This window comes from uncultured Desulfovibrio sp., assembly GCF_902477725.1.
In the GTDB taxonomy this organism is placed as follows: Bacteria; Desulfobacterota; Desulfovibrionia; order Desulfovibrionales; family Desulfovibrionaceae; genus Desulfovibrio.
On record NZ_CABSIF010000001.1, the window covers coordinates 288358 to 346028 of the forward strand.

Consider the following 57671-nt stretch of genomic DNA (forward strand, 5'->3'; position numbering starts at 1 on the left):
TGACGCGCAGCAGCCTGTATCTATACGCCAAGCCTGACGTAAAACTGGAACAAGAGACGTTATTTACACTGGCTGTACCGACAAGCATCTATAATGCGGCAGAGTACGCCTCCCGCACGTTTCCCAATGCGGTAATTAAGCTTTTTTCTGATGAGGAAGCATGCCTGACTGCCACTGGCCGACGCGAAGCCAACGCGGTTCTGGGCAATTCCATGGTTCTCAATAACCTTACGAGCTCCCCGCGTTTCAGCGAGTTCAATCCTGTCACCAGCTACAGCGATATTGAAGAAGCGCGCCTGACCATCAGGCCGGGGCTGCCCGATATGTTGCTGGGCATTTTGAACAACCTTCTGCTGACCATTGATGAAAAGAGCCGAACCCAGATCATTTCCAGCAATATAGCAGCGGCAGCTACTTCGCCGACATTGGCGGATATTGTGTATGAAAACCGCTCGCTGCTGATGGTTGTAGCCGAGCTGATGCTCTTTGTTTCGGCTCTTGTTGCCTACGCCCTGCACCTTCGCCGCAAAACCCTGTCAAACCAGATGGCCAGCGAGCAGCGCCTTGCCCACATAGCCGACAACATCAACGGCGGAGTCATCAGCATATCTACACAGCTTCCTTTGCAGATTCTTGATGCCAACAACGGATTCTGGCAGTTGCTCGGCTACGAGGCCGACAAACCGCAGACTACCGCGTTTATTGATCTGCTGCATGCGGACGATGCAAAAAAGCTGCTGGACATGCTGGCAGACAAAAAAAACGGCCCTGTGACAAACACCATGGAACTGAGGCTGCGCCACAAGGATGGCCAATGGCTGCCCCTGTTGTTGCGCGGTACATTTTCCGGTGATGAGAATGCTCACCGCTCCATTGATTGCGTGGTGGTGGACATCACCGAGCAAAAACGCATGCAGGAAGAGCTTGAGCAGGAAAAGGAGCGCTACCGGATTCTACTTGAGCAATCGCAGGACATTTTTTTCGATGTGGATACAGAAAAACGCCAGTTCCGCTGTTCGCCCAACTTTTTGCTGAAGTTCGGCAGGGAGGCCACGCCCCTCTTTAACGAAACCGGCCGACCGAACAACAGGCATATCATCCATCCTGAAGACCTGCCCGCCCTCAACGAACTGCGGCGGCGCATCCGCAGCGGCAACCCGACTGCTTTTGCAGTCATGCGCATCCCCACAGCCGAGGGGCGCTACATCTGGTGCCGAGTGCAGGCCACACGTATCAGCAAGCAAGACGCCCCCTTGCGCCTTGTAGGAAAAATTGTTGATATTGATGAAGAAGTGAGACGCCGTGCCGAGCTTGAGCGCCGCACCCAGCGCGACAGTTTGACTGATCTGCTGAACAAGACCGCCTTCCGCGACAAAATCTGCGCAGCCATGCCTGCAAAACCGCAGCAGGATAGAACTGATGCGCTCCTGTTCCTTGACCTGGATAATTTCAAGCTGATCAACGACACCTTTGGGCATGTCAGAGGCGATGCCGCCCTGCTCGAAGCCAGCGATGCCCTCAAACGCATCTTTCGCAACGCTGATGCTGTGGGCCGTTTCGGCGGCGATGAATTCTGCGTTTTTGTCAGGGACATCACGCGCGCGGCACTCAAGGAGCGGGCCGAGGCCCTGCTTTTAGAACTTCACAAATTTATTGAGCATGATGGACAGAGTGTAGAGATCACCACCAGCATAGGCATCTATCTCTTTGACGGCACCGAGGCGTCTTACGATGTGGCCTTGCACCGCGCGGACAATGCGCAGTATCTGGCAAAACAGGCTGGCAAGAACTGCTACCGCTTTTATGATGAAACCCCTGAAGCCTGGACAGACGAAACGGATACAGCCAAACAACTCAGCTAAGGCACGGGACACAATCCCTGCAATGGACTTTTATAAATAAAAAGGCTTCCCGCCACGTGGGAAGCCTTTTTATTTGCGCCACAAATTTCGGCGCGCGCGGGGTTGGAAGGAAGTTTGTTCGATTGGGCATTCACTCCCGGCTCTGGTTCGAGCCGTCAGGTCAGCCGATAAAATTTACCATTCTCAACGCTCGTCAACATTTTGCTGCAAGCGCCAAGCATTGGACTTTTGTTACTTCCACAGACTGCTGTACTTGGCGGCTATACCGTCAGTACGCTCCACCAGTTTGTCCACCAGACCGTCCACATCTTCCACGCTCGCCGTGCCAAGATCCCGGGCCAGCAGGTAGCCAAGGTAACCACGGCCCTGCTTGAACACCCAGCATACCGAATACACAGAACCCACAGCGGGGCGACCGGCAAATTCAGGCTGCGTGCTCACCATGACGTAGAGCTTGGGGATGTCTTTTTCTTCATCATCATTGAGGGTGAACAGACTGCTCTGGTTGAAGCGCTCCTTGAGCTTGGTGCCGAGGCGCGCGCCAATGCTGTCTGTGCCTTCCAGCGACACACTGACCGTGGTCACGCGGTCAACGGTCTTTTCGGGCTTGTCCTGCACGGGTTTGCCTGCCTGTGGGGCAGCCGCAAAGGCCGCGCCTGTGAGCGCCAGAATGCATATCAGGGTAAAAACGCCAAAAAAATTTTTCATGTCTATCCCTCAATTTCAGAATATACCCGCTGTCAGCGAATGCCGGGGCAAGGCCACCAGAACGCCCGCAGGAAACTGATTTATTCTTGACCTTGATCCATTCTATATAATCTTTAGAAAAAGGTGAAGCGGGTATTTTTTCATGCGCAAACTGGCAAAAATGTATATAGTCCGCGCCCTGACCCGATTTGCCTTGCCTGCCGCCATTTTGCCGCACTCAAGTCCATCGGGGTAATGACACCGATCAAAGGATTTTTTTATGAAGCACATTCTTTTACTGCTGGCTTTCGGCGCCGGTTGCTGCCTCCCGGTGCAGGCGGGTATAAATACCTTGTTGCGGCGCTTTCTGGGCGAACCCATGCAGGCCGCGCTTGTTTCATTTGCTGTGGGCACGGTGGCACTGTGGGTGTACAGTCTGGCGGCACGGCACACATGGCCTTCCATTTCTCAGCTTTCCGCTGTTCCGTGGTGGATGTGGACAGGCGGCGTGCTTGGCGCAATTTTTGTGAGTTGCACCATCTTTCTTGCGCCCCGGCTGGGCGCTGCCACCATGACTGCCGTCATGTTGTCGGGCCAGTTGGTGGCCTCTGTGCTGCTTGACCATTATGCCCTTGTGGGCTTTCCCGAACACCCCGTTTCACCACTGCGCCTTGCGGGCATTGCCCTGCTTTTTGCGGGCGCGTGGCTTGTGCGGGTGTTTTAACACAAGCAGAACCCAGCACAGGGCTTTCACTGCGCGCGCCATCTTGAGCTGTGCCGCACTAAGGGCTACAGTATCTGCAAATTGCCGCATCACAAGGAACATGCCATGCAAAGAACCCTTATCATAGACGCCCTCGCAGCAACTGAAGCACAAGCCTCCATCACCATTTGCGGCTGGATCCGCACCCGCCGCGATGCCAAGGAATTTTCTTTTGTGGAGGTCAACGACGGCTCCTGCCTCGGCAACATGCAGTGCATTGTTGACGCGGGCACCCCCGCCCACGAGCAACTGGATCAGGCCGCCACGGGCGCTGCCATCAGCATTACAGGCGAGCTTGTGGCCTCGCCCGGCAAGGGGCAGCTGTGGGAAATCAGGGCGCAGAGCGTCACTGTTTTCGGCCTGGCTGATCCCGAAACTTTCCCTTTGCAGAAAAAACGCCATTCTGATGAATTTTTGCGCACAATTGCGCACCTGCGTTCCCGCACCAACAAATATGGCGCGGCCTTCCGCATCCGTTCCGAAGCGGGCCAGGCTGTGCATCAGTTTTTCCAGAGCCGCCGTTTTTCATGGGTGCATACCCCGGTGCTCACCGGGGCGGACTGCGAGGGCGCGGGCGAAATGTTCCGCGTCACCAGCCTTGAACCCGGCGACAAGGATGTGGCCGCCGATTTTTTTGGCCGGCAGTGCAATCTGACTGTTTCCGGTCAGCTTGAGGCCGAGGCCCTCGCCATGGGTCTTGGGCGCGTGTACACATTCGGCCCCACCTTCCGCGCCGAAAATTCCAATACGCCGCGCCACGCCGCCGAGTTCTGGATGATTGAGCCGGAAATGGCCTTTGCCGACCTGCAAGACCTCATGGAACTGGGCGAAAGCCTTACCCGTCATGTGATCGAACACGCCCTCGCCCACTGCGAATCCGACCTCAAACTCTTTGACAGCTTTGTGGACAAGGGCCTCATTGAGCGCCTCAAGGGCATGGTGGCTGCGCCCTTTGCCCGCGTTTCGTACACGGAAGCCGTGGAAATTTTGCAAAAATGCGGCAAGGAATTTGCCTTCCCTGTTTCATTCGGCACAGACCTTCAAACCGAGCACGAACGCTATCTGGCTGAAGAGCATTTTAAAAAGCCTGTGGCTGTGTATGATTACCCCAAGGAAATCAAAGCATTCTACATGCGCCAGAACGACGACGGCAAAACCGTTGCCGCTATGGACATGCTGGTGCCGCGCATCGGCGAACTCATCGGCGGCTCGCAGCGCGAGGAGCGCCTTGACCGTCTGACCGCCCGCATCAAGGAGCTCGGCCAGAATCCGGAAGATTACTGGTGGTACATGGATCTGCGCCGTTTCGGCACAGCGCCCCATGCCGGTTTCGGCCTTGGCTTCGAGCGTTTGCTTATGCTGCTGACCGGTATCACCAACATCCGCGACGTCATTGCCTTCCCCCGTACACCGGGCAATCTGGAATTCTAGAACGATTCCGGCAGCCTCCCTTTTGGCCAGCCTGTTGCGAAAGCAGCGGGCTGGCTTTTTTCAATCCGCCAGTACCGCCCAACCGCAAAAAGCGCAAAAAAGCCCGAGGCAGCGCCGTAGCGGGGCCGTCATGCCCTTCACATTTGCCTTTTTGCCGGGTATAGTACGCGCTCACCTTTTTGGAGGCATCGAGCCGCCGCCCATCGCCCAAGGAGAGCGAAATACCATGAGCAAGAAGCTGACTGTAGCCGTTGTAGGCGCCACAGGCGCCGTAGGCCGTGAAATGCTCAAGACCCTGCACGAAAGGGACTTTCCCGCCACCGAAATCCGCGCTTTTGCGTCCGCCCGTTCTGCGGGCACCAAGGTGCCGTATGGCGGCAAAGAGCTGACCGTGCAAGAGCTTAAAGAAGATGTCTTTGAGGGCATTGATTTGGCCATTTTTTCCGCCGGCGGCAGCACTTCGCAAAAATTTGCCCCGCATGCGGCCAAGGCTGGCTGCGTGGTGGTGGACAATTCCGCTGCATGGCGCATGGACGACCGCTGCCCCCTGGTGGTGCCGGAAGTCAACGCCCACGCCCTTGAAGGCCACAACGGCATCATTGCCAACCCCAACTGCTCCACCATCCAGATGCTGGTGGTGCTCAAGCCCCTGCACGACGCAGCCAAGATCAAGCGCGTTGTAGTTTCCACCTATCAGGCGGTTTCCGGCACAGGGCAGAAGGGTATTGAAGAACTGGAACGCCAGGTGCGCGACCTCTTTAATGGCCGCGAGACGGAATGCAATACCTATCCCTACCGCATTGCCTTTAACGCACTGCCGCACATCGATGTCTTCCTTGATAACGACTACACCAAGGAAGAAATGAAGATGGTTCATGAAACCGTCAAAATATTTGAAGATCCTTCGGTCAAGGTTACGGCCACCTGTGTGCGCGTGCCGGTGTTTTACTGCCACGCCGAATCGGTGAACATTGAAACCGAAAAGAAGCTCACAGCCAAGGATGCCCGCGTCATGCTTTCGCAGGCTCCCGGCGTGCGCGTTGTCGATAATCCCCGCGAACTTATGTACCCCATGCCCTCCTACTGCGTGGGCGAGGATGAAACCTACGTGGGCCGCATCCGCGAGGACGAAACCATTGAAAACGGCCTGAACCTCTGGATTGTGGCCGACAACGTGCGCAAAGGCGCAGCCCTCAACGCCGTGCAGATCGGCGAAGAACTGATCAAGCGCGACCTGCTGCGCGTGACCGACAAAAACGTGTTCCTGAAGTAATTGCCTGCGGGCGCGCGGGTTTCGCAGACCCGCGCGTCCGCGCGCTTTGGAGGCCTTTGCGGTGCAAGCTGTAGACGCTGAAACATATCTCAAGGCCCTGCTTTCCGCACCCCGGCCAGGGGCGGAGCAGGTTCTCGCTTTTTATGACCACCGGGTGGGGCATATCTGCACTGACCCGCGTCTTCTGCTGCTGCCCCTTGATGACCATATCTGCCATCGCGGCGACGGCCTTTTTGAAAGCATCAGTTTTCGCCAGCGCACAATTTTCGGGCTGGATGCGCATCTGGCCCGTCTGGTGGACGGCGCTGCGGCCCTTTCCATCACGCCGCCCTGCACTTGGGAAGCCCTGCGCCAACACATAATTGATGTGGCCCTTGCCGCAGGCGTGGACAATGGCGATCTGCGCGTTTTTCTGAGCCGCGGCCCTGGCGGATTCGGCATTTCGCCCGCCGAATGCCCGCAGGCTGGCCTGTACATTGTGGTCCTCAAAAAGGCTCTGCCCACAGCGGCTTTTTATGAAAAAGGCCTCACAGCATTTGCCAGCGCCATCCCGCCCAAGCAGGAATATCTGGCCCGCATCAAGAATACCAATTATCTGCCCAATGTGTTCATGGCGATGGAAGCCCGCCAGAAGGGCATGGACGTGGCCGTGACCTTTGACGAAAATGGCATCATGGGCGAGGCCGCCGTGGCCAATGTGGGCCTTGTGGACGAGCAAGGCCGCCTGCTCTGCCCCGAAATCAGGCGTATTCTGCCCGGCACCACCCTGCTGGCCGCCATGGAAGTCGCCGCAGAGCGCATGCCCGTCGTGCAGATGCCCATTCCCCGCGCAGCCATAGATAGCGCCAGTGAAATGCTGCTGTTCACCAGCTCCACCCTTTGCGTGGGCATCACACATTTTGACGGCAAGCCCGTGGGCCATGGCGCGCATGCTGGCAAGCCCGGCCCTGTGGCCCTGTGGCTCAAGGATGTTCTTTTGGACTATATGCTGAAAAAAGGCGCACCCCTCTGATGCGTGTTCTGCTTATTGCCCTGCAACAGACCACTGACGGCCCCGCCTCACCCGAAGAGCAACGCCACTGGACAGAACTGGGCGCACCCATGCGCCTTGCCCGGCTGGAAGAAGACCACGCGCTGGCCCTGGCCTGCGCCATGCGCGACGGCGGCAGGCTGGCCCCCATGCTGCTGTGCCAGAAGAATTCACGCCTGCACCGCCGCGCCGCCGCGTTGAACCTGCCCATACTCACGGCAGGCGGGCCAATGGATTTCATGCGCCTGTGGCTCTGGCAGCGCAAGCACAAGCATTTGCTGGTACAGACTTTCGGAGAAAGCGGCATGGCCATTGGCCGCCGGGTGCTGACCATGCGTCCCCCGTCCTCCACCCTTTTGAGCCATGCATTTCTGATGCGCGCACCGCGCCCGGAAGCCTGCTTTGGCAAGGGAATGCTGGCAGCCCACAAAATACTCTGCGGCTCCAGTTATGTGCGCGACCGCATCGCCAAAGCCAGCGGCATCACCGAGGGCGAAACGCCCTGGCGCGGCCCCAAAAAACGCGCGCTGCCCCTGACGGGCGACACGCTCACGCTGGCAGCGCCGGGCATGAGCCTTGAGGGCTTTGAGCCTGCGCCTGAATGGCCCGCAGAACCCGCAGAGGGCCAGCGTTTTGTTTTTTGCATGGGCGATGCCCTCACGCCCCGCTCGGGCGCGCATATTGTTATCCGGGCCATGGCCGCCATCTGGCAGCGCCGCGATTTGCCCGCATGGGAAGTACGCGCCGCCGGGGGTGGACCCCGCTTTCAGGAAGTACTGGACGAGGCGGAATCGCTGGGCGTGCAGTCGCGCCTGTGCCTGCTCAACGAGCAAAGCCTGCCGCACCTGCTGCGCACCTGCCATGCATGGATAGCGCCCGGCTCCGCGCCGGACGAACTGCCGGAAACACTCGGGGCTGGGCTGGCGGCTCAAACGCCCGTCATCTGTGGACAGAGCGCCCTGCATGAGCAGCGGCTGGCCGCCGCCCCCGATGCCGCCTGCATGTTTGAAGAAAACAATCCGCAGTCGCTGGCCGAATGCATGATAAACGTCATGACAGATGCCGGCCAGCGCCGCCGTATTGTGGACGCGGGCAACGCATTGCGCCCCGGTCTGAGCCATGAATCCTTTGCCCTTGCAACCTGCACCCGGCACGAAGGCTGGTGCAGCCAGCTTGGCTGGCTTGAAAAAAACAGCCCGCCGCAAGCCCCAGTGCAGTCATAAACAGCCAGCTATCATCAGCGCGCCCCGCGCCAGTGGCAGCAGCATGCCGCCTGAACGTGGGACAATACCGCAAACACATACAGGAACCGTATGAAATGTAAAATCTGCAAAGCCGAGGCCGTGGTGGCTCTGCGCAGCCACAACGCCGCCTTTTGCCCCGACTGTTACAAGGATTTTTTTGCCCGCCAGGTGGAACGCGGCATTGAAGGCCAAAAGCTGTTTACCCGCGATGAGCGTGTGCTGGTGGCCCTTTCTGGCGGCAAGGATTCGCTGGCGCTCATGCTTGAGCTCTCCCGTCAGGGATACAACGTAACCGGTCTGCACATTGATCTGGATATTCCGGTTTCTTCCGCTGCGGCGCGCGGCGTGGTTGAACGCTTTTGCGCCAAGCACGGCCTCAAGCTGATGGTCAAGGAAATGGCCGCAGAAGGCCTGTCCATTCCGCTGGTCAAGGAAAGGCTGCACCGACCCATCTGCTCGGCCTGCGGCAAGATCAAGCGCCATTTCTTCAACAAGGTCGCTCTGGACGAAGGCTTTGACGCCCTCGCAACCGGGCATAACCTGGACGATGAAGTGGCCCGTCTTTTCAGCAACACCTTGCGCTGGGATACCTCGTATCTTTCAGATCAGGGGCCACGGCTGGAGAGCGAACACGGCTTTTCGCGCAAGGTTAAGCCTCTGTGGCGGCTTTCGGAATTTGAAACGGCCAACTACGCCTTTCTTATGGGCATAGAAAACCACTACGCCCCCTGCCCATACAGCCCCGGTGCGAGCTTCACCACGCTCAAGGGTCTGATGCAGAATCTCGAGGCCGCCATGCCTGGCCGCAAGCTGGATTTCTATCAGGGTTTTCTCGCGCGCGGGCGGCCCGTGTTTGCCCGCCGTGAGGCGGAGGAAGGCCTGGAGTTGGCCCCTTGCACGGAATGCGGCTATCCCACATCCTCCGGCGACCGTTGCGGCGTGTGCCGCATCCGCTCCGCCCTGCTTGACGAGGGCTAGAAAGAACATCACCTTGTGCAAAACGGCCCGGCAGTCGCCGGGCCGTTTTGTGCGTTTACTACGGTCTATTCTTCATATTTCCTGAAGACGAGCGAAGCGTTATGCCCCCCAAAACCAAAAGAGTTGGAAAGCGCATAACGAGTGGACGTCTGCTCGGCCTTGTTGCAGACGTGCGGAATATCGCACTCGCCATCGGGTGCATCCAGATTTATTGTCGGCGGCAACAGACCATGCCGCAAAGCCTCAAGAGTAATGATGGCTTCAATGCCGCCAGCCGCCCCAAACAGATGCCCTGTCATGGACTTAGTGGCGCTGACCTTTACCGTTTTAAGGCTGTCGCCAAAAACGCTCCTGATTGCTGCGGCTTCAGATCGGTCGCCTTCTTTTGTTCCTGTGGCGTGGGCATTGATATAGCCAATTTCTGCCACGGAAGCGCCAGACTGGCGTATGGCGATTTCCATGGCCCGTGCTCCGCCCTGAAAGTCTGGCGATGTGATATGCCCCGCATCGCACGTTGCTCCGTACCCAACCACCTCGCCAAGGATTGTCGCCTGACGGCGGCGGGCATGTTCCTCTTCCTCCAGCAGCAACACAGCAGCGCCCTCAGCCATGACAAAGCCATCACGCCCGCTGTCAAAAGGACGGCTGGCCTGTTCCGGCACATCGTTGCGGGTTGAAAGAGCCTTCATGCTGGAAAAACCCGCCAGCAAAAACGGTTGAATGCCCGCATCGCTTCCGCCTGCCAGCATCACATCCGCCTGCCCGTGGGCGATGCTCAAAAATGCTTCGCCGATGGCATTGTTAGCAGTGGCGCAAGCGGACACAGGCGCATAGTTCGCCCCTTTAAAGCCCGTCCTGATAGCAACCACGCCCGAAGCCATGTTGACGATCATCATGGGAATCATGAAAGGCGAAACCCGCCGTGCGCCCTTGGCCAGAAATGCTTCATGATTTTTCATGATCGTTTCTATGCCGCCGATGCCAGAACCCACATAAACCCCGGCGCGTTCCGGATCCCAATCGGTGCCTTCCAGACCAGACATTTCAACGGCCTGCAAGGCAGCAACAACGGCAAACTGGATATATTTGTCGTATTTTCTTGCGTCCTTTGCGCAAAAATATGTCTCTGCCGAAAAATCGTCCACCTTCCCGGCGATCCTCACCGGGGATTCATCAAACGCAGAATCGTCCATATACCTGATGCCGGATTTTCCGGAACTGATGTTCTTCCACATGGTTTCAGGGTCGTTTCCTGAAGAAGAGATAACCCCAAAGCCTGTTACAACTACTTTACGCATGGCGTCTCCTGGCCTGTTAATTTATATGTATATACATGAATATAACTGCACAAAGCCCAAAAACTCGCAAAAATTGCAGCATTCGCTAGGCACTGTCCTTTTCTGCAATCCCGGAAACCTTGAGCAACAGTCGCAGCAACTCCTGGACATCATCGTCCCCCAATTCTGAAATCATAAGCTGCTGCGCCTCTTCCCAATGAGGGTGAGCTTCTTTGAGGCTGGCTGCACCACAGGCCGTCAACTGCATGATCTTTTTGCGGGAATCCGTCGGGCCTGGGGCACTCGCAACAAGCCCCATTTTTTCCAGCTTTTCCACATTTCTGGTCACTGTTGTCTGGTCAATGCCCAAAACCCGGCCAATCTCCGTTATCGAAGGCTCCTCCAGACCAGCAATAGCCCGCAGCAAACCATACTGGGTCATGCGCATTCCATTGCGCGCCAGAAACTTGCCGTAAAGCTGGTTGAGTTGCCGATCCGCCTTTCGGATTTGGAGAAAAAGACAAGGCAGTTGCATGGGTGCTCCACATTTTCATGTATATACATATATTATTCGATGCCCGGCGCATGTCAATACCCGGCAAGACGCTTGACTTCACTATAATTTGAAAATAGATTTCAATTCCATTCAAATTGAGCCACCCCGGCTGTTCCGGTGCGGCGATGACAGGAGCGCACAGCATGCCGGAATCCCTTTCCGCAACTGTCGGGGCGCGCGGCGGCAATGCCCGCACGCTCATCGGCGGTCTGGCCTATTCCCTGCGGCTTGCCATCGCGGGCAATCCCAACTGTGGCAAGACCACAGTTTTCAATGCCCTCACAGGCGCACACCAGCATGTGGGCAACTACAGCGGCGTGACTGTTGAAAAAAAAGAGGGCTTTATCCGTCACGAAGGGCAGGAGATCATCCTTGTGGATCTGCCCGGCGCGTATTCGCTTTCCGCCTATTCGCAGGAGGAAGTGGTGGCGCGCAACGTGCTGCTGGGCGGAGCGGTGCAGGCGGTCATCAACGTTGTGGACGCGGGCATTCTGGAGCGAGGGCTGCTGCTTACGGCCCAGTTGCGCGAGATGGGCCTGCCTGTGGTCATTGCCTGCAACATGATGGACGAAGCCAGGGCGGCGGGCATCAGCATTGATTTTTTGCGCCTGTCGGAGCTCATGGGCGCCGTCGCCGTGCCCACTGTCGGCACCTCTGGCAATGGCCTGCGCGAGGCCCTTTCTGCGGCGCGCCAGGTTGCCCTTGATGCAGAAAACAGCAGCCTGCAGCCTTGCATTCCCGCAGCTTCACCCACCGAAAGCCACGGTTCTGCCCTGCACATAAGCTACGGCCCCCTGCTCGACCCGATACTGGAAACCATGGAAAAACGCATTGCGGCCAGCCAGGGCATGGCATCCTCGCCCTATGCCCACTGCGCGCCGCGCTGGCTGGCACTGAGCCTGCTTCAAAATGATGCGGAAGCCGTTGCGGCCTTGCAGGCGGCGGATGCAGACCTTGCCGCAGACATGGCCCAGGTCTGCCGCTTTGTGCAGGAAGAACTGGGCAGCATTGGTCACGATGCGGAAGGCTTGATAGCAGATGGGCACAGCGCCTTTGTGCGCAGAGTTGCCGCCGCCTGCGTGGTCAAAACCGGCAAGCGCCACCGCCTCAGCCTCTCCGACAGGCTCGACCGCATACTGGCCCACGCGGTGTGGGGCGCGCTGATTATGCTTGGCGTGCTCTACGCCATGTTTCAGATCACCATTGTTCTTGGCTCCTACCCCCAGGGCTGGCTTGAGGGCGCGTTCAGCGCGCTGGCTGGCGCGGTGCGGGGCACACTGCCAGAAGGCCTGCTCTCCTCCCTGCTGGTGGACGGCGTGATCGCGGGCGTTGGCGGAGTGCTGAGTTTTGTGCCGCTGGTGCTTATCATGTTTGCGCTCATCGCCATTGTGGAAGACAGCGGCTACATGGCGCGCATGGCCTATATTGCCGACCGCGTGTTCCAGTTTTTCGGCCTGCACGGGGCATCGGTGATGCCCTATATCATTTCCGGCGGCATTGCGGGCGGCTGCGCCATCCCCGGCGTCATGGCCACCCGCACCATGCGCAGCCCCAAGGAAAAACTGGCAACCATGCTCACCCTGCCCTACATGGCCTGTGGGGCCAAACTGCCCGTGTATCTGCTGCTGGTGGGCACGTTTTTTCCGCACAATGCCGCCAACATGATGTTTGCCATCATCATGCTCTCGTGGGTGCTGGCCTTTTGCGTGGCTCTGCTGCTGCGCAAAACCGTCTTGCGCGGCGAAGCGACTCCCCTGGTCATGGAAATGCCGCCCTACCGCATGCCCACCGCGCGCGGCATCTGCATCCATTGCTGGGAGCGCACCTGGATGTACCTCAAAAAGGCGGGCACGGTGCTTGTGCCACTGTCCATGCTCATTTGGGCGGCCATGACCTTTCCGGCCCTTGATCCGCAAACGGCCCTGCCCTTTGAAAACGAAATCGCCCGCCTGAGCGCGGGACTTGAGCGAGAAGAACTGCCTGCGGAAGCGCGCGCCAGCCAGGAAGAAGCCCTCGCAAAAATGCAGGAGAAACTGGATGCCGAGCGCCTGCGGCACACCCTTGCCGGGAGCCTTGGCACATGGTTTGAAGGCGCAACATCCTACGCGGGTTTCAGCTGGCGCACCGATGTGGCCCTTATCGGCGGCATTGCAGCCAAGGAGGCCATCATTTCCACACTGGGCACTGCCTACGCCCTTGGGGAGCAAGACCCGGAAGACCCGGCCTCTCTGGCGGAGTTGCTGCGCGCCGACCCAACGTGGAATCAGGGCACTGCCCTGGCTCTGCTTGTTTTTGTCATGCTCTACGCCCCCTGCTTTGTCACTCTGGTTGTCATCCGGCAGGAGTCGGGAAGCTGGAAGTGGGTGGCCTTTAGCATAGCCTTCAATACACTGCTGGCCTTTGGCATGGCCGTGGGCGTGTATCAGACGTACCGCTTTTTCTGGATGGACGCATGATGATCAGACGTACAGGGCGCGCACCCGGCATGGGCATACGCGCATATATTGCCTTGGGGTTCACGGTGATGGCCCTGCTTTTTACTGCCAGTTTTTTCTATTTTATGAGCATGGCGCGCGAGGTCAGCGTGTCCGGCACCCGAACCTACGGGCTTTTCATGACGCTGGCCGAGAGCGACAAACTGACCGACAGCCGCAACATGGCACGCCTGCGAGGCGCAGAATCCGCACTGGCGGCCTTGCCCTCACTGACCGCGAAGCCAGCGGAGCCGGAGGCCAGCGCCGCGCTGACGGAGCTTTCCGCCGCTATAGCGGAACTGGCAACTGCACAGCCAGTAACTGACGACATGCTGCTGCAACTGCGCCGCACGGCTACGCTGGCGCACGAATTTGAAAACCGCCTGCTCGTGGGCTTTCTTCTGCTGGGCACCGGGCTGGCCCTGTTGTTCGGCCTGCTGCGCCTGCATCTTGCGCGCCCGCTGCAAAGCATCATGGTCTTTCTCAACCAGTTGGGCACAGGTTCCGCCAGCCAGCCCCCCAAACACAGTTTTATCACCGAACTGCGCAACATATCGGCTGCGCTCGAAAATCTTGGCACCTATCTGTCGCTCGCCACAGTGCGCTCGCAAAAACTGGCCTCCGAGCACGACCATTTTCAAAAAATGTCGCTGGTGGACGGACTCACCGGCGTGGGCAACCGCCGCGCCTTTGACGACAAGCTGCATTCCCTGTGGCTTCATGCCCTGCAACATGGCACGCCGCTGGCGCTTATCATGCTGGATGTGGATACCTTCAAGCGCTACAATGACAGTCTGGGGCATCAGGCCGGGGATGAATGCCTGCGCCGCATTGCCGCCGCCATGAGCCGGGCGGCACGCGCTACGGATGTTTGCGCGCGCTACGGCGGGGAGGAGTTTGCCCTGCTGCTGCCCGGTGCGGACGATGCAACAGCGCAGGCCGTGGCCGCCCGTGTGCATGCCGAAGTGGCGCGGGAACAGTTGCCTCACCCCAGCTCGCCAGTGGGCGATATGGTGACGGTCAGCCTGGGAGTGAGCAGCCTCACGCCGGTGGAAGAGCAGAAGGAAGAAAGCCAGATGCTGGTGCGGCAGACAGATTCCGCCCTTTATGCCGCCAAGGCCTCAGGCCGCAACCGCACCTGCGTTTATGGGCAGGCTTCATAAGCATCCAAGAGGGTAGCCCGGCATGCAAAAAGCCGCCCGGATTCAATCCGGACGGCTTATATTCGCTGTTCTGACAGAAAGTATAACTTACTTCACCGTTACAACCGTTGAAGCCGCAATAGTTTCCGGCGTCAGTTCCTGGCCCAGACCGGGCAGCTCGGGCACGGAGTACATTCCCTTTTCAGGCATGTAGTTGTGCACGCAGGTTCTGGTGTTGGGCTCAAGCAGTGCGTAGCGGTGCAGCTCATGGATCATGAAGTTGGGAATAGCCGCCTCCATGTGCAGGGCCGCAGCTGTCGAGATGGGGCCGCCGCACACATGAATCTGCACGGTCACATCATAGACGTGGGCCATGTCGCAAATTTTCTTTACCTCTGTGAGGCCACCGCAGGTGCAGATATCAGGCTGGATGACACTCAGCGAACCCTCTTCAAGGAAGGGACGGTAACCCCAGCGCCAGTAAATGCGCTCGCCAGCAGCGATGGGAATCGGCACATTGTCCGCAACCTTCTTCATCTGCTTGGGGTTCAGAGGCATGACGGGTTCTTCGTAGTACAACACGCCAAGTTCCGCGATCATGCGGCCAAACTGGATGGCCGCAGTGGTGGACGTAAAGGAGTGCATTTCAACAATGATATCCATATCCGGCCCAACCGCCTTACGCATGGCTGCAAGACGGTCATAGCCCCTGCGCAGTATCTTGTCGGGCAGCACGCCTGAAAGATCCTGCTGGTTCCAGTTGCCCTGCCCGTCCATGGCAAGTACGTCCACCTTAAGGGCATCATAGCCTTCTTCCTGGGCTATAAGCGCAGTTTCGGCATAGGCCTCGGGATCAACAAGCATGGCTTTGTCCTGCCCGGCCCCCCAGCCAAACTGCAACTGGCTGGCATAAGCTCGTATCTTGCTGCGAGTCTTACCGCCAAGTAGCTGATAAACGGGGACGCCAAGCGCCTTACCCTTGATGTCCCACATGGCAAGGTCAAGGCCGCTCATGGCAGCGGAAAAAATACCGCCGCCGCCCTGCCCCCAAAATGTCTTGCGCAGCATCTTTTCCCAGATTGCTTCGTTGCACATGGGATCCATGCCAATGAGTATCTGGCCCAGATCTTTCGCCATGCCAAACCCGCCAGAAGCGCCCACGCCGTAAGCAAGGCCCACTTCACCGAAGCCGCTGATGCCTTCATCCGTATTAACTTTCACAACAACAGGGCGCCATTTGCTAGTAGCGGAACTGAAGTCATTGGCCACATCAATAATATCAATGCTCGTAATCTTCATCATTATTCTCCTGTAAACTGTGCCGCTAATAACGCTTGGCCGCAAGAATACCTGCCGCAATGGTCGCCGCCGCCCCTGTGAACACAAGGCAAAGCAGACCGCTGCTGTACTGGCCGGTAGTGCTTATGAAAAATCCGATCATGGCGGGCGCAAGCGATGCAAACCCGTTGGCAAGGCCATTCATTATGCCTGACGCCGTGGACATGGACGAGCCGGGAATCAGCCCCTGCAGCAACGTCCAGGCCACCGGCGTTCCCATGGTGCAGAATGCCACAGCCAGAGACAGCAATACGGCCGAGAGGTATTTCTGCTCGGCGACTGCCCCCAGATAAACACAACAACCGGCAAAGAACATGGCTGCCATAAGAATTGGCGCGCTTCTGCCTATCTTGTCCGTCAAAAATCCGCACGACACCTTAAAAATAATGGAAAGCACAAAGGGCAGTGACGCCAGCCAGCCCATTTCGCTCCAGCTGAACCCTCTGGCTGTTTTAAGGTAGCTCGGCAACCAGGTTATCAGGCCCCAGTACATGCATTGGAGGCACAAATACCAAAAGACCAAAAGCCAGTACCGGTAATTGCCGATGAATCCCTTGAGACGCTGCCCCAGAGGCAACGCAACTTCCTTGGAAGCCGTAACTTCCTGTCCTGCTTCAATATGGGCCAGTTCAGCTTTGTTGATGCTTTTATGCTGCCTCGGGGTATCCGCCGTATGACGCCACAAAAGGTACAAAGGGATCAAGCCCACCACGAGGCAGAAATGGAAGTTGGCTCTCCAGCCGTAGTTTCCAATAAGATAAGCAAAAAACGGCATGGCCAGAGCTGGTGCGACAGATTGCCCGACAACCCAGGCGGCGTTGGCCCGCCCGCGTTCATGCCGGGGGAACCAGTTTTTTACAAAAACGCTTTGCAGCGGGTAGTACATGCCCTCGCCAACACCAAGCATAATCCGGCTGACGATGATGATCGCAAACGTAGAGGCAACGCCGCCCAGGAACAGAGAGGCCGTCCAAAGGCCAATACAAAGCATCATGGATTTGCGCGGCCCCAGGTAGTCGCCTATGGGAGCCAGCAGCACGTTGGCCACACCGTATGCCGCCAGAAAAACAGACATCATCATGCCGATTTGCACTGGCGCACCCTTGATGCCCATTTCGAGCAGAAAGGGATCGTTGGCGGCCAGAACAGAAACGTTCACACGGTCAAGATATGCTATGAATATCCCGATAAACAGACAAAATACGATTATAAATCGTTTTTTTGTTTGCACTTCGCCTGTTTCTTTCGTTTCATTCACAGAAGAAACGATTTTTTCACCCATAGTATTCCTTCCTGACGTTTTTATGACCCTGCAATGCGCATTTGCTGTGATCATACACAGAGTTAATAGTCTTTCAATTTCCACCATGAGCTACCGGTACTTCCCATATGGAATTTCCATTGTCACGACTATGCTGCGCAAATCCAGATTGGTAAAATTGTTTTTATTTGTGGATTAATAAGATAAAGTTATCGAAAGTGCTAAATGAAAGGGAAAACTCATGCAATTGACGCTGCGGCAAATTGAGGCATTTCTGACGGTTGCAAACCTTCGTAGCTTCACTGCTGCCGGGGCTTCCTTGCACATTACCCAAAGTGCCGTGAGCAACCTCATCAAGGATCTTGAGGCGCAGGTCGGCGTGCCGCTTTTTGACCGCACATCGCGCTTCGTCTCACTTTCCCCCGACGGGCGAGAGATGTACACGCTGGCCCAGAAGGCCTTTCACGAATTTTTGCTTATGGAAAAATACGCCGCAGATCTCAGCAGCCTGCGCGCGGGCAGGGTGCGCGTTGTGGGCGCCCCCCTCATTGCCTGCACACTGCTGCCGCTGCTACTCGCACATTTCAAGAGAGCCCAACCCGCCATACGGGTCGAGCTGGTGGATCAGCCCATGGCTATGGTGCAATCGAGCATACAGCAAGGGGATGCAGAAGTCGGTTTTGGCCCGGCCCGCCTGACAGAAACAGACATTATCGCCCGCCATTTTTTTACCACCCCTGTGAGCATGCTCTCACGCCCGGATCACCCGCTGGCAGGAAGGCACAGCACCTGGGGCGAGGTAAAGAAGGTTCCGGTGGTTGCAGTGGGGAGAGAATCCGTGGGCTATATCGCTGCGGATGTGGGGACACAGCCGCCGTTTTCCATCGGGCATGTGGTCAATCAGATGCCGACGGCCTTTGCCTTGGCAGCAGCAGGGTGCGGCGTTGCGCTCGCGGGGCGCTTTTCACTGATGCTGGCACGGGGCTATGGCCTTGTGGCTACCCTCCTGCACGACCCGGTACTGTACCGGGAAATGCAGATGTACCTGCCTGCTGCCCGCAAACTCTCGGATGCTGCCGCCACCTTTGTGGATTTTGCCACGCAGTTTGTGAAAGATCACGATCCCAATACACTGGATTCAGCCACTGTTGCCGAACTGGCACCGCCGCTCAGTACACGCAGAGACGCCTGATCACAGGCGGCTGGCCTGCCTTTGCAGCATAAAAAAACGCCCTGCTGAAAAGCAGAGCGTCTGAACGCATCCATCAGACAAGCCTGAAGGAAGTGCGCTAATTGTTTGCCGCAGCAGCGGGCTGCACCATGATGGCCCCGGCCTCCCTGCGGCGCAGGGCAATGGTTACTTCCGCGCAGCGCAAGGCCAGAGGGTCGCGCAGGGGCGCATAGCCCACCACAGAAACAGGCATGCCTGAACCCAACCCCATGTCGCGGATGCGCCGCGCAAGCTCGCCCCTGGCATTGATGCTGACAATACGCGCTACCTCGCCCACCTTGAGGGACGTGAGAGGAATAACTGAATCCATTGCGCCTCCGGGCATCTTTTAAAAAAGTCGCCCATTTTAAAAATAACATTCATTTTCAATTTAACGATCATCCTGCCCAGCGTCAAGAAAATATGACCACAGCAATCTGCAGTGGTTGCGCCACACTCGGCACCTCGCGCGACAGGCCCCAGCCGCTCCACTCGACCATATGGCCCGACTCTGGCATGATGCCTTGCAGCGGGAGTGGCGGATGCCCTCCACGCCCTTTCCGGCACACGTCAACAACGGACAAGCCATGAGCATCCTGAAAAAAGTTCTGGAGCGGGGCCTCACCCCCTCCAACGTCATAAGCTACCTGTGTTTGCAGATCATGCGCGTCAACGGCGCGTTCTGGGGCACCCTGCGTCTGCGGCTCAAGGCCCTTGCGTTGGGCGTGCAGGTGGGTGCTGGCGTGTCAGCCCACGGGCCTGTGGGCCTGTTGCGCTGGCCGGGCAGCCGCATGAGCATAGGCGCAGGCGCAAGCCTTATTTCTTCATGGCGGCGGGCCACGGCTGCGGCTCTGGCCCATCCCGTGCGCCTGCGCACCTTCGGCCCCGGCGCCAGCATTGAAATCGGCCCCGGCTGCCAGCTGAGCGGCACGTCCATCACCGCGCGCTCCAAGGTCATACGCCTTGGGCGTCAGGTCATGGTCGGCCCCAACTGTATTGTGGTGGATTCCGACTTTCACGCCCACTGGCCGCCGGAAGCCCGCGCCACCGAACCCGGCATGGAAGGCGACCGTCCGGTAACCATTGGCGACTACGTGTGGATTGGCATGAACTGCCTTATCCTCAAGGGCGTAACCATTGGCGAGGGGGCCATCATCGGCGCGGGTAGCGTGGTCACGCGCGATGTGCCGCCCTTCTGCCTTGCCGCAGGCTCGCCCGCCCGCGTGCTGCGCAGCCTTAAGCCCGGCGAGAGCGCGCAGCAGCCCGGTACTGCGGAATAGGTCGCTGCACGGTGTCTGTGGGGGAATATATTGCGGCGCTGCTGGCGTCAGAAAAGCTGGGCGCGCAGGTCACGTGCCACAAGCTCTTTCCGCCAGTGGAACCATGCTACGCGCCCACGCACCTGCCCTGGCCCGCAGCCATCAGCCGTGCCCTGGAGCAGCGCGGCATCAACGGGCTGTACAGCCATCAGGCCCTTGCCACAGACCACATCCGCGCCGGGCATTCCATTGTTGCGGCCACGCCCACGGCCAGCGGCAAAAGCCTTATCTACAACCTGCCCGTGCTCGACCGCTACCTGCGCGACCGTGACGCCCGCGCCCTGTATCTCTTCCCGCTCAAGGCTCTGGCGCAGGATCAGCTTGGCGCGTTCAATGCACTGGTGGAGGGCTGGCCCAAGGAGGCCCGCCCCACAGCCGCCCTGTATGACGGCGACACCACCGACCATTTTCGCCGCAAAATCCGGCGCAATCCGCCCACGGTGCTTATCAGCAATCCCGAGATGCTGCATCTCGGCATTCTGCCCCACCACGAGCAGTGGGCGGAATTTCTGGCAGGCCTGAGCCATGTGGTTGTGGACGAAGCCCACACCTACCGGGGCGTGTTTGGGGCGCACATGGCCCAGGTATTCCGGCGGCTCAACCGCATTGCCGGGCGCTACGGCGCACGGCCCGTCTATGTGCTGTGTACGGCCACTGTGGGCAATCCCGGCGAGCTGGCGGCAGCGCTGACCGGCACGGATGCGCCCGCCGCAGCGCCTGTCCTTGCCACAGATTCCCCATCTCCGGTTCCTTCCTCTGCTTCTGCCGCCCGCACAGCGGATGCGCCAGTGGTTATTGACCAGTCCGGCGCGCCGCAGGGCCCACGGCACTTTGTTTTTCTCAATCCGGAGCAAAGCCCTGCCACAGCCGCCATTGACCTGCTCAAAGCGGCGCTGGCCCGCAACCTGCGCACCATAGTCTACTGCCGCTCGCGGCGCATGACAGAACTCATCAGCCTGTGGGCCGGGCAATCGGGCGCATTTTCCGAGCGAATTTCCGCCTATCGCGCGGGCTTTCTGCCAGAAGAACGGCGCGGCATCGAGGCCCGCATGGCCTCTGGCGAGCTGCTGGCCGTGGTCAGCACCAGCGCGCTGGAACTTGGCATAGACATTGGCGGGCTGGACGTGTGCATCCTTGTGGGCTACCCCGGCACTGTCATGGCTACCTTGCAACGTGGGGGGCGCGTGGGCCGCGCGCAGCAGGAATCCGCCGTTATCGTGGTGGCGGGCGAGGATGCGCTGGATCAGTATTTTGCCCGCAATCCCGAAGATTTTTTCAGCCGCCCTGCGGAAAAGGCCGTAGTCAATCCTGACAACGAGGTCATTCTGACCCGCCATCTGGAGTGCGCGGCGGCAGAAATGCCCCTCACACCCGGAGAAGCCATGCTGGCAAGCCCCGCAGCACGCGCCGCCGCCCGCGCGCTCAACGCCAAGGGGCTGTTGCTGCAATCGGCGGATGGCACCCAACTGCTGGCCGCCCGCAAGCGGCCCCAGCGGCATGTGGATTTGCGCGGCACGGGCCAGACCTTCAGCATTGAAGATCAGGACGGTCAGATCATCGGCTCTGTGGATGGCTTTCGCGCATGGCAGGAGACGCACCCCGGCGCTGTTTACCTGCACCGGGGCCGCAGCTATGTGATTGAAGAGATGGACCCGGCCCGCGCCCGCATTGTGGCCAAGGCGACCAAAGTTTCGTGGTTTACGCGCACACGCGGGCAAAAAAGTACGGATATTCTTGAAGAAGTCGAGCGCGCATCCTTGGGCCGCGTGCTTGTCTGCCGTGGCCGCCTGCGCATCACCGATACCGTGACCGGTTATGAGAAGCGTTCTACATCTGGCAACCGCCTGCTCACCATCACGCCGCTTGCCGCGCCGCCGCAGGTTTTTGAAACCGAGGGCCTGTGGTACGTCATACCAGACAGCATCCGTGCCTCGCTGGAAGAACGTTTTCTGCACTACATGGGCTCCATCCACGCACTCGAGCACGCGGCCATCGGCCTGCTGCCCCTGCTTATCATGGCCGACCGCAATGACTTTGGCGGCATTTCCACACCGCTGCATGCCCAGACCGGGCTGTCTGGCGTGTTCATTTATGACGGCCTACCGGGTGGGGCGGGCCTGACCCGTCAGGCCTTTCCCGATGCGCGGGGCCTGCTGGAAGCCACCTTCAAGGCTGTTGCCGCCTGCCCCTGCGAGGACGGCTGCCCCTCCTGTGTGCATTCGCCCAAGTGCGGCTCCGGCAACAGGCCCATCAGCAAAATCGGCGCGCTGGAACTGCTGCGCGAAATGCTGGCCCCCGGCACGGAAGGCGAGGCCCTGTGTCGCGACCTGCGCATCAGCCCCGCCCCTGACAGGCTGGATATGGAATCGCTGGACGCCGCCTCTGCCCTGGCGGCAGCACCCCGGCCTGCGGTTTCGGCCCTGGATTTCATCAATGACGGCAGCCAGCCCGAAGCCGCGCATACTGCAATGGAGGAACAATCCATGAGCAAAAAGCACTCCGCGCCAGACAACCAGAACAGTCTGTTTGGCGCTAACGGGCTTGCGCAATCCGGCCCCGGAGGCAGCGCCCCTGCGCCACAGGGCGCGACCAGCAGCACCCCGGGCGCACAAGGAACAACTACTTTTGATGCCGCAGGCCTGTTGACGTACGTTCCCGTGCCGCCGCCCAAAAATTTTGTGGTCTTTGACGTGGAAACCCGGCGCTCCGCCGCCGAGGTGGGCGGCTGGAACCGGGCCGACCGCATGGGCGTGAGCATTGCCGTGGCCTATGACAGCAAGGCGGACGACTATTTCTCCTACCAGCAGGAGGAACTGCCCGCCCTGTTCGAGCGCCTGCACGCGAGCGACCTTGTGGTCGGCTTCAACAGCCTGCGCTTTGACTACGCCGTGCTCTCGTCCTTTGCGCCCTTTGATCTGCACAAGCTGCCCAGCCTTGATCTTTTGCAGCGCGTGTACGAACGCCTGAATTACCGCCTTCCACTGGACAATCTGGGGCAGGCCACCCTGGGCGAACCCAAGAGCGCCGACGGTCTGCAAGCCCTGCAATGGTGGAAGGAAGGAAGGCTGGAAGATATCGCCACGTATTGCCGCAAGGATGTGGACATCACCCGCCGCCTCTATCTGCACGGTCTGGAGCAGGGCTTTTTGCTGTTCAGCAACAAGGCTGGCTCCCGCGTGCGCGTTCCTGTGGATTTTCACCGGCGCTGAGATCGCCTTAGTCGGAAAAAGCAAGACGCCCGCGATAGCGGGCGTCTTGCTTTCAAATATCTGTGCCGCGGCAGCGTTATTTCAACTTTTTCAATGTCTTTTCCATACCTTCCGGCAGAGGGTAGACGTGATCCTCACCGGGAAAAGCGCCTGCGCGCACTTCACGCGCATAGGCCTCCACCGCTGAGCGCAGGCTCGCGCCCACTTCGCCAAAGCGTTTGACGAAGCGCGGCAGGTGGCTCAGGGTCATGCCCGTCATATCCTGCCACACCAGCACCTGCCCATCGCAGCCAGCGCCAGCGCCGATGCCGATAACCGGGATGGACAGGGCCTGCGTCACGCGCTCTGCCAGAGGCGCGGGCACGCATTCCAGCACCAGGGCGAAAGCCCCAGCTTCTTGCAGGACGCGGGCATCGTCCAGCAGCTTTTGGGCTGCGGCCATGCTTTTGCCCTGCACCTTGAACCCGCCAAAAGCATTCACCGATTGCGGCGTGAGGCCAAGATGCCCCATGACGGGAATGGAAGCCCGCGTCAGCGCCCGCACTTCTGCGGCAAATTCCGCGCCGCCTTCAAGCTTGACCGCCTGGGCGCGGCCTTCTGTCATGAGCCGTCCGGCGTTGCGCACGGTGTCTTCCACTGAAACGTGGTAGCTCATAAAGGGCATGTCGCAGACCACAAGGGCTTTTTGCGCACCGCGTGCCACGGCGGCGCAGTGGCGCACCATGTCGTCCACCGTGACGGAAAGCGTGTCGGGATAGCCCAGCATGACCATACCCAGCGAATCGCCCACAAGCAGGGCATCCACCCCGGCCATGTCCATGACCCGTGCGGTGCTGTAGTCATAAGCCGTCAGCATGACGAGCTTTTCCTGCCCTTTGGCCTCGCGGAAGGTCACTATGGTGTTCTTCATGACTGAGCCTCCTTCTGGTTGGCATCGTGGGCCAGACCCATGATGAGGTGGGTAAGCTTGGCAGCCGTAAAGTCCGCATGGTGCAGGCCCTCGATGGGGGCCAGCTCCACCACGTCCAGACCCACCACGCGGCGGCCCGCCACGCAGCGTTCCAGCATGTACTGAGCTTCGCGCCAGTTGATGCCGCCGGGCGAGGGCGTTCCCGTGGCTGGCATGATGGACGAATCAAGCCCGTCCACATCAAAAGTTATGTAAATATTTTTGGGGAAATCCTCTGGCAGGGGCAGCTCCGGCAGGCCCACGCGGGCAAGGAAGTAGGCGTCGTAATGAGTGACGTTGAACTTCTTGCGGATCTCGGCTTCTTCCCGGCAGAAATCACGCACGGCAAACTGCGTGAGCGGCAGGCCGAGGTCGGCCACGGCGCGGTACATGACGCTGGCGTGTGAAAAGGGGCTGCCCTCATACTGGGGCCGCAGGTCGGCGTGGGCGTCAAACTGCACAACGCCAAAGGGTTCACCCGTTTTTTCCGCCTGCCGGGCAAGTGCCCGCAAGGCCCCAAGCGTTACGGTATGTTCGCCGCCCAGCACCACAGGCACCGCCTCGCAGGCAATGGCATGGGCCACAGCGGCCTCTATGCGGTCAAGCGTGTCGGTTATGGGGCCAGCGCAGTCCACGGCCTGAGCGGTAAAAAAACCTGACTCGCCCGGTGCGAATCCGCATTCCCAGGCTTCAAGCTGGTGGGATGCGGCAAGCAGGGCTTGCGGGCCTTTGACCGTGCCGCCGCCATAAGAAACACTCTGCTCCAGAGGAACGGGGATAATGTGAAACCCTGCCTGCTCCGGTGCAGACTGGGGATATTCAGAAGCCAGAAACTTGTCTTGCATGTGATCCTGCCGTGATTTGACATAAAAAAACGGCCCGCTTGGGGAGGCAGGCCGTTTCGGTTGGAGGAGACTGTCAGCAAAAGAAAGGAAGGTACTTTCCAAGCTGCAATGGCCGTGCCACAAAAAGCAGCATGCGAATAATCATATAACACGCTGCTTTTTATTGGTAATTTTTTTCAGCCTCTCACTGGGCGCGTTAAAAATGTTTAACCCCACGTGCCTGCGCCCTGCCTGGAAGGCGCAAAACTGTACAAAATATTTTCTTGCACAGACTACTGCACAGTGTCCTTGCCCGGCGCAACAGCCGCCCCCTGCAAAGAAAGGGAAAGCTTTTCGGCCAGTTCGCGCGCGGCGGGCGTATTGCGCCATTCGTCAAAGAGTTTCTGCCAGCCGCCAAAATCCACAAAGTTGCGGTCAAGCTGCGCTTCGTGCATCTGCACCCAGGCGTTGAAAAGCTGCATCTGCACCTGGAAGGTGGCGCTCTCAAAAATCATGGCCGCAGTATCGCGGGGCATGACCTGACCGTCCACATGGGCCAGAACGAAATTACAGACCGCGCGGCGGGAGGTTTCAAAGGTCACTTCCTGACCGTTCATGTCTTCTGCCAGGGGCAGCAGACGGGGGAACATCTCGCTGATGCGCTCCATGGCCTTGACTGGCACGGCGATGAACAGCGCGGGCTGGCCGTCCGCAGCGGCAGGGGCTTCGGGTTTTTCAGAGATGAAATAAAAACGCAGCCAGTTCTCGAACATGACGGCTTCCAGAACCTTGGCAACGCCATTCTGAAATTGTTCTTGAGCTTCGGGCATGGGGACTCCCTTAGTGTTTTACGGCCACGACCCGCAGCCGCCGATAATCAGCAATCCAACCGCCGTTATTCCACATGGATGCGCGCAGGGCATCCGCCACGGCGGCAAAAACTTTTTCCTGAGCCTCTGGGGCCACGCAATCCAGATCCTGGGCAAAAAACTGGGCCATCCAGCGGGCAAGGCCTTCTTCCCCGCCCTTGAGAGGGGTGGGCCTGTCGTATTCTTCCGCCAGCCGCACGGAAAACCCGTGCCGGGTCAGCATGGCCGCATATTCCTGCGCCGAGGGGAAATAAAAACGCTCGCTGTTCAGATACGCCGGGCCAATGCCTTCCCCTGCCAGCACGGCCTGAAAGGCCGCCCCAAAGGCAGCGCGGATACGCCCGATATTGCCCTGCGCGCCAAATTCGCACACCAGAAGGCCGCCGGGGCGTAGCGCCCGCGCCATGGCGGCGGTCAGGCGCTCCTGATCTTCTATCCAGTGCAGCGCGGCGTTGGAAAACAGCGCGTCCACGCAGCCGTTCCACGGCATGTCGCAGGCGTCCATTACCAGAAATTCCACCTGCGGCAAGCGCATCCGGGCCTGCACGATCATGTCGGGCGAGGCGTCAATGCCCACCACGCGGGCGGCTCTGGCGGCCAGAGCTTCTGTCAGCGCACCAGTGCCGCAGCCAACGTCAACGATAAAACCCAGGCCATCGGGCAGCAGGCTCAGCAGGTTTTCACCATAGGCCGCCACAAAATCGTGGTTCTGGTCATAAAGACGGGCATCCCAATCCATGAATCCGGTTCTCCCTGCGCGGCGAAAAAAAGCGCAAGCGCCACTTGTTGTAAACATCAGACTACAGCGCGTCAATGCGGCGAGCTGATTTGCAGCAACAATGCCGCCCGTTCCCCGCCAGAAATGATCGTGCTCAGGCCTGCTTTTCCCGCAATGCGCGCCTTTGCATTGCGCGGTTGCCCACTTGCCCGAGTACTGCGGCGGCAAGCCCAGTGCAGGCGCTCACCAGCCCCAGCGGCACGGCGGTATCGCCCCCGGCCAGCCCCACAAGGGGCGAGGTGCACGCGCCAAAAATAAAGACCGCCACGCCCAGAATGCCCGAGGCCGTTCCCGCGCCCACATTTTGCGCGCTGATGCCAAGGGTAAAGCTGGTGGGAAGCGTCATGCCCTGAAGGGCGATCATGAAAAACAGTCCCACGAGCAGCGGCAAGGGCGAGGCTGGCGCTATCACCGTCACGGCCAGCACGCCAAGGCAGGCCGCGCAGCGCAACGTGTTGCCGAGTTGCAGCAAACGTGCTTCGCCAAAGCGGCGCGACAGCCGGGCCGTGGCAAGGGCAACAAACATGACGCTCAAGGCGTTGCAGCCAAAAATGACGCTATAGCCCTGCGGCGAGATGCCGTACATGCCCTGCAACACAAAAGGCGAAGCCGCCACGTAACCGAAAAATCCGCCCATGGTGAAACCCTGCACGCCCACATAACACATGAAGGGCTTTTGCCGCAAAAGCTCGCCCATGGCCTTCCATGAGGCGCGCAAGCCGCCCTCGCGGCGCATGGTTTCCGGCAGGGTTTCGGGCAGGCCTGCGGCGCTCAGCACGATCAGCAGTACCCCAAAGCCCGTCAGAAAATAAAAAATCAGGGGCCAACCGCTCAGGGATGCCAGCCACCCACCCAGAAGCGGCCCGGTAATGGGGGCAATGCCGTTGACCGCCATGAGCAGGCTCATGAAGTTGGTCAGCTCCGGCCCGCGGAACAGATCGCAGGCCATGGCGCGGGCCAGCACAATGCCCCCTGCCCCGCCAAGTCCCTGCGCAAAACGCAGGGCAATAAAGCTGTTGCCCGTTTTTGCCGCTGCGCAGCATATGGAAGCCAGCGTAAAGAAGATCAATGCCACGAACAACGGCTTGCGCCGCCCTGTGGAATCTGAAATGGGTCCCACAAACAATTGCCCGAGGGCCATGCCCAGCAGACAGGCCGTGATGGTCAACTGGGTTGTTGCCGTGGAAATGTTAAGGTCTGCCGCCAGCGCGGGCAGACTTGGCAGATAGGTATCGGTACACAGCGGGCCAAAGGCGGCCATCATGCCCAGCAAAAGCGCCAGAAACAGCCTGCGGCGGCGTGGCAGCTTTGCGCCGGCACCCACAATATAATCATTTTCCGTAATGCGCATGTTTGTCCTTTTTTTTTCTTTGCGCGATATTCGGGACGGGCGCGGGCAAAGTCAAGGGCGGGGAATGCCCCTGCGCGGCTCTGGTATGCGCTGCCGCCTTATGCTACCCTGCGCCTATGATTGATTACGCTCAAGCCCTTAACGAAGCCCAGTACGAGGCAGCCACCTGCGGCGACGGCCCGGTGCTGGTTGTGGCAGGCGCAGGCAGCGGCAAAACCCGCACCATCGTCTACCGTCTGGCATGGCTGGCAGAACACGGCGTTGAACCTGACGCCATGCTCCTGCTCACCTTTACCCGCAAGGCCGCGCATGAAATGCTGCACCGCGCGGGGCTGTTGCTCAATCAGGGGCTTGCAGGCGTGCAGGGCGGCACCTTCCACGCCTTTGGCTTTGGGGCGCTCCGGCGCTGGAAGCCCGCGTGGCTTGGCGACAGACCCTTCACAGTCATGGATTCCGCCGACATCAACGAGGCGGTCAAGCACTGCAAGGATCAGCTCAAACTGGGCAAGGGCGACAGGTCGTTTCCCAAAACCCAGAGCATTGTGGGGCTGCTGAGCAAGGCTCGCAACAAGGAACTGCCGCTGGACGAAGTGCTGCGGCGCGAGGCTTTTCATCTGCTGCCCCATGCCGACGGCCTGGCCCGGCTGGGCGATGCCTACAATGCCTACCGCCGCGACAAGGGCCTGCTGGATTACGATGATCTGCTGTTCGAGCTTGAGGCCCTGCTGCGCGAAAATCCGCTGGCAGCCGCCTCGCTGAGGCAGAGGTTCAGCCATATTCTCGTTGACGAGTATCAGGATACAAACCTGGTTCAGGCCCGCATTGTGCGCCTGCTGGCAGGGCCGATGGACGGTCCCCCAGGCAACGTCATGGCGGTGGGCGACGAAGCCCAGTCCATCTATGCTTTTCGCGGTGCCAACGTGCGCAACATATTGGACTTTCCCACGCTTTTTCCCGGCGCGCGCGTGGTTCGGCTGGAAGAAAACTACCGCTCCACCAAGCCAGTGCTGGATGTGGCCAACAACCTGCTCTCCCACGCTGCGGAATCCTTCCGCAAAAACCTGTTCACGCGCAAGGAAGGCGGCGACCCGGTACGACTTGTGACGCCGCTCAGCGACATGAGTCAGGCCAAGCTGGTGGTGCGCCGGGTTGAAGAACTGCTGGCGACCCATCTGCCGCACGAAATCGCGGTGCTTTTCCGCGCTGGCTTCCATTCCTACAATCTGGAAATGGCCCTCAATCAGGCGGGCATTGCCTTTCGTAAATACGGCGGGCTGCGCTATACCGAGGCCGCCCACGTCAAGGATGTTATTGCCTACGCGCGCCTGCTGCTCAACCCGCTCGACCTGCCCGCCTTTGCCCGTGTGGCGGCCCAGCACAGCGGCATTGGCCCCAAGACGGTGGAAAAACTCTATGCCGTGGCCCGCAGCGGCGATCAGAAATCCACAGAAAAAGCCTTTGCCAAGTATCCGGGTTTTCTGGAAGACATGCGCTTTGTGGACGACCTGCGCGCCCGGCCCATGCCGCCCTCGGGCGCGCTATCATCAGTTCTTGAACATTACCGCCCCCGCCTCGAGGCCCTCTACCCGGAAGACTGGCCCCGCCGCCAGCAGGGGCTGGAAGAAATCATCCAGATGGCCTCCGGTTACAGTGAGCTGGATCTCTTTGTGGCAGATCTGGCCCTTGAAGCGCCGGAAGACGATGACGCCGACAGCAATGAAGGCAAGATCACCCTTTCCACCGTACATTCGGCCAAGGGGCTGGAGTGGAACGCCGTTCTGATCATTGATCTGGTGGAAGACCGCTTTCCCTCGCGCCACGCTCTCGCGCGGCCAGAAGATTTTGAAGAAGAACGCCGCCTCATGTACGTGGCCTGCACCCGCGCGCGACAGTGCCTTGACCTTTACGCCCCGGCCTCGCTCTACAACAGGGCGGAGCGCGGCAGTCAGCACGTGAGCCAGAGTCCCTTTGTGCGCGAGCTTGCGCCCGGCATGGTGGAAGAATGGATTGAAGGCTTCGGCGGCGTGCTTTCGCGTCGCAGCGTTGGCGGCGTGGGCTTTGGGCGCAAAACCGCCGTGCCTTCAGCTGGCGGGCCTGGTGGGGCGCAGGGATTTTCGGGCGGGCTTTTGCCGCGTCCGCAGCGCCCGACAAGCCACGATGTCTATGACGACTGCCAGCTTGCGCCAGACGATGCGCCGGGCTGCGCGTCAGCGAGAGGCCCGGCTGGGCAGGCCCTTCCCGTTGCGAATCCCGTGTCCGCCCCTGCGGCGGCTCATGGGAACTCAAGGCCGCAGGCCGCAGGCGATGGCGAACTGTGCTACTGCCGCCACCGTATTTTCGGCCGCGGCAAGATCGTACGCCATCTGCCGCCGGACAAGGTGCAGGTGAATTTCCCTGGCTTTGGCCTCAAGGTCATTCTGAGCGAATATCTGATTCTGGAGAGCTGATATGGTTCCGCCCCACGCATCCCCTGTTTCTCATGGCTCTCTTTCTGAAGACGGCATTCTGGCCTGTCTTGGCAGACATTTTCCGCAGACCGGGCCTTCCCTGCTGCTGGGCAGGGGCGACGATTGCGCCGTGCTGCGCGGCGGCAAGCCCCTTGCTGTGAGCAGCGACCTTTTTCTGGAAGACGTGCATTTTCGCCGCTCGTATTTTACCCCTGAAGAAACAGGCTACAAGGCGCTGGCCGTCAATGTGAGCGATCTTGCGGCCTGCGGGGCGCGGCCCGCGGCCTTTACCCTCTGCCTCGGCCTGCCCGGCTGGGTGGACGAACCGTGGCTGGACGCGTTTTTCTCCGGCATGGCCGGTCTTGCCAAGCAACACAACATGGTGCTGGCCGGAGGCGATCTTTCCGGCTGTGAGCGTCTGCATATTTCTGTGACAGTGTGGGGCGAACCCGCCGACCCCGGCACCTTTCTTGTGCGCGGTGGCAGCATGCCCGGCGATGTGCTCTTTGTAGTGGGACGTCTGGGCCTTGCCCGCGCGGGGCTCAAAGCTCTTGAAGCTCAGGGCCGCGCGGCCCTGGCGCAGTGGCCCGCCGCCTGCGCGGCGCACCTGCACCCCGAGCCGCAGGTGGACGCTGGCCTCATGCTGGCGCGGGCAGGATTCAATGCCCGACCGCCTGCGCTCATGGATGTTTCTGACGGCATCATGCGCGATCTGCCCCGGTTGCTTGGCCTTACGGGCGAGTTGAGCGCTGCGGGTCAGGTCTCGCGCGGCAGCTTGGGGGCGGAAATTATGCTGGCCCGTGGGCAACTGCACCCCGAAGTAGTGAGCTATGCCGAAGCCCATGGCAAAAATCCCGTACACGAAGCCCTGCTTGGCGGCGAGGATTACGCCCTGCTTGGTTCGTGCGCGCCCGACATGCTGCCCCCCCTGCATGCGGCCATACCGCGCCTTACAAGCATCGGCGTTGTGACCGCTGGCGGCGGTCTTGTGTGCAACAACGAACCGCTGGACACTCTGGCGGACATGCGCGGCTTTGACCACTTTGAGCACAAAGGGCAGGAGGCCTGACCTGCGCGCATGGCAAAACAAAGGAAACCCCGCATGAGCACCATCTCGCAGCGGTCAGCATCCGCGCCGCTTTCAGAAGATCAACCTTCCATTTCTTCTCAAATGGTTGAAGAATTCCGCGCTGTCTGCCGCGATGCATGGAAGCAGGGCCTGCTGTCCGGCTGCAACGGCAACGCCAGCCGCAGACTTGGCAGCAACGCACCAGGGCTTGTCTGCGTCACGCGCAGCGGCGCTGCCAAGGGCAGGCTGACCGCCGCCGACTGTTGCCTTATGGACATCGCCACTGGCGCAACCGTGTCAGGCGGGCCAGCGTCCACTGAATCGGGCATGCACCTTGCCATCTATCGCGCCCTCCCGGACTGTAATGCCATCCTGCACACCCACCCTCGCCGCCTGCTTGCTTTGAGCCTGCGGCTGGCGGGCAGACAGGAGGACTTTTTGCGCCTGCCCCTCTTTGAAGCCGAAGTGTGGCGTGCCAAGCTGGGCTTTGCCCCGGCCCTGCCCCCCGGCACCACCGAGCTGGCAGAGGCCGTAGCTCTGGCTGCCAGCGGCAAGGATGCCGTGTGGATGGCCGGGCATGGCCTGTGCTGCCTTGGGCGTACCCTGGCCGAAGCCCTGTGTCTGGCTGAAGAACTGGAGCATCTGGCCGCGCTGCAGATACTTGCCACGGTTTAGCGCAGGCATTGCAGCCGCACCTTTCAGCCCGCTTTTGGCGGGCTTTTTTGTTTCTTTTAGTGTTACAACTTGCAAAAACATATGCGCTATTGTAGCATTCAATAAAATTTCGTAACACAAATCAAAGGAGCCCTCCACCATGCATATCCGTTCGCACTTCTGCGCTGCTCTGGCCCTTATGGGTCTCATGATTTCCAGCACTGCCGCCCTGGCCCACGAATTCATCCTCAAGCCCGACACGGCAACCCCTGCCGCCGGTCAGAAAACCCGCATGCAGGCGCAGGCAGCCCATGTGTTCATGGTCAGCGAAGAAGCCGAAAATCCCGCCAACGTGCATCTGTACCTCTTGCAGGGCGACAAAAAAACCGACATCGCCCTTGTGGAAGACAAGGCGCTTGTTGCGCTGGTGGGCGACTTCACCCTCGCGCAGAATGGCCCCGCCATGTTGGTGGGCCACCGCCTGCCCCAGATATGGTGCGAAACAACGCAGGGTGAAATGGAAGGCAGCCGTGCCGCCCTTGAAGCCAAGGGCATGAAGGTCAAATCTTCCGGCAAGTATGAAAAATTCGCCAAGACTCTGCTCAATCCCGCCAGCAAGGATACCCTGTTCGGCAAGGCTCTTGGCCAGGATCTGGAACTTGTGCTGCTGAGCAATCCCGCAGACATCAAGCCCGGCAGCCCCTTGAACGTGCAGGTGCTGCTGCGCGGCAAGCCCGTGCCCAATGCCACTGTGGGCCTGACCCACGATGCCTTCAGCAAGGAGCAGGACACTTACAAATCCAAGGCTCAGACCGATGCGCAGGGCAAGGCCTCCTTTACCATAGACAAGCCCGCCCTGTGGATGCTGCGCACCACTGTGGTGGAAAAGACCCCCGGCGCGGACGCTGACGAGCACCATCTGCGCGCCACCTATGTGTTCCCCGTAAAGTAGCCCCATATCCACACGCAGGTAGGCGGGGGAAGGTTCGCTTTCTCCCGCCTGATCGCATTCCCCACATCTGTTTGAGGCAAGGAAGTTATATGCGCATTTTTCTTTTGAGGCGCTACGCCGCCATCTGCCTTGCGGCTGCGCTGCTTCTGGCAGGCGCTTCGGCTCAGGTTTCGGCCCATGCTCTGTATGCGGCAGATACCCGGCACGACGGCGTGGTGCTTGTGCAGTTTGCCTACTCCAGCGGTGAGCAGCCCACCTATGCCAAGGTGGAGGTGTACAGCCCCGCAGACGACAAGGTGGAATTTCAGAATGGCCGCACGGACGCGCAGGGGCGATTTGCCTTCATGCCTGATGCGCCGGGCCGCTGGCGCATCATCATGGCCGACAACATGGGCCACAGGGTTGAACACCCGGTGGAAATCAGCGCAGCTCAGGGTTCCGCAGCCGCAGACAGCGGGCACGATGCGGGGCCGGGCGGCTTTGCCATGCCCTTGCGCATTCTGCTGGGCCTGAGCCTCATTGCGAACATGGCGCTGGCGGCTGCCGTGCTGCGCCGCAGAAAAAAACTTACGGCCTGACTGCTCCAAATTATTTTTGACCGCAAAAAAACGGGTGCCTCCTGATGGAAGCACCCGTTTTTAGATCTGGCAATAAGCGTTTATTTCGGCTCGATAACTTCCCTGCCACCCATGTAGGGAACCAGCACCTTGGGCAGCACAAGGCTGCCGTCCTTTTGCTGACAGTTTTCAAGGATGGCGGCAATGGTGCGGCCCGTGGGCAGGCCGGAGCCGTTGAGCGTGTGCAAAAACATGGCCTTGCCGCCCTTGGGCTTGAAGCGGATATCAGCCCGGCGGGCCTGAAAATCCGTGCAATTGGAGCAGGACGAAATTTCGCGGAAGGTCTTTTGCGTGGGCAGCCACACTTCCACATCATAGGTCTTGGCGGAGCTGAAGCCAATGTCGCCCGTGCAGAGCGTGATGACGCGGTAGGGCAGTTCTAGCATTTCCAGCAGGTTGCAGGCATGACCGCGCATGATCTCAAGCTGGTTGAAGCTGTCGTCAGGATGGGCGAAACGCACCATCTCTACCTTGGTAAACTGGTGCATGCGGATAAGGCCGCGCGTATCCTTGCCCGCGCTGCCCGCCTCAGAGCGGAAGCAGGGCGTGGCCGCGCAGTAGGCGCGGGGCAGATCGGCCTCGTCCAGCACTTCGCCAGCGTGCAGGTTGGTCAGCGGCACTTCGGCAGTGGGGATCAGGTAGTATTCCCACTCGCGCAGCTTGAACAGGTCTTCCTCAAACTTGGGCAACTGGCCCGTGCCAGTCATGCTGGCGCGGTTGACCATGTAGGGTGGGCAGACCTCAATATAGTCTTCAGCCACTGTGTGCTGATCAAGAAAAAAGTTCACCAGTGCGCGCTCAAGGCGTGCGCCCCAGTTCAGGGACACCACAAAGCGGCTGCCAGTCAGGCGGGCGGCGCGCTCAAAATCAAGCCCGCCAAGGGCCACGCCCAGATCGCCATGCTCGCGCGGCTCAAAATCAAATTCGCGCGGCGTGCCCCAGCGGCGCACCTCCACGTTTTCCGATTCGTCCTTGCCCACTGGCACGGCGGCGTCAGGCAGGTTGGGTACGCGCATGAGCCAGGTTTCCACATCGGCCTTGGCCTGGGCGGTTTCAACGTCCAGCTCCTTGATGCGGTCAGAAACGCCGCTCATTTCGGCCAGCAGGGCCGTGGCATCTTCGCCAGCACGTTTTTTGGCGGCCACTTCGGCAGAGGCCGCGTTGCGGCGGCTCTTGAGGGTTTCCACCTCGGTCAGCAGGGCGCGGCGGCGGGCGTCCAGCGCCAGAAATTCATTAACATCCAGATCCGAATGCCTGTCGGTCAAAGCCTTGGCCAGCACTTCGGGCTGTTTTTGCACCAGTTTGAGGTCAATCATAGCCGCTCCTGAAAAAACGCGCACCGCGCGGGATATAGCAGAATCTGCTCCACATGAGGATGGGGAGCGCAACAGACAGGCTGTAGCATGCTGGGCCGCTGCCTGCAAGGCGGCTGCATGCGGCCTGTATCTGACAATCCGGGGCAGGCAGACCTGCAAACCTTGCAAAAGGCAAATTTTGCGTATACGTAGTAACGAGTATTCTGGAGATTTTCTATACAAGTTACGTGAGGCCGTCATGAAACATTTACGCATTGTTCTTTGTATATCCCTGCTGGCGTTGCTTGCAGCCTGCGGGCCGAGCAACAATGTTCGACTCTTGCCGCCGCCCGCTCTGGACGCTTCGGTGCTTCCTTCTCCCAACGCACCCCGTGTGACCGTTGTGATGTTTGAAGACAAACGCATGGATCAGACCGTCATCGGCACCCGCCGCGACAGCAGCGCGTTTGTCACCACCGACAATGTCGCCCAGTGGATCAGCAAGGCTCTGGCCGATGAACTTGCGCGCAACGGCATGCAGGTTTCCTATTCCATCAGCGTGAACGAAGCGCGCAAGGGCAACCCCGACTTTATGGTTACTGGCCAGGTCGATGAAGCCAATATCCGCGAAACGTCCACCACCGACATGTCCACATCGCTGCGCGCAAACTACGTGCTTGCCAACCGGCAGGCGCGCATCCTGCGTGAATCGCTCAACGCGTCACAGTCGCGCACCGGCCTGCCCTCAGGGAGCGCTGCCGACAACCTGATGCTGGAAACTCTGCGCGACCTGGTCAAGCCCATGGCGCACAAGATTGTCCAGACCATCGAGGCAAAAAAATAAGCCCATGCGGGCCTTGCGTACATTGTTTTCCAGCTTGCCCCTGGCGGCACTGCTGGGAACTTTTGCCCTGCCGCCGGTCCTGCTGACCGGCGGTGCGGCATGCGCAGCAGAACACGCGCCCGGCCCTCCGACGGCAGTCTCTGCCGCTGACAAACCAGCAACGGCGGGTAAGGGTACCAACGGCAATACGGCTGACAACAACCAAGCCGAAAGCGCCAGCCCCTCGTCTCCCGCGCCTGATCCGCTCTCGCCTTTGGAAAACGGCCCATCTGCTTCCAGACCAGGCCCCCTCCCCCTGCCATCGCCCGTTCTTCGCAGCGCACACTGCCCCGCCGCTCCACTGCCCCCGCATGCCCAAAGGCTGTGCGCGGAAGCCGCCGCCCTTCTGGATACCCTGCACACTGCCGCAGCAGCCCTGCCCAACAGACGCGACATCCGCATGGGCATCACCGATTTCAACGAATACACGGCGCTGGCCGCAGAACTGTACACCCCGCTGACAGAGGTTGACCATGCAGTCGCTGGTGGGGATTCCGGCGCGCAAAGCATCACAGTCACCTTGCTGGCCCGGCCCGACGCGGCGGAAACACTGCTGCGGCTACTGCGCAATCCTGATGCCCTGAAAGTGCGGCGTTTGCTGCTGGCAGACCTGATGGCCGCAACGGCAAACGCCCGGCAGGTCGCTCAGGAGGTCGCCGCCGCCGATGCCTTGCCTGGAGCGGGCGGCTCCGGCGATGCGTCCCCGGGTTCTGGCGGTACATGGTATATTGCCAAGGCGACACTGCCGGGGCAGTTGACCCAGCACCCTCCCATGCCGACCCCCGAGGGCATTGCACGGGAGACGGCGCAACAGCAGGCGAGGCAGAAAGCTGACGCCTTGGCAGACACACTTGCCGCTGCCATTGCGGCTCTGGATACCTTGCGCCTTTCGCCCGAGGGTTGGCTGACCTCGGCAGAATCTCTGGCAGTCCTTGAAAAATCTGCCGTCAATCTGCCGCAGAGCGCCGCAACCCAGCTACTTCTGAGCGAGGCTCTTTTGCAGGCGGGCATGCCGCAGCGCAGTATCACTTCCTGCACTGCCGCACTGGAACTTGCCCCCGGCCTTGGGCGCGCGCGGTACATCCGCGCACTTGCCCACTGGCGCTTGCAGCAACTGGCCCTTGCCGAAGATGACCTGAGCGCCGTGCTGGAAGCAACAACGGATGAATTTCCCCACACTTCAGATAAAGTCCGGCTTTTGCGGGCGCGCGGCGCGTTGCGCATGCTGCGCAGCAACGAATCCGGCATGTGCGATGATCTGGCCGCCGCCTGCGCTCTGGGCGACTGCGAAGGCCTTGCCGCCGCCCGTGGGCAGCAGATGTGCCTTACACCTTCAAGGCAAGAGGGAGGCCAGCCCGCTGTTGATGCCGTCACGCCCCAACTGCCCGTCAAGGCTGGCGACACGGCCGAAAAACCATGAGCCGATCCCCTCTGCTTAAGGTTTACGGGCATGTGTATCCTGTAAACGATGATTTTTACGCGGCCCTGAAACAGGCCTGCGCCGGTGCCATGCCGGATGAAGATGACGTGCCTGTTCTTGAGCGTGACGGCGATATGGCCCGCATTTCCTTTGAAGGCATGTACTTTCCCGTAGATGAAGTACTGGCGGCACTTGAGAAACATATATGCCCGGAACATAAGGGAAAGCTCGACGTGCTTGATATGGAGGGCTGGCGGCTTAATCGCCACTCCTTCAACTGCGGACGTATTGAAAGCCACAGCGCTCCGCTGAACAATGTTCTGGATTACTCCGGCCATTGATTTCAGAATTTTGCCCTGCCTGCCTGAATTTCGTCATATTGCGCAGAGGCATCCCGCGCTTGCGCCGCTATTCTAAAATGTGATTTAATCACATTTTGCTCTCGAATTTCCGCGCCAAAGAATTATGGTTTTCATATTTTTTTGTTTGCGCCCTCCCTTTGCTCCCATAATCACAACCATTGTGCCCGCCGGATATTTGGCATCTTCGATATTTCTTTGGCACTCGCCTTTCTGTCCGAAATCTCTGGCGAAATGGTTCCCTTCTATATATTCTGGCGTTGAAATCGACAGAGTCTTTGCCGCAGTTCCGCGCAGCAGGGACAATGCCCCTGAACCAGGCAGGGCGGCAAGGGAGGGGGAACCGTGTCGATGCAAAAAAACACCAAGGAATCATTTTGCTGGGGCGTTGACCCTGATCTGGTCTATGGCCATGTGGATGCGGCAAAGGAGCGATTGCTGGAATTGCCAGTGGGGTCACTCGCGGGCAAATCTCTGGCTCACTGCATGCACCCGGATGACGCCGCCATGCTCCGCCGCGCCCTTGCTTCTGCCGAAACCATGGCGCTCACAGGCTGTACCGTGCGCTATGTGTGTCCCAGAGGCACACACACGGTTACCAGCCTGAACATAAGGCCCCTGTACAGTGCCAGCGGCGCACTTCTTGGCTTTGAGGGCGAAGAACACAACATAGGCTCTGTAGATATGCGCGGAGATTTCGCGCCCATTTTTGAGGAGGTGTTTGCGCATGATTTCATGGCGCTCTGCATCGTCAACAGGGATGGGCAGCTGCTGGCGGTCAACGCGCAGTACGCCATTATTGCGAACAAGCCCGCCAACGCTCTGGTGCGTTCCCACATTCTTGAAGTGGGCATTCCTTTCGTTGACGTGGTGGACGAGGCTTTCAGGATACTCCCTTCTGGCGAAGCCATTGCCGAGCAGGAGATCATCTGGGACAGCAAGGACTATGTCATGTCCATCTACGCCCTGCCCGATGCCTGCGGCGAGATCCGGTCCATCTGTGTGTCGCTGCGCGACATAAGTCTGCGCAAGGGGCTGGAGCGCCGGCTGGAGGCCGCCAATCGCCAACTGGAAGAGATGAATCTCAAGGATTACCTGACAGGCGTGTTCAACCGCCGCCATTTTGATGAATCCCTGCAAAGGGAAGTGGCGCGCCTTGCGCGGGAAGGCGGCGAGATGTGCGTTGGCATGGTCGATGTGGACAAATTCAAGCTATACAACGATGCCTATGGGCACCTTGCTGGGGACGACTGCCTTGCCCGTGCGGCAAAGGCCATGAGCGGCGCGCTTTTCAGGCCTGGTGATGCACTGTTCCGCTACGGCGGCGAAGAATTCGCCATCATCATGCCCCAGACAGGCAAGGAAAGCGCCACAATGGTTGCCGAGCGCGTGCGCGAAGCCATCAGCGCACTGCGCATCCCCCACTGCCAAAGCGCCCTTGGGCATGTGACCATCAGCATAGGCGTTGCGGCGCTCGATGCAGCCTGCGCCCAGTCAGGACACACGGCCTGCGAAAAACTCATCAGAGTAGCGGACAAAGCCCTGTACGTAGCTAAAAACAGCGGGCGCAACAAGGTCGCCTCAGCCGCATGCAGCATTGCTGAAAGCGATTAACGCTGCAAAAAAAGCCCCGCTGGTTTATCCGGCGGGGCTTTATGGTTAAGGCAAGCTTGATAAAAGCGCGTTTGGCGCGGACTTATTCCCGCTCAAAAAGCGATTTCTGGATCAGCGCGTCCGCACGGTCATCGGCCCCGCGCAGGGAATCATACGCCTTTTGCAGGGCATCGGGCCAATCCGCATCGCTCACATCGCTGATAAACAGCAGGGTCAGGTCGCCCTCAGTGGACACGTCCGCATGGGTCATGCCCCTGCCGGACATGGCCTGGAACGTCCAGCCGCCGCCATCGTCAGCCTTTGAAGGCGCAGTGCCTTTAAGCCTGGCCGACTGCTTTTCGGAAAACTGTTTGGGCGTCAGATTGCCGGTTTCCGCCTTGGTAAAAATACCAATGGAAAAAAACGAATCCTGCCCGCAGGAAACGGTTACAATGCTTTCTTTTTCTGTTGCCGAGCACTTGGCGGGCAAGTCTATGCTGAAATGGTTAAATTTTTTTTCCGCAGCGGCAGCCGCCCCGCACAGGCCCGCCAACAGCACACAGGCCATCAATGAACCCAACAGCGCATATTTCATGGACAAGCTCCTTGAAATGTCCGCGCAGTGCGCGGTATTTTTCGGGCAGAAGTATCGCACAAGCAAGGGCGGCTGTCTAGAACAGCCGCCCGCAATACTCATAACGGATGCGTTTTGTTAGCTATTATTGTCAGAACGCGTTAGTGCTCGCAATATGGCTAACGCTGCCCCTAAAACTGATAAAGAAAGACCGGGCTGCTGGAAGAAAAGCTGCCCAGTGCGCTCAGGTCAACCCCAAGCATGGTTTTGAGGCTGCGCGGCAGCCAGCCGCCTTCCTTGGGCCGGGTCACAAGCTTGCGCTCCGCTGGTACGCCGCACTGCTCAGAAAGCCAGGCCAGAGCCGTCTGCTGCCCGCCCAGTTCGTCCACCAATCCAAGCTGCACGGCCTCCCGCCCGGTAAAAATCTTGCCGCTGGCAAGCGCGGCGGCGCGGGCATGCTCCATATGCCGCCCATCGGCTACGATATCCACAAACTGCTGGTGCATGTCATCCAGCACTTTTTTAAAATAATCGCGCTGTTCGGTGCTCAGCGGACGCATGTAGGAGCCTGCGTCTTTGTAGGGAGCTGTGGTTATGGTCTCTTGCCCCACGCCGATTTTGCCCATAAGGCCCTGCAACTGCGGGATGTCCATGCGTACGCCAATGGAACCTGTCACGGTAGAGGCATTGGCAAACACGCGCGACCCCGCCATGCTGACCATCAGCCCGCCCGAAGCAGCCAGGGAACCCATGCTGACAGCCACGGGCTTTTTTCGGGCCAGCTCGCGCACGGCGCTATAAATTTCCTGCGATGCCGCAGCGCCTCCGCCAGGCGAATCCACGCGCAGCAGCACACCCGCGATCATGGGATCGCGCTCCACCTTGCGTATCCACTCAAGGGCAGGTTCCGGGTCCATGATGGGGCCGGAAACAGACACGAGGGCTATGCGCTGGCCGCTCATGAGGCCGTTGCTGCCAAGGGCGGCGCCAAATACGCCGACACCTGCCAGCAAAAGTAGTATAATCCCCCAAAAGACGACAGGATGCCGTTTGCGGAACGGACGACGCAGCAGATCCTTCCATACGGTTGCCGGTACCTGCGCCAGCGGGCAGGCGCAGGACTGTCCCCCAGATGGCGATGCGGATGACGCAGCGGATGAAGACGCGGGAGTAGCCGCAGGAATGGCAGCGGACGTGGCTTCAGCATGACCAGCTTCGCTGGCGGCAGACATGGACAGGGGTTGATCTGTATTCAATGAAAATTCCTGATTGCTCATAACGCTCTTTGACCTGACTGTAGTTGTGATGGGCCTTGGCCCGATGGTGGGAAAATTCGCAGGCTGACGGCGCTATCGGCGGGGATGGCCGCATGGCCTGTTCAATGGCTTGGGAAATATTTTATGGCAAGGGGCTGGGCACACGGTTGGGCTGACGGCAGAGACCGGAGACTGGCGCGGAGCGGGATTATTCACGCAGGTTCGTACGGCGGCAAGCTATTTGCATGGTTCATGGCGCGCATGACTGCCCAGGGGAGCCTGTACTTTTCAGGCTCAGCCTGATGATCTGTTGCACTGGCGCGCCCCGCAAGGTGCAGGGCGCGCCTTTTATTCTCAGCGTTGCATGGGTTCAGGCCAGAATTCTGCAGCCATTTCGCGCAGCTTGAACTTCTGGATCTTGCCGCTGGCAGTAAGCGGGAACCCTGTTATTGTTTTGATGTACTTGGGTATCTTGTACCACGACACCTTGCCGCGACAAAAATCACGCACATCTTCCGGCAGAATTTCCACACCGGGGCGGGGAATGATAAAGGCCGCGACCTCTTCGCCGTACTTGCGGCTGGGAACAGCCACTACCTGCACGTCCAGGACGCCCGGCATGCTCATAAGAAATTCCTCAACCTCACGCGGATAGATATTTTCGCCGCCACGGATAATCATATCCTTGATGCGGCCCGTCACGCGCAGGTACCCGTTTTCGTCCATAACTCCCAGATCGCCGGAATGCAACCAGCCCTCGGGGCTGATAGCCTTGGCCGTGTCTTCGGGCATATTGTAGTAGCCCTTCATGACATTGTAGCCGCGGCAGAGAATTTCACCCACCTCACCGCGCGGCAGTTCCTCGCAGGTATCGGGGTCGCCCACGCGCACTTCAATGCCGGGCATGGCGCAGCCCACAGTTTCGCAGCGCAACGCCAGGGGATCATGAATGTCTGACTGGGTCATCACCGGCGAGCCCTCCGTAAGGCCGTAGCAGATGGTGATTTCCGTCATGTTCATGTCGTCCACCACGCGGCGCATGAGCGGCTCGGGGCAGACGGAGCCGGCCATGATGCCGGTGCGCATGTGTGAAAGATCAAAGCGTTTGAACAGCGGATGCTCCAGCTCGGCCAAAAACATGGTGGGTACGCCGTACACGGCAGTGCAGCGTTCGCTGTCGAGCGCAGCCAGCACCTTGAGCGCGTTGAACGACTCGAGGATAACCATGGTCGCGCCGTGATTCACTGCGGCAGATACACCCAACACACAGCCAAAGCAATGGAACAGCGGCACAGGCAGACAGACCCTGTCTTCCGGGCCGAAATTCTGGTGGCGGCCAATCCAGTACCCGTTCAGACCCACGCCCACGTGGGTCAGCATGACCCCGCGCGGAAAGCCCGTGGTGCCCGAGGTGTACTGCATATTGATGACATCCCACGGCTGGAGCTGGGCCTGGCGGGCGGCGTATTCCGCCTCGTCCACCATGACGGAAAGGGAGAGTATTTCCGGCACGGAGTACATACCCCGGTGCTTTTCCGCCCCCAGAAAGCACACGCGCTTGAGATGCGGCAGGTTCTTGCACGCAAGCCTGTCGCGCGACTGCAAACGCAGCTCCGGCGCAATGCGGTAGAGCGTGTCCAGATAGTCGTGGTCGCGCACGCTGTCGATAAGAAAAATATTCTCGCACTCAGAGTGGGTGAGCAGATAGCGCAGCTCGTGTTCACGATAATTGGTGTTTACCGTAATCAGTATCGCGCCGATTTTTGCCGTGGCGAATTGCAACGCCACCCAGTATGGCACGTTTGTAGCCCATACCGCGACCTTTTCGCCCTTCTGCACGCCAAGAGCCATCAAACCCTTGGCAAAATCGTCCACCAGAGCGCCAAATTCGCTCCAGGTCTGACGATAGTTGCGGTCAGGGTATACCAATGCTTCATTATCGGGAAAGCGCGCCACTGTGTGGTCAAGCACCTGCCCCAACGTCCATTCGCGCAGTTCAAACTGCGCCTGACGCTCACGAACTTTTTCTTCCATGCATCCTCCCAAAGGCGTGTTGCGGCTGGTGGCCACTGTTACGCGGTGTGCGGCCTGAAGGGCTTTGGGTCGCGCCTTAGTGCAGGCCAACAGAAAATAAACATGCCCTAGGGATTGTAGGTCACAGCCAGAAATTCCACAGGCTCGTCGCCAGCTGCGCCCACGTAATGCGGCACAATGGAATTGTAGTAAATTGTTTCGCCGGGCTTGAGCACACGGGTTTCGCGGCCATAGACCACAAGCAGCTCGCCCTTGAGCACGCAGATAAATTCCTCGCCCTGATGCGAGGTGGTCTTGCGTTCACCGCTCTCGGGAAAAATGCGGATATGGAAGGGTTCCATGTTGCGGTCGTTCTTGCCCTTGGCCAGCGCATGATAGGTATAGCTGGGGCGGGGGACGCGCCCAGTGTGCAGCGCTTCATCGGCCTCGGCCTCGCCATTGATGCTGCTCACCACCGGGTCGCGCGAAAACTGGTCGTCCAGAAAAGTGCCAAGGCGCACTCCAAGAGCGCGGGCCACCTTCTGCAGGGGGCCGATGCAAGGATAGATGGCGTCTGACTCCAGCTTTTCAAGATAGTCTTCCGTAAGGCCCGTATTCTGGGAAAGAGTTTGCAGGTCAACTTCGCGTTCTTCGCGAAATCCACGGATGCGGGAACCAATGGTACGCACGGGGGGCATAGACGCTCCTGATTGCCGGATATGCCGGGTTGGATGCCGCTCTGGCAGGATGACGTGGCGGCAAGCAACCCACTAAATACCGAAAAGCCCGTGCGCTCGCAAGCAAACATGCGCTGTTGAGCGGTCATACAATCCCCCTGCTGACACATTTTGCTCTTTGCGCTATGCTGAAAAGCATGAGCAAACAACCGATGGTCAGAAGGGCCTTTGTGGCCTCCGGGCAAGTGCAGGGCGTGGGTTTTCGCCCCTTTGTCTACCGCCTCGCCGCCGAGGGCGGGCTCACAGGCACTGTGGGCAATACCTCTGAAGGCGTGCGTATGGAAATGCAGGGCGCAGAGGCGGAGGTGCAGCGCTTTGGCCGCCGCCTGCGCGCCGAACTGCCGCCGCTGGCACGGCTGACCAACGTGGACGAACACTACCTGCCTGTTGTGGAGGACGAAACAGCCTTCCGCATTGTTCCCAGCTCAGGGCAGGCAGCGCACAGCGTGCTCGTAAGCCCGGATATGGGCGTATGCGCCGACTGCCTTGCCGACATGCGCGATCCGGCCAATCCGCGCTACCAGTACGCCTTTACCAACTGCACCAACTGCGGGCCGCGCTATACCATCACGCGCTCCATTCCCTACGACCGCGCCGTCACGTCCATGAGCTGTTTTCCGCTCTGCCCCCGGTGCAGCGCGGAATACGCCGACCCGGCAGACAGGCGCTTCCATGCTCAGCCCGTGGCGTGCCCCACGTGCGGGCCACGCCTGTGGTTTGTGAATGCGGCTGCGGCCAGCAAGGGACAAACTGCGCCGACCGCAGAAAATCAGCAGCAAGCGCTGGAACAGGCCGTGCAGACCCTGCTCCACGGCGGGATTCTGGCGCTCAAAGGTCTGGGGGGCTTTCAACTGGCCTGCGATGCGCGTAATGCCCAAAGCCTGCAAGAGCTGCGGCGGCGCAAAACACGCCCGCACAAACCACTGGCCCTCATGGTTGGCGATCTGGCAACAGCCCGCGCCCTGTGCGACCTTACACCGGAACACGAGGCCCTGCTGCAAAGCCCGGAAAAACCCGTTGTTCTCTGCCCCCGCCGCAGCACGCCGCAACATGGCGCAGCCATTCAGAATGATGCCGCCTATTTGCCGCACGAGGTAGCCCCTGATACTGGCAAGATCGGCATCATGCTGGCGTACACGCCCCTGCATGCCGTACTTTTTAGCCGCCTCGCAGAATGCACGGCTTTGCCGCCCGTGCTTGTCATGACCTCGGCCAACGCCGGGGGCGAGCCCATTTGCCTTGGCAACCGCGAGGCTCTGGCCCGGCTTGCCCATCTGGCGGACGCATGGCTGCTGCACGACCGGGATATTCTGGTGCGCGTTGACGACAGCGTGGTGACGCTCCAGCCGAGCCTGCCCGGTGCGGATGCGCACGGCACGTCTGCGCCCGCAAGCCAGCTTGCGGAACCGCTGTTCTACCGCCGCGCCCGGGGCTATGTGCCGCGCCCGGTTTTTCTGCCCAAGGCGGAGCAAAACGCCCCTTGCGTGTTGGGAACCGGAGCAGAGCTTAAGGCCACCATCTGCCTGACGCGGGGGGCCGAGGCCTTTGTGGGCCAGCACATCGGTGACCTGGAGAATCCCGCCACTCTGAGTTTTTATGAGGAGGTGGCCGCGCATCTGGAAAAGCTGCTGGAGGTACGGCCTGAGGCTCTGGTGTGCGATGCGCACCCCGATTTTCTTTCCACCCGCTATGCCGAGGCCCGCGCAGAGCGCGAAGGCCTGCCCCTGTGGCGTTTGCAGCACCACGCCGCTCATGCCGCTGCGGTGCTGGCCGAAAACAGCCACTACGGCCCGGCCCTGGCCCTCTGCCTTGACGGCACCGGCCTTGGCGATGATGGCACAGTCTGGGGTGGAGAACTCCTGTTCATGGAACTTGAACAGGCCCAGTGGCACAGGGTGGGCCGTCTGGCCCCCTTTGCCTTGCCGGGCGGAGATGCGGCGGTGCGCCAACCCTGGCGCATTGCGTTGGCCCTGCGCAATCTGTGCGAGCAGGCAGAAATTCCGCTTCCGTCACTGCACACCCCCTGGCTGCCGGAACAGACGCAGGCCGCAGCCGCAGTGACAGAAATGCTGCGGCGCGGCATCAACTGCCCGGCCACGACCAGTTGCGGACGCCTCTTTGATGCAGTGGCCGCGCAATTGGGACTGTGCCTTGATACAAGTTACGAGGGTCAGGCCGCCATCCGCCTTGAAGATGCCGCCAACCGGGCCAATGAGCATGTACGCACGGCGCTGGAGGGCAAGGCGCGCGACAAGGACGTTGCCACATTGATCTGGCCCGTGGGTATTGCGCTTCAGCACGATTTACTGGAACTGGACAGCGCAGGCCTGTTTGCCCACGTTGCGCAGGCGCAGGCGCAGGGAATGGACGCCACAGAAGCTGCGGCGCGTTTTCACCTCAGCCTTGCGCGGGCGCTGGCAGGCATGGCGGGCCGTGCGGCCCGCAAACTGGGCGTGAACTGTGTGGGCCTCACCGGCGGCGTATTGCAGAATACCACGCTGGCGCGGCTGCTGCCGCTGGCGCTGGCGGAGCAGGGCCTCACAGCCCTCACCCACCATGAACTGCCGCCCGGAGACGGCGGGCTTTCCCTCGGTCAGGCCGTGTGGGGCAGAAGGATGCTGGCAAGGGCGAAAAACTGATGCATGCATGGCGGAAAAGTCAGCAAGACAAACCTGCTGACAGAATCTGCACCTATTTGAATCCGGCTATGGCTCTGCCCTGCTTGAGAACAATGCGCCCCAGCGGCAGATCCCGCCACCAGAGGCCGGCCGCGCGTCCACTCAAACCTGTCTGGCGGCTTTGCCCGCTCAACAGGGCTGTAATGTCGACCACATCGTCCAGCACCAGATTGGAGGCAGCATCCGGCGGCGACTGCATGAGCACACGCAGGCGCGGCGCGGCATCCAGCGTACCGCCGCAGAGCTTGCCCAGCAATGAACCCTGCCATACGCAGCCGGGGGGCAAAAGAGCCGTGGCTTGAGGCGGCACAAAGCGTACATGCTCGCCATACAGCACCGCTCGCCCTGGGGGCAGCAGGTCAGGGTTGCAGGTGGCGCCCACAAGGCTTTCCGGCGGCAACGGACTGCCCGAAGGACGTTCAACCGGCTTTCCCGCTGGGCCATCATCGCGATTACGCCCGATACGCCGTCCATTGCGCTGGCCCGCGCTCTGCATCCCGGAAGGAACGGTAGCAGACGCTTCAAAAACGGTTTCTTGCGGCTCAGACCCATTGTTTTCAAAGGGCAGAGCCGCCGCATTCGCATCGCCCGGTTTGCGGAAAAGGGCCACATAAAATCCCTGAGCCTGCGAGCGCGCGCCGTCCACGCGCAAGGTGCCTTCGCCGCCGGGCAGCTCCTCCCACACGAAACCGGGGATGGGATCAAGATGTTCGCGCTCCAGCCCCAGCTCCTGCTCGGCAAAGCGCACCTGCGCCTCGTTTTCATCCACATTGGTCGTACAGGTGGAATACACCAGCCGCCCGCCAGGCCGCAGTAACGAGGCGGCGTGACGCAGCAGACGGCGTTGCAGCCCGGTGAGACTGTCGAGCTTGTCGCCCTGCCAGAGCTTGAGCACCTGCGGGTGTTTTTCTGCGGTTCCCCAGCCGGAACAGGGGGGATCAAGCAGTATGGCGTCCCATGAACCGGGCCGCAAAGGCAGGGCATCTCCGCTATATGAACAGGTGGCTGCCTGTATCAGATTAAGCTGGTGCAGATTGGCCCGCAGGGTGCCAAGACGCGTGGGCGAAGGCTCGTTGCCGAGCACAAAACCATTGCGCCCCACAAGCTGGGCCAGAAAGCCCGTCTTGCTGCCGGGGCTTGCGCACATGTCGAGCACTGCGCTGCCAGCAGATGGAGCCAGCGCCAGCGGCGGCAACATGGACGAACGGTCCTGTATATAAATGTAGCCGAAAAATGCAGCCAGCGAACCGCCAAGCGGGCGCGGCTCGGCCACAAGGCGGCGGCACAGGGGAGAAAAAGGTTCCGGCTCAAAATCATACCCCTGAGCTCGCAGCAGGGCCTCCACAGCGGGCACCTGTTCCGGGGCGCATACCAGGCGAAAAGAACGGATAAGAGTTTTCGGCATGGCGGCATATTATTGACAGTACGCCCTTCCCGCAAGGAATTTATCTGTTGCGGCGCGCTCCACGGGCTCCTTGCGTCTTGCACGGCGCTGCAAGTGTGCGTATAGTGCGCCAGTGCGGACGTGCCGGGCTGCATTTGACAGTCGGTACCGGTTGACCGCCACAACGGCCCGTGGCCGTACTTTACCGGGTATTTGCGTGAATACTCAAGGAGAATGGAATGAAATTCGCCATGCGACTGACTTTTTCGGTCTGCCTGATGCTCGTCGCCGTTGCTGCGGGCGCTGCCAGCGCCGCCGCTAAAAGCGCTGTGGTATTGCCCTTTGTGGTCAATGCCCCCCAGAGCTACGCTTACCTTTCCAAGGCTGTTCAGGCTACCATTCAGGGACGCCTTGACCGCCCTGGCGTGCTTGAAGCCCGTGCGGGACAGAACAAGGCCGCCAGCCAGGCAGAAGCCCAGCAGGCGCTCCGCTCTTCTGGTGCGGACAACGCCATCTGGGGCTCCGTGAGCGTCATGGGCAACGACTGCACCATTGTTATGAACAGCGTGGACAAGGCAGGCAAAACCTGGAGCAAAACCGCCCAGGCTCCTGTGAGCGAACTGACCACTTCTGTGCAGAACCTGACCTCGGCCCTGAGCCAGGAAGTTTTTGGTATTTCCTCCGCAATGCGCACCCCCGGCTCCACCGCGTCTGGTTCCCCGCGTGGCGCAACCGCCAATGGCGACATCGTCACCAACGAAACCGGTCAGCAGCAGGTGTACCTGAACCCGCAGTTCCGCTATCAGGGCGCTGGCGCTGAAGATGGCTCCCGCCTGCGCACCCAGCGCTTGGGTTACAACATGGTCGACATGGCCGTGGGCGACTTTAACGGCGATGGCAAGAATGAAGTCGCCATCCTGAGCGATCATGATCTGCGCATCTACAGCTGGCCTGCCAACGGTCAGCTCAAGCTGCTTGGCGAAACCGTGGTTTCGCGTTCCAACAACAACTTCTCCATGCGCGCCATCGACCTCAACCGCGACCGCAGCATGGCTCTTGTTGTGACCACCACCGAAGAGTCGAGCAACCGCCCTTACTCCTTCATATACAGCTTCAAGGGCAACAAGTTCACCACCATTGCCGACCGCATTCCTTACTATGTGAGCGTCATGCGTGTGCCCCCCACCTACAGCCCCACCCTCGTGGGTCAGGCGTGGGATTCGCTTAAGCTCTTTGCTCCCGGCGTGCGCATCATGACCAAGCAGGACGGCAAGTTTACGCTTGGCACCCGTCTTGACCTGCCCACCGGCGCCACTGTGTTCAACTGCGTGTGGATGCCCGCCGGCAAGAACGGCAAGGGTGAACAGCTTGTCATGCTGACCGACGATGAGCGCATCAAGCTCTTCCAGGGCCACGGCAACAGCCTGATTTACACCACCATGGAACGTTATTCCGGCTCTGCTACGGGTATGGATCACTACAAGGGCATGCCCGGTCTGGGCGTGGACAAAACCTACCAGTTGCCCAGCAAGTACTACGCCCCCATGCGCCTCATCGCTGCCGATATCGGCAATACCGGCGACTACACGCTGCTGGTCAACAAGCCCATATCCACTGCGGCGCAGTTCTTTGACCGTTACCGTTTCTTCCCCCAGGGCGAAGTTCATGCCCTGTACTGGGACGGCGTGGGCCTTGGCCTCAAGTGGAAGACCCGCCGCATCCGTGGTTCTGTTGCGGAAATTGACCTGGCTGACGTGAACAACGATGGCATCCTTGATCTGGTGGTGGGCCTCAACACCTCCCCCGATCTCGGCATCGGCAGCCGTCAGTGCATGATTACCGCCTACCCCCTGGACGTTTCGGCCACCAATCCTAACGTGCCTGCGGACTTGAGCGACTTTGAAGTAAGCCCCAACTAGCGGGGTAAACGGCCCTTCGCCAACGCGAGGGGCCGTTTTTATCTGCGGCGCAGAGCTGCGGATATGGAGCAACGGCCCTGCCGCGGCTCTGGCAATAGCCAATTTAAAGCGGCAAAACCCACTGGGGTTTTGCCGCTTTATAACCAGCTTACTGAAACGGAAAAGTTTTTGGAGTAAGGAGACAGCATGCGCATCCTTGTGATCGGCTCCGGTGGCCGCGAACACGCCCTGGTTTGGAAAATTCTGCAAAGCCCCGAAGTCAGCGCCATTTTTGTTGCGCCCGGCAACGGCGGCACCAGCAGCGAAGGGGCCGTTAACGTGCCTGTGGCTGTGGACGACCTGGACGGGTTGCTGGCCTTTGCGCGCAAGGAGCACATAGACCTGGTGATTCCGGGCCCCGAACTGCCCCTGACACTGGGCATTGTTGACCGCATGCGCGAAGCTGGCATTCCCAGCTTTGGGCCGGATGCCTATGGCGCACGCCTTGAAGGCAGCAAGGCCTTTGCCAAGGAAATCATGAACCGCGCCAAAGTGCCCACCGCCCATTGCGAAGTGTTCAGCGATGCGCAGGCGGCCCGCGACCACATCAACAAGGTGGGCGCTCCTCTGGTCATCAAGGCGGACGGCCTCGCCGCGGGCAAGGGCGTCATCATCGCCCAGACCGTGCAGGAAGCCCTGGACGCCATTGACGAGATCATGACCGAGCGCGCCTTTGGCGATGCTGGCAACCTTGTGGTGGTGGAAGAATGCCTTGTGGGCGAAGAAGCCTCCTTCCTCTGCGTATGCGACGGCACCCGGGCGGTTCCCCTGCCCTCGGCTCAGGATCACAAGCGAGTGTTCGACAACGACGAAGGCCCCAATACCGGCGGCATGGGCGCTTACAGCCCCGCCCCGGTGCTGCCCGACAGCATGCTTGAAGAAATGGCCGACCTCACGGTGCGGCCCATCCTGCGCGAGCTTGCCAAGGACGGACATCCCTTTGTGGGCGTGCTGTACGCGGGCCTGATGATGACCGCCGATGGCCCCAAGGTGCTGGAATACAACGTGCGCTTTGGTGACCCGGAATGTCAGCCCCTGCTCATGCGCCTTGACGGCGACCTGCCAGCCATCATGCTGGACGCTGTACGCGGCAAGCTTGACCCGGTAAGCCTCGGCCAGACCAGCCAGACCGCGCTTGGGGTTGTGATCACCGCCAAGGGGTATCCCGGCTCCTACGCCAAGGGTTTGTCCATCGAAGGTATTGAAGACGCGGACAGCGTACCCGGCGTAAAGGTTTTTCACAGCGGCACTGCGGTTAAGGACGGGTCGCTCGTTTCCAACGGCGGGCGTGTTTTGTGCGTCACCGCGTTGGGCGACAGCCTGGCTGACGCGCAAAAGGCCGCCTATGCCGGTGTGGCCAAGGTGCGCATGCAGGATGGTTTTCATCGCACCGACATTGGCGAAAAAGGCATCCGCCGTCTGGCCGGAAAATAGCAACAAACTGATTTTGCAAGGATATTCCGGCGCTCTGCGCCGCACCACAGGAAGGAAGACTATGCCGCAAGTAGTCATTTTGATGGGGTCAAAGTCTGACGAAGAAAAGGTCAGCCCCTGCGTAGACGTTCTGAAAAGCCTTGGCGTGAGCTGCGCTATCACCGTCAGTTCCGCGCATCGAACCCCTGAGCGCACCGAAAAACTGGTGAGCCAGTACGAAGCCGAAGGCACGAGCGTGTTTATTTGCGCCGCAGGCATGGCCGCGCATCTGGCTGGAGCCGTGGCCGCCCGCACCACGCGCCCAGTGATTGGTATTCCTGTTTCCAGCGCCGCCCTGTGCGGTATGGACGCGCTTTTTGCCACTGTGCAGATGCCTCCCGGATTCCCGGTCGCCACCGTTGCCACCGACAAGGCTGGCGCACGTAATGCCGCATGGCTGGCCGCCCAGATTCTGGCCGTGTCCGACCCTGCGCTTAACGAACGCATTGCCGAAGCCCGCGCCAAAATGCGCGAAGAAGTGGAAAAAGCCGGGGACGAAATTAGCCGCAAATACGCCTAGCGTAGTAGCCTTGACAACAGGGCTGGTTCTTGCGCTGTATTTTGTCCATTGCTTTGATTCGCAGTGGAAACCCACGGTACGCACATCACAAAACCATAAATGCCCGCAAGCTTAACTTGCGGGCATTTATGGTTTTGCCGGTTGTTGCTGAGGCAGCGAACAGACAGGCAGATTGATTACACAGACGCCTCTGCACCGTACGCAAGGCCAACAGAGCACACCCTGTTGCGTCCCTCCTGTTTGGCGCGGTACAGGGCTGTATCTGCCGCCAGAATAAGGGCATCGCAGATTTGAGTGCTTTCCATGCCCTGCGGAGCACCCGGTTCAAATACTGCGGCGGCAACGCCAACGCTAATTGTCACATTTATGACAGTGCCGTTGAATGACACCTCCATCATGGCCGCAACCTGCCGCAACCGCTCAGCGAGCGCCACGTTCTCATCCTGCCCCATACCGGACAGCAGTACAGAAAATTCCTCGCCGCCATAGCGGCCAAGCAAGGCTTTGTGGCCAAGCGTGTCTTTCAGAGCTGACGTGACGCCACGCAGGACTTTGTCGCCCGCCATATGCCCATATTCATCGTTGACGCGTTTGAAATGGTCGATGTCCAGCAGCATAAAACCGAGCTTGCCGCCAGCCTCCCGGCAGCGGTCAATCTCGCGCTGAAAGGCCTCCATAAAAAACCAGCGGCTGAACACCTGGGTCAGCGCGTCCTGTGACGCGATACGCTGCATTTTTTCAAGCAGTTCCTTGCTCTCGGTCATGTCGTACAAGGAGACAATGAGGCCGGAATCTTTTTCAGACGCGCCAACCCTGGCGCAGGAAGCCTTGTAAAAACGCAGCCCACCCGCAACCGGCAAAGCAATCTCCATTTCCTCATTCTGCACAAGCGCCGCCACATCAAGAGAACTTTGTTCAGGAAACACATCCCTGACAGCCAGCCCCACAGCATCCTCTGACAGGGCCGGAAGAATGGACACGGCGCTGTCGTTGAAATCCACCACGCGCAGCTTGTCGTCCAGCACCAGCACGCTGGCGCTCATGGTCTTGAAGACCTTGTCGCGCGCTATGGGCACGAGGTCGAACATGCGCAGACGGGACATGGCAAAGCCGCTCAGCGGCAGGGCCGCCGAGAGAATGAAGGGCTCAATGTCAATGCCGTAGGGCGCAAAGCCAAGAGTCTGCAAAAAATTGCCTATCCAGAGGCTCAACGCGCCAATAAAGATGGTTTTTGCCTGCCGCCTGCGATAGCCCGTTGCTTTGCCGTAGGAGAAGGCAAATAAGGCCAGCCCGGCAAAGGCAACCAGCATCTTGTAAACAAAATCAACATAATACCACCAGCCTTTCTGCGTTACCGCCACAGGGAAGAGGCCGCTGGCATCTACTGCAAAGGTTTTATAATGGAGATGGTGATACTCATTGGTGTAGAGCATCGCAATAGTCGTCAGCGGCACCACAAACAGCAGGGCCATCACAGCCTTGCTCTTTATTGAATAGTTATTGTAATAAACGGCAAAAAGAAACCAGAACACTGCGATGAGCGGTGCCCCCAGGTATTCAATTTTTAAGGAAAGATAGATTGTTTCAGGCGTGCTTGATGCAAGCTCGAAAATGTACCCGACCGTGTACATGAAAATAGACATGAACAAAAACAAAAAGGCCGCATACCCGTTTGAGCGCGCTATTCTGGACGAATAGCAAACAGCATAGAGCATGCCCGCGCACGATATACTCAGAAAAAGAATACAGGCAGCTCTTATGATCACTGACTATGCCTTATACTATTCACCCTGTGAGCGTGCCAGCTGCAACTGTCCTTGCGGGCGCAGCTGGGCATTCAAAATACACTGCGGAAGCGGAAAAACACAGCCCGCGCCCGTGCACAATTTTGAATATCCGATATTTTTTATCTGTGTCCCCACGAGCTGGCAAGCCGTGGGTCTCCGGCAGCAAACAAAAACTCCGGGCCTGCCTGAGCAGACACCGGAGTCCTTGCAACAATCAAACCAACGTATTGACTAGAATTTGCCGGTCACGTCCAGGCACTGCCAGGGCAGACCGTAGACGTTGAGATCCCTCATGAAGGGATCGGGATCAAACTGTTCCATGTTCCACACGCCGGGTTTGCGCCACAAGCCCTGAGCCACCATCTTCGTACCGATCATGGCGGGCACGCCCGTGGTGTACGAAATGGCCTGGGAGCCCACCTCCGCATAACATTCTTCGTGGTTGCAGATGTTGTACACGTAAACGGTCTTTTCCTTGCCGTCCTTGACGCCGCGCATGAGGTCACCAATGCAGGTCTTGCCCTTGGTCAGGGGGCCGAGGGAGGCCGGGTCGGGCAGCAGCTTGGCAAGGAACTGGATGGGCACAATGTCCTGCCCCTGGAATTTCACAGGGTCGATGCGGGTCATGCCCACGTTGCCAAGCACCTTGAGGTGGTTGAGATAATTCTCTGAAAACGTCATCCAGAAGCGGGCGCGGCGGATACCCTTGAGGTTCTGCACCAGTGATTCCAGCTCTTCATGATACATGAGGAAACATTTTTTGGAGCCGATGCCGTCAGGGAAATCAAAATTCATGGACCAGGACAGGGGGTCGGTTTCCACCCACTCGCCGCGTTCCCAGTACCGCCCGCGCGCCGTGACCTCGCGGATATTGATTTCAGGATTGAAGTTGGTGGCAAAGGGCTGGCCATGATCGCCCGCATTACAGTCGATGATGTCGAGCACGTGCACTTCGTCCAGCTGATGCTTGAGCGCCCAGGCCGCGTACACGTTGGTGACGCCGGGGTCAAAGCCGGAACCGAGCAGGGCTGTCAGCCCTGCCTCGCGGAAGCGGTCCTGGTAGGCCCACTGCCACTTGTATTCAAACTTGGCGGTGTCCAGCGGCTCGTAGTTGGCGGTGTCCACGTAATGCACGCCGCATTCAAGGCAGGCGTCCATAATGTGCAGATCCTGATACGGCAGGGCCACGTTGCAGACCACATCGGGCTTGACCTGCCGGATGAGGGAACACAGCTCGGGCACGTTGTCCGCGTCCACCTGAGCGGTGGCAACCTCGACGCCAAGGCGCGTCTTGACGCTCTGCGCAATGGCATCGCAGCGGGAAAGGGTGCGGCTTGCCAGCGTTACCTTTGAGAATCCGCCTTCCTTGAGTACCTGCGCACACTTGTGCACCACAACGCTGCCTACGCCGCCCGCGCCAATAATCAGAATATGAGACATGTTCCTTCTCCGTGGTGGAAGAGGTATACCACTGCGCGGCATGGCCGCGCCGCCATTTTCATATATTGCGCCCGTGGGCGCAGGGTTGCCGGGCCGCATGACCCGGGCCGGAAAACATGATGCCCGCACGGGGTGACAGTGCCGTTACGTTACGCGCGGAATGGGCCTTATGGCCCAGGAAAGTTCCGGCGTCAACAGGTCGCGGTGCAAAAACCGTCAACTCTGCCTTATTTCTCACTTTTGGCCGCAGGGCCCGGATCTGCCGCATCGCCATCCAGCAGGCGCACATGGGCGTAACGCCCGCTTTTGCGCGCCTGTGCGGCAAGCTCCAGCCCCTGGCTCCTGCACTGCGGGCAGGCGTGGCGCGGCACCAGTATGCACAGGGAGCGGGGCACCCGTTCCGAGGCGGTCTCAATGCGCCCCAGCCCCGAGCAATCGCTGCACAGCCGCCAGGCTTCCGTCTGCCCTTCGCGCAGGTTGTCCGTATCGTAAAAGATGTGCTTTCGGCGCACCCACCAGCCGTTTTCTTCCTCGCCTTCCGTGGGCTGCGCCGGGGGATGAAAATACACATCGCGGATCTGCCCGCACAATCTGGCGATGTATTCCCCCACTTGCGGCCGCTGACGCGTGGCTTCTGGCGTCCAGCCCGGCTCGCGGATATCCGCGGCGTCCAGCCCGGCCAAGGCAAGACAGATGCCCAGGTTCACGTAGGGCAATGCCCCGCGTATGGAGTAGCCGCCTTCAAGTACGGCGATATGCGGTTGCAGGGCCGCATTGAGCGCCGCGTAGCCCTGCGCCGAAAGCTTCATGTTGGCAAGGGGGTCAGTGAAGTGATTGTCCTGCCCGGCGGAATTGATGATCAGGTCAGGCTTGAAATCTTCCAGAATGGGCAACACCGCATGTTCTATGGCGTACAGATAGCCCTCGTCCGAGGTTTCGGGCGGCAGAGGGATGTTGATGGTGCGCCCAAGCGCGCCGGGACCGCCGCATTCCTGCGGGAAACCCGATCCGGGGTACAGGGTGCGCCCGTCCTGATGCAGGGAAATGAACAGGGTATGCGGGTCGTTCCAGAAAATATCCTGGCTGCCGTCGCCGTGGTGCACGTCCGTATCCACAATGGCGATACGCAGGGGGCGGCCGTCGGGGCGTGGATAATGATCGCGGATATACTCCACCATGACGGCTTCGTTATTGATATTGCAGAAGCCTCGGTTGCCATGCACCACACGCATGGCATGGTGGCCCGGGGGCCGCACCAGTGCAAAGGCCCGCTGTTCGCGCCCCTCAAACACCAGCCGGGCCGCGCGGATGGCCCCGCCCGCCGAAGCCAGATGTGAATCCGTGCTCACCGCCGCAGCCGAAGGCAGGCAGAAGTGCGCGCGCTCAAGCTGGGCATGCGTGGCAAAGGCGGGGCGGTATTCCGTAATGCCGGGGATGTCGAACAGCCCTTCTTCAAGCAGCTGGTCGCGTGTATAGAGCAGACGCTCTTCCCGTTCCGGGTGTGTTGCAGAAATGGCCCAGTCAAAGGCAGGGAAAAACACCACGCCAAGACTGCGGGCCGCCACCATGGGTGGCAGTGTTTTTTCAGTCATCACCTTCGCCAAGTTCTTCAAAAATATCTGCCCCGTAACGGGCATACGTCACCATACGGCCCATGTGCGCAAGGCCCATGCCGTAGGCCAGATTGCTTTCGGCCACGGCCATAAAAAGCACGCCTTCAGTATCGTGCAGGGCAAAAAAGCCGCCAGCACCGCCATCCTTGCGAAAAACGGCGCAGTGCAGCAAACCGGGATCGCCTATGACGTTGATAAGGGTGTAGCCCTTGGGCGGCTGACCCGGCAGATAGGCAAGTTCCTTGCCTTCACGGGGGGCAAAACGCACGCCCGCGCCTTCAACTTCAACTGTATAACATTCGTACATATATTCTCCTTGGTGGCGCCTGGAACACGCCAAAAGCCTGCATGGCAGGCTGAACCGGCAAAATTGCAAAGGCCCGGAAAGCGGCTCTCGCCGCAAAAAACTATTCCAATCCCCAACCGCGCTGCCGCAAGTGGGACTCAATGGCGGAACGGCACTGCAAAACCACGTCTTCCGGCGGCTGCGAGGCGTCAATGATGGCAAAGCGCTCGGGTTCTTCCTCGGCCAGAACCCTGTAGCCCTGACGCACCCGCTCATGAAAATCAAGGCTCTCCGCGTCAAAACGGCCTTCTGAAACCACCAGACCTTCCAGTCTGTTCCGCTCGCCAGCGCGCATGAGGCCGCAACGCACCGGCAGATCCAGCAGCAGGGTCAGCTCCGGTTGCAGACCACCCGTGGCCGCCTGATTGAGCCGTTGCAGATATTCCGTATCAAGCCCGCGTCCGTGCCCCTGATAGGCCAGCGTGGAATCGGTGTAACGGTCGCACAGTACGGTCTGCCCTGCTTCCAGCGCAGGCCGGATGATCTCCGCCACGTGTTGCGCCCTGTCGGCAAGAAACAGAAAAAGCTCCGCCCTGCTGGAGAGTTCGCGCGTGCGGGCATCAAGCAGTATGGAGCGCAGGCTGCGCCCAAGTGCACAGCCCCCCGGCTCACGCGTACACAGGGGGTCGTGGCCGTTTTCCTGCAAAAAACCCGCAAGATAGTTGATGGCCGTGGACTTGCCCGCGCCTTCTATACCTTCAAAAGAGATAAACATTCTTCTTTCACCGCTTTTTTGCGGGTTGCAGGGGCGGCTTTGTCCGGCGTACGCGCGGCCCGG

Annotated in this window: 48 protein-coding genes (2 of these 48 only partly in view); 25 read left to right on the forward strand and 23 right to left on the reverse strand. The window is 59.7% G+C overall.

The annotated features are described in order from the left end of the window. On the forward strand, positions 1 to 1862 hold the 3' portion of the coding sequence (locus RDK48_RS01185) for a diguanylate cyclase domain-containing protein (RefSeq protein WP_298996256.1). Its footprint begins 967 nt before the window's first position; only the last 1862 of its 2829 coding nucleotides appear in the window; its start codon lies off the left edge, out of view; its stop codon occupies positions 1860 to 1862. A gap of 231 nt (positions 1863 to 2093) precedes the next feature. Here RDK48_RS01185 and RDK48_RS01190 read toward each other — a convergent pair whose 3' ends face one another. Next, positions 2094 to 2570: a hypothetical protein gene (locus RDK48_RS01190; protein ID WP_298996258.1), complete on the reverse strand. Its 477-nt coding sequence runs from the start codon at positions 2568 to 2570 to the stop codon at positions 2094 to 2096. A gap of 259 nt (positions 2571 to 2829) precedes the next feature. On the opposite strand from RDK48_RS01190, the gene RDK48_RS01195 reads away from it, so the two are divergent. From RDK48_RS01195 to RDK48_RS01220, 6 genes are all read left to right on the forward strand, one after another. Beyond that, positions 2830 to 3273, forward strand: coding sequence for a DMT family transporter (locus RDK48_RS01195; RefSeq protein WP_298996260.1), 444 nt, complete (start codon positions 2830 to 2832; stop codon positions 3271 to 3273). Between the two features lie 105 nt (positions 3274 to 3378). Further along, entirely contained in the window at positions 3379 to 4743 is a 1365-nt protein-coding gene (gene asnS, locus RDK48_RS01200) for an asparagine--tRNA ligase (protein ID WP_298996262.1), read from the forward strand. A 226-nt stretch (positions 4744 to 4969) separates the two neighbouring features. Next, the gene (locus tag RDK48_RS01205) at positions 4970 to 6016 is read left to right on the forward strand and encodes an aspartate-semialdehyde dehydrogenase (RefSeq protein ID WP_308587766.1); all 1047 of its coding nucleotides are present in this window, start codon (positions 4970 to 4972) and stop codon (positions 6014 to 6016) included. A 61-nt stretch (positions 6017 to 6077) separates the two neighbouring features. Beyond that, positions 6078 to 7028, forward strand: coding sequence for an aminotransferase class IV (locus tag RDK48_RS01210; RefSeq protein ID WP_298993811.1), 951 nt, complete (start codon positions 6078 to 6080; stop codon positions 7026 to 7028). Beyond that, positions 7028 to 8269: a glycosyltransferase gene (locus RDK48_RS01215; RefSeq protein WP_298993813.1), complete on the forward strand. Its 1242-nt coding sequence runs from the start codon at positions 7028 to 7030 to the stop codon at positions 8267 to 8269. Before RDK48_RS01210 ends, RDK48_RS01215 begins: the two co-directional genes overlap by 1 nt. Before the next feature lie 90 nt (positions 8270 to 8359). Continuing rightward, positions 8360 to 9268: an ATP-binding protein gene (locus RDK48_RS01220; RefSeq protein WP_298993815.1), complete on the forward strand. Its 909-nt coding sequence runs from the start codon at positions 8360 to 8362 to the stop codon at positions 9266 to 9268. A gap of 65 nt (positions 9269 to 9333) precedes the next feature. Here the strand turns inward: RDK48_RS01220 and fabF are convergent, their stop codons facing one another. Both fabF and RDK48_RS01230 read right to left on the reverse strand, forming a co-directional pair. Then, the gene (gene fabF / locus RDK48_RS01225) at positions 9334 to 10566 is read right to left on the reverse strand and encodes a beta-ketoacyl-ACP synthase II (protein WP_298993818.1); all 1233 of its coding nucleotides are present in this window, start codon (positions 10564 to 10566) and stop codon (positions 9334 to 9336) included. Positions 10567 to 10651: 85 nt separating this feature from the next. Beyond that, entirely contained in the window at positions 10652 to 11080 is a 429-nt protein-coding gene (locus tag RDK48_RS01230) for a MarR family winged helix-turn-helix transcriptional regulator (protein ID WP_308587767.1), read from the reverse strand. A gap of 164 nt (positions 11081 to 11244) precedes the next feature. Between RDK48_RS01230 and feoB the strand changes: the two genes are divergently transcribed. Next, positions 11245 to 13557, forward strand: a complete 2313-nt coding sequence (feoB, locus tag RDK48_RS01235; RefSeq protein WP_298993822.1) for a ferrous iron transport protein B — start codon at positions 11245 to 11247, stop codon at positions 13555 to 13557. Further along, a complete protein-coding gene (locus RDK48_RS01240) occupies positions 13554 to 14738 on the forward strand; it encodes a diguanylate cyclase (RefSeq protein WP_298993824.1) in 1185 nt (394 codons plus the stop codon). Before feoB ends, RDK48_RS01240 begins: the two co-directional genes overlap by 4 nt. Before the next feature lie 87 nt (positions 14739 to 14825). Here the strand turns inward: RDK48_RS01240 and RDK48_RS01245 are convergent, their stop codons facing one another. Then, the gene (locus RDK48_RS01245; RefSeq protein WP_298993826.1) at positions 14826 to 16019 is read right to left on the reverse strand and encodes a mandelate racemase/muconate lactonizing enzyme family protein; all 1194 of its coding nucleotides are present in this window, start codon (positions 16017 to 16019) and stop codon (positions 14826 to 14828) included. Positions 16020 to 16041: 22 nt separating this feature from the next. Then, complete coding sequence (locus RDK48_RS01250; RefSeq protein WP_308587769.1) at positions 16042 to 17424, reverse strand: MFS transporter; 1383 nt, start codon at positions 17422 to 17424, stop codon at positions 16042 to 16044. 133 nt (positions 17425 to 17557) lie between these two features. Between RDK48_RS01250 and RDK48_RS01255 the strand changes: the two genes are divergently transcribed. Next, positions 17558 to 18508: a LysR family transcriptional regulator gene (locus RDK48_RS01255; RefSeq protein ID WP_298993830.1), complete on the forward strand. Its 951-nt coding sequence runs from the start codon at positions 17558 to 17560 to the stop codon at positions 18506 to 18508. A 97-nt stretch (positions 18509 to 18605) separates the two neighbouring features. Here the strand turns inward: RDK48_RS01255 and RDK48_RS01260 are convergent, their stop codons facing one another. After that, entirely contained in the window at positions 18606 to 18857 is a 252-nt protein-coding gene (locus RDK48_RS01260) for a FeoA family protein (RefSeq protein ID WP_022658880.1), read from the reverse strand. Between the two features lie 211 nt (positions 18858 to 19068). Here RDK48_RS01260 and RDK48_RS01265 point away from each other — a divergent pair, with 211 nt between their 5' ends. Then, positions 19069 to 19806: a DapH/DapD/GlmU-related protein gene (locus RDK48_RS01265; RefSeq protein WP_298993833.1), complete on the forward strand. Its 738-nt coding sequence runs from the start codon at positions 19069 to 19071 to the stop codon at positions 19804 to 19806. Positions 19807 to 19817: 11 nt separating this feature from the next. Then, positions 19818 to 23054: a DEAD/DEAH box helicase gene (locus RDK48_RS01270; RefSeq protein WP_298993835.1), complete on the forward strand. Its 3237-nt coding sequence runs from the start codon at positions 19818 to 19820 to the stop codon at positions 23052 to 23054. Positions 23055 to 23130: 76 nt separating this feature from the next. On the opposite strand, the gene panB is transcribed toward RDK48_RS01270, so the two are convergent. The 5 genes from panB to RDK48_RS01295 form a co-directional block, all read right to left on the reverse strand. Then, the gene (gene panB / locus RDK48_RS01275) at positions 23131 to 23964 is read right to left on the reverse strand and encodes a 3-methyl-2-oxobutanoate hydroxymethyltransferase (RefSeq protein ID WP_298993837.1); all 834 of its coding nucleotides are present in this window, start codon (positions 23962 to 23964) and stop codon (positions 23131 to 23133) included. Continuing rightward, positions 23961 to 24848: an agmatinase gene (gene speB / locus RDK48_RS01280; RefSeq protein ID WP_192112600.1), complete on the reverse strand. Its 888-nt coding sequence runs from the start codon at positions 24846 to 24848 to the stop codon at positions 23961 to 23963. Before speB ends, panB begins: the two co-directional genes overlap by 4 nt. A 272-nt stretch (positions 24849 to 25120) precedes the next feature. Then, positions 25121 to 25657 carry a hypothetical protein gene (locus RDK48_RS01285; protein WP_192112599.1) on the reverse strand — a complete coding sequence of 179 codons (537 nt, stop codon included), beginning with the start codon at positions 25655 to 25657 and terminating at the stop codon, positions 25121 to 25123. A 10-nt stretch (positions 25658 to 25667) separates the two neighbouring features. Then, positions 25668 to 26435 (reverse strand): class I SAM-dependent methyltransferase, encoded by a 768-nt coding sequence (locus tag RDK48_RS01290; RefSeq protein ID WP_298993840.1) that lies wholly within the window; start codon positions 26433 to 26435, stop codon positions 25668 to 25670. A 133-nt stretch (positions 26436 to 26568) separates the two neighbouring features. Continuing rightward, positions 26569 to 27825 carry a multidrug effflux MFS transporter gene (locus RDK48_RS01295; protein WP_298993842.1) on the reverse strand — a complete coding sequence of 419 codons (1257 nt, stop codon included), beginning with the start codon at positions 27823 to 27825 and terminating at the stop codon, positions 26569 to 26571. A gap of 116 nt (positions 27826 to 27941) precedes the next feature. Between RDK48_RS01295 and RDK48_RS01300 the strand changes: the two genes are divergently transcribed. The 5 genes from RDK48_RS01300 to RDK48_RS01320 all read left to right on the forward strand — a co-directional run bounded on the left by RDK48_RS01300 (position 27942) and on the right by RDK48_RS01320 (position 33525). Beyond that, positions 27942 to 30272 (forward strand): ATP-dependent helicase, encoded by a 2331-nt coding sequence (locus tag RDK48_RS01300; protein WP_298993844.1) that lies wholly within the window; start codon positions 27942 to 27944, stop codon positions 30270 to 30272. Between the two features lies 1 nt (position 30273). Then, complete coding sequence (thiL, locus tag RDK48_RS01305) at positions 30274 to 31341, forward strand: thiamine-phosphate kinase (RefSeq protein ID WP_298993846.1); 1068 nt, start codon at positions 30274 to 30276, stop codon at positions 31339 to 31341. A gap of 33 nt (positions 31342 to 31374) precedes the next feature. Beyond that, positions 31375 to 32016 carry a class II aldolase/adducin family protein gene (locus tag RDK48_RS01310; protein WP_298993848.1) on the forward strand — a complete coding sequence of 214 codons (642 nt, stop codon included), beginning with the start codon at positions 31375 to 31377 and terminating at the stop codon, positions 32014 to 32016. 139 nt (positions 32017 to 32155) lie between these two features. Next, complete coding sequence (locus RDK48_RS01315) at positions 32156 to 32947, forward strand: DUF4198 domain-containing protein (protein ID WP_298993850.1); 792 nt, start codon at positions 32156 to 32158, stop codon at positions 32945 to 32947. 89 nt (positions 32948 to 33036) lie between these two features. Continuing rightward, entirely contained in the window at positions 33037 to 33525 is a 489-nt protein-coding gene (locus RDK48_RS01320) for a hypothetical protein (RefSeq protein ID WP_298993852.1), read from the forward strand. An 80-nt stretch (positions 33526 to 33605) separates the two neighbouring features. Here the strand turns inward: RDK48_RS01320 and serS are convergent, their stop codons facing one another. Next, positions 33606 to 34880 carry a serine--tRNA ligase gene (gene serS, locus RDK48_RS01325; RefSeq protein ID WP_298993854.1) on the reverse strand — a complete coding sequence of 425 codons (1275 nt, stop codon included), beginning with the start codon at positions 34878 to 34880 and terminating at the stop codon, positions 33606 to 33608. 238 nt (positions 34881 to 35118) lie between these two features. Between serS and RDK48_RS01330 the strand changes: the two genes are divergently transcribed. The 4 genes from RDK48_RS01330 to RDK48_RS01345 all read left to right on the forward strand — a co-directional run bounded on the left by RDK48_RS01330 (position 35119) and on the right by RDK48_RS01345 (position 39135). After that, positions 35119 to 35703, forward strand: coding sequence for a hypothetical protein (locus RDK48_RS01330; protein ID WP_298993856.1), 585 nt, complete (start codon positions 35119 to 35121; stop codon positions 35701 to 35703). Positions 35704 to 35716: 13 nt separating this feature from the next. After that, positions 35717 to 37162 carry a hypothetical protein gene (locus RDK48_RS01335; protein ID WP_298993858.1) on the forward strand — a complete coding sequence of 482 codons (1446 nt, stop codon included), beginning with the start codon at positions 35717 to 35719 and terminating at the stop codon, positions 37160 to 37162. After that, the gene (locus RDK48_RS01340; RefSeq protein ID WP_298993860.1) at positions 37159 to 37503 is read left to right on the forward strand and encodes a hypothetical protein; all 345 of its coding nucleotides are present in this window, start codon (positions 37159 to 37161) and stop codon (positions 37501 to 37503) included. The genes RDK48_RS01335 and RDK48_RS01340 overlap by 4 nt, the downstream gene beginning before the upstream one ends. A 369-nt stretch (positions 37504 to 37872) precedes the next feature. Then, on the forward strand, positions 37873 to 39135 hold the full coding sequence (locus tag RDK48_RS01345; protein ID WP_298993918.1) for a diguanylate cyclase: 1263 nt from the start codon (positions 37873 to 37875) through the stop codon (positions 39133 to 39135). 82 nt (positions 39136 to 39217) lie between these two features. Here the strand turns inward: RDK48_RS01345 and RDK48_RS01350 are convergent, their stop codons facing one another. From RDK48_RS01350 to RDK48_RS01365, 4 genes are all read right to left on the reverse strand, one after another. Beyond that, positions 39218 to 39709 (reverse strand): hypothetical protein, encoded by a 492-nt coding sequence (locus RDK48_RS01350; protein WP_298993862.1) that lies wholly within the window; start codon positions 39707 to 39709, stop codon positions 39218 to 39220. A gap of 170 nt (positions 39710 to 39879) precedes the next feature. Then, the gene (gene sppA / locus RDK48_RS01355) at positions 39880 to 40944 is read right to left on the reverse strand and encodes a signal peptide peptidase SppA (protein ID WP_298993864.1); all 1065 of its coding nucleotides are present in this window, start codon (positions 40942 to 40944) and stop codon (positions 39880 to 39882) included. Positions 40945 to 41298: 354 nt separating this feature from the next. Then, positions 41299 to 42978 carry an AMP-binding protein gene (locus RDK48_RS01360; RefSeq protein ID WP_298993866.1) on the reverse strand — a complete coding sequence of 560 codons (1680 nt, stop codon included), beginning with the start codon at positions 42976 to 42978 and terminating at the stop codon, positions 41299 to 41301. 107 nt (positions 42979 to 43085) lie between these two features. After that, positions 43086 to 43655: a helix-turn-helix domain-containing protein gene (locus tag RDK48_RS01365; protein ID WP_240825337.1), complete on the reverse strand. Its 570-nt coding sequence runs from the start codon at positions 43653 to 43655 to the stop codon at positions 43086 to 43088. Positions 43656 to 43831: 176 nt separating this feature from the next. Here RDK48_RS01365 and hypF point away from each other — a divergent pair, with 176 nt between their 5' ends. Then, positions 43832 to 46333 carry a carbamoyltransferase HypF gene (gene hypF, locus RDK48_RS01370; protein WP_298993869.1) on the forward strand — a complete coding sequence of 834 codons (2502 nt, stop codon included), beginning with the start codon at positions 43832 to 43834 and terminating at the stop codon, positions 46331 to 46333. Positions 46334 to 46385: 52 nt separating this feature from the next. Here hypF and RDK48_RS01375 read toward each other — a convergent pair whose 3' ends face one another. Further along, positions 46386 to 47777 carry an RsmB/NOP family class I SAM-dependent RNA methyltransferase gene (locus RDK48_RS01375; RefSeq protein WP_298993871.1) on the reverse strand — a complete coding sequence of 464 codons (1392 nt, stop codon included), beginning with the start codon at positions 47775 to 47777 and terminating at the stop codon, positions 46386 to 46388. Positions 47778 to 47995: 218 nt separating this feature from the next. On the opposite strand from RDK48_RS01375, the gene RDK48_RS01380 reads away from it, so the two are divergent. The 3 genes from RDK48_RS01380 to purE all read left to right on the forward strand — a co-directional run bounded on the left by RDK48_RS01380 (position 47996) and on the right by purE (position 51707). Continuing rightward, positions 47996 to 49675 (forward strand): VCBS repeat-containing protein, encoded by a 1680-nt coding sequence (locus RDK48_RS01380; protein ID WP_298993873.1) that lies wholly within the window; start codon positions 47996 to 47998, stop codon positions 49673 to 49675. Between the two features lie 186 nt (positions 49676 to 49861). After that, entirely contained in the window at positions 49862 to 51148 is a 1287-nt protein-coding gene (gene purD, locus RDK48_RS01385) for a phosphoribosylamine--glycine ligase (RefSeq protein WP_298993875.1), read from the forward strand. Positions 51149 to 51209: 61 nt separating this feature from the next. Further along, positions 51210 to 51707 carry a 5-(carboxyamino)imidazole ribonucleotide mutase gene (purE, locus tag RDK48_RS01390; RefSeq protein ID WP_298993877.1) on the forward strand — a complete coding sequence of 166 codons (498 nt, stop codon included), beginning with the start codon at positions 51210 to 51212 and terminating at the stop codon, positions 51705 to 51707. Between the two features lie 176 nt (positions 51708 to 51883). On the opposite strand, the gene RDK48_RS01395 is transcribed toward purE, so the two are convergent. The 6 genes from RDK48_RS01395 to RDK48_RS01420 form a co-directional block, all read right to left on the reverse strand. Beyond that, positions 51884 to 53473, reverse strand: a complete 1590-nt coding sequence (locus RDK48_RS01395; protein ID WP_298993879.1) for a histidine kinase N-terminal 7TM domain-containing protein — start codon at positions 53471 to 53473, stop codon at positions 51884 to 51886. Between the two features lie 252 nt (positions 53474 to 53725). Further along, a complete protein-coding gene (locus RDK48_RS01400) occupies positions 53726 to 54934 on the reverse strand; it encodes a saccharopine dehydrogenase family protein (protein WP_298993881.1) in 1209 nt (402 codons plus the stop codon). Between the two features lie 227 nt (positions 54935 to 55161). After that, entirely contained in the window at positions 55162 to 56526 is a 1365-nt protein-coding gene (locus RDK48_RS01405) for a histone deacetylase (protein WP_374042243.1), read from the reverse strand. After that, positions 56519 to 56854, reverse strand: coding sequence for a hypothetical protein (locus RDK48_RS01410; RefSeq protein ID WP_240825349.1), 336 nt, complete (start codon positions 56852 to 56854; stop codon positions 56519 to 56521). The genes RDK48_RS01405 and RDK48_RS01410 overlap by 8 nt, the downstream gene beginning before the upstream one ends. A 100-nt stretch (positions 56855 to 56954) precedes the next feature. Then, the gene (gene tmk / locus RDK48_RS01415; RefSeq protein ID WP_192112577.1) at positions 56955 to 57608 is read right to left on the reverse strand and encodes a dTMP kinase; all 654 of its coding nucleotides are present in this window, start codon (positions 57606 to 57608) and stop codon (positions 56955 to 56957) included. Next, positions 57584 to 57671: the 3' end of a 3'-5' exoribonuclease YhaM family protein gene (locus tag RDK48_RS01420; RefSeq protein WP_298993883.1), read on the reverse strand. 944 nt of this gene lie beyond the right edge of the window; 88 of the gene's 1032 nt are visible here — the last part of the coding sequence; its start codon lies beyond the right edge, outside the window — the gene reads right to left on this strand; it ends in the stop codon at positions 57584 to 57586. Before RDK48_RS01420 ends, tmk begins: the two co-directional genes overlap by 25 nt.

Coding starts and splice junctions, on each gene's coding strand:
- RDK48_RS01190 (WP_298996258.1), bottom strand. CDS start 2,570: ATGAAAAATTTTTTTGGCGTTTTTACCCTGATATGCATTCTGGCGCTC.
- RDK48_RS01195 (WP_298996260.1), top strand. CDS start 2,830: ATGAAGCACATTCTTTTACTGCTGGCTTTCGGCGCCGGTTGCTGCCTC.
- asnS (WP_298996262.1), top strand. CDS start 3,379: ATGCAAAGAACCCTTATCATAGACGCCCTCGCAGCAACTGAAGCACAA.
- RDK48_RS01205 (WP_308587766.1), top strand. CDS start 4,970: ATGAGCAAGAAGCTGACTGTAGCCGTTGTAGGCGCCACAGGCGCCGTA.
- RDK48_RS01215 (WP_298993813.1), top strand. CDS start 7,028: ATGCGTGTTCTGCTTATTGCCCTGCAACAGACCACTGACGGCCCCGCC.
- RDK48_RS01220 (WP_298993815.1), top strand. CDS start 8,360: ATGAAATGTAAAATCTGCAAAGCCGAGGCCGTGGTGGCTCTGCGCAGC.
- fabF (WP_298993818.1), bottom strand. CDS start 10,566: ATGCGTAAAGTAGTTGTAACAGGCTTTGGGGTTATCTCTTCTTCAGGA.
- RDK48_RS01230 (WP_308587767.1), bottom strand. CDS start 11,080: ATGCAACTGCCTTGTCTTTTTCTCCAAATCCGAAAGGCGGATCGGCAA.
- feoB (WP_298993822.1), top strand. CDS start 11,245: ATGCCGGAATCCCTTTCCGCAACTGTCGGGGCGCGCGGCGGCAATGCC.
- RDK48_RS01240 (WP_298993824.1), top strand. CDS start 13,554: ATGATGATCAGACGTACAGGGCGCGCACCCGGCATGGGCATACGCGCA.
- RDK48_RS01245 (WP_298993826.1), bottom strand. CDS start 16,019: ATGATGAAGATTACGAGCATTGATATTATTGATGTGGCCAATGACTTC.
- RDK48_RS01250 (WP_308587769.1), bottom strand. CDS start 17,424: ATGGTGGAAATTGAAAGACTATTAACTCTGTGTATGATCACAGCAAAT.
- RDK48_RS01255 (WP_298993830.1), top strand. CDS start 17,558: ATGCAATTGACGCTGCGGCAAATTGAGGCATTTCTGACGGTTGCAAAC.
- RDK48_RS01260 (WP_022658880.1), bottom strand. CDS start 18,857: ATGGATTCAGTTATTCCTCTCACGTCCCTCAAGGTGGGCGAGGTAGCG.
- RDK48_RS01265 (WP_298993833.1), top strand. CDS start 19,069: ATGCCCTCCACGCCCTTTCCGGCACACGTCAACAACGGACAAGCCATG.
- panB (WP_298993837.1), bottom strand. CDS start 23,964: ATGAAGAACACCATAGTGACCTTCCGCGAGGCCAAAGGGCAGGAAAAG.
- speB (WP_192112600.1), bottom strand. CDS start 24,848: ATGCAAGACAAGTTTCTGGCTTCTGAATATCCCCAGTCTGCACCGGAG.
- RDK48_RS01285 (WP_192112599.1), bottom strand. CDS start 25,657: ATGCCCGAAGCTCAAGAACAATTTCAGAATGGCGTTGCCAAGGTTCTG.
- RDK48_RS01290 (WP_298993840.1), bottom strand. CDS start 26,435: ATGGATTGGGATGCCCGTCTTTATGACCAGAACCACGATTTTGTGGCG.
- RDK48_RS01295 (WP_298993842.1), bottom strand. CDS start 27,825: ATGCGCATTACGGAAAATGATTATATTGTGGGTGCCGGCGCAAAGCTG.
- RDK48_RS01300 (WP_298993844.1), top strand. CDS start 27,942: ATGATTGATTACGCTCAAGCCCTTAACGAAGCCCAGTACGAGGCAGCC.
- thiL (WP_298993846.1), top strand. CDS start 30,274: ATGGTTCCGCCCCACGCATCCCCTGTTTCTCATGGCTCTCTTTCTGAA.
- RDK48_RS01310 (WP_298993848.1), top strand. CDS start 31,375: ATGAGCACCATCTCGCAGCGGTCAGCATCCGCGCCGCTTTCAGAAGAT.
- RDK48_RS01315 (WP_298993850.1), top strand. CDS start 32,156: ATGCATATCCGTTCGCACTTCTGCGCTGCTCTGGCCCTTATGGGTCTC.
- RDK48_RS01320 (WP_298993852.1), top strand. CDS start 33,037: ATGCGCATTTTTCTTTTGAGGCGCTACGCCGCCATCTGCCTTGCGGCT.
- serS (WP_298993854.1), bottom strand. CDS start 34,880: ATGATTGACCTCAAACTGGTGCAAAAACAGCCCGAAGTGCTGGCCAAG.
- RDK48_RS01330 (WP_298993856.1), top strand. CDS start 35,119: ATGAAACATTTACGCATTGTTCTTTGTATATCCCTGCTGGCGTTGCTT.
- RDK48_RS01340 (WP_298993860.1), top strand. CDS start 37,159: ATGAGCCGATCCCCTCTGCTTAAGGTTTACGGGCATGTGTATCCTGTA.
- RDK48_RS01345 (WP_298993918.1), top strand. CDS start 37,873: ATGCAAAAAAACACCAAGGAATCATTTTGCTGGGGCGTTGACCCTGAT.
- RDK48_RS01350 (WP_298993862.1), bottom strand. CDS start 39,709: ATGAAATATGCGCTGTTGGGTTCATTGATGGCCTGTGTGCTGTTGGCG.
- RDK48_RS01360 (WP_298993866.1), bottom strand. CDS start 42,978: ATGGAAGAAAAAGTTCGTGAGCGTCAGGCGCAGTTTGAACTGCGCGAA.
- RDK48_RS01365 (WP_240825337.1), bottom strand. CDS start 43,655: ATGCCCCCCGTGCGTACCATTGGTTCCCGCATCCGTGGATTTCGCGAA.
- hypF (WP_298993869.1), top strand. CDS start 43,832: ATGAGCAAACAACCGATGGTCAGAAGGGCCTTTGTGGCCTCCGGGCAA.
- RDK48_RS01375 (WP_298993871.1), bottom strand. CDS start 47,777: ATGCCGAAAACTCTTATCCGTTCTTTTCGCCTGGTATGCGCCCCGGAA.
- RDK48_RS01380 (WP_298993873.1), top strand. CDS start 47,996: ATGAAATTCGCCATGCGACTGACTTTTTCGGTCTGCCTGATGCTCGTC.
- purD (WP_298993875.1), top strand. CDS start 49,862: ATGCGCATCCTTGTGATCGGCTCCGGTGGCCGCGAACACGCCCTGGTT.
- purE (WP_298993877.1), top strand. CDS start 51,210: ATGCCGCAAGTAGTCATTTTGATGGGGTCAAAGTCTGACGAAGAAAAG.
- RDK48_RS01400 (WP_298993881.1), bottom strand. CDS start 54,934: ATGTCTCATATTCTGATTATTGGCGCGGGCGGCGTAGGCAGCGTTGTG.
- RDK48_RS01405 (WP_374042243.1), bottom strand. CDS start 56,526: ATGACTGAAAAAACACTGCCACCCATGGTGGCGGCCCGCAGTCTTGGC.
- RDK48_RS01410 (WP_240825349.1), bottom strand. CDS start 56,854: ATGTACGAATGTTATACAGTTGAAGTTGAAGGCGCGGGCGTGCGTTTT.
- tmk (WP_192112577.1), bottom strand. CDS start 57,608: ATGTTTATCTCTTTTGAAGGTATAGAAGGCGCGGGCAAGTCCACGGCC.